60 protein-coding genes, 1 tRNA gene and 1 riboswitch (2 of these 62 only partly in view) are annotated in these 53,547 nt (G+C 64.2%); of the genes, 27 read left to right on the forward strand and 34 right to left on the reverse strand.

The window, feature by feature from the left end; translation table 11 throughout:
- The 13 genes from nuoL to ACFFNA_RS01880 form a co-directional block, all read right to left on the reverse strand.
- On the reverse strand, window positions 1-251 hold the 5' end (the start) of the coding sequence (nuoL, locus tag ACFFNA_RS01820) for an NADH-quinone oxidoreductase subunit L (protein WP_378915134.1). Its footprint begins 1,723 nt before the window's first position; the window shows 251 of its 1,974 coding nt (coding positions 1-251); the start codon lies at window positions 249-251; the stop codon falls past the left edge of the window.
- 10 nt (window positions 252-261) lie between these two features.
- On the reverse strand, window positions 262-570 hold the full coding sequence (gene nuoK / locus ACFFNA_RS01825) for an NADH-quinone oxidoreductase subunit NuoK (RefSeq protein WP_023676620.1): 309 nt from the start codon (window positions 568-570) through the stop codon (window positions 262-264).
- A 1-nt stretch (window position 571) separates the two neighbouring features.
- On the reverse strand, window positions 572-1,192 hold the full coding sequence (locus tag ACFFNA_RS01830; RefSeq protein ID WP_111547558.1) for an NADH-quinone oxidoreductase subunit J: 621 nt from the start codon (window positions 1,190-1,192) through the stop codon (window positions 572-574).
- 129 nt (window positions 1,193-1,321) lie between these two features.
- On the reverse strand, window positions 1,322-1,813 hold the full coding sequence (gene nuoI, locus ACFFNA_RS01835) for an NADH-quinone oxidoreductase subunit NuoI (protein WP_023812382.1): 492 nt from the start codon (window positions 1,811-1,813) through the stop codon (window positions 1,322-1,324).
- A complete protein-coding gene (gene nuoH / locus ACFFNA_RS01840; protein WP_111547559.1) occupies window positions 1,813-2,856 on the reverse strand; it encodes an NADH-quinone oxidoreductase subunit NuoH in 1,044 nt (347 codons plus the stop codon). Before nuoH ends, nuoI begins: the two co-directional genes overlap by 1 nt.
- Window positions 2,857-2,858: 2 nt before the next feature.
- Complete coding sequence (gene nuoG / locus ACFFNA_RS01845; protein ID WP_378915139.1) at window positions 2,859-4,940, reverse strand: NADH-quinone oxidoreductase subunit NuoG; 2,082 nt, start codon at window positions 4,938-4,940, stop codon at window positions 2,859-2,861.
- A gap of 73 nt (window positions 4,941-5,013) precedes the next feature.
- Window positions 5,014-5,709 (reverse strand): helix-hairpin-helix domain-containing protein, encoded by a 696-nt coding sequence (locus ACFFNA_RS01850; RefSeq protein ID WP_378915141.1) that lies wholly within the window; start codon window positions 5,707-5,709, stop codon window positions 5,014-5,016.
- Window positions 5,710-5,810: 101 nt separating this feature from the next.
- Window positions 5,811-7,115 (reverse strand): NADH-quinone oxidoreductase subunit NuoF, encoded by a 1,305-nt coding sequence (nuoF, locus tag ACFFNA_RS01855; protein WP_111547562.1) that lies wholly within the window; start codon window positions 7,113-7,115, stop codon window positions 5,811-5,813.
- Window positions 7,116-7,125: 10 nt separating this feature from the next.
- Window positions 7,126-8,409 carry an NADH-quinone oxidoreductase subunit E gene (locus ACFFNA_RS01860; RefSeq protein ID WP_378915143.1) on the reverse strand — a complete coding sequence of 428 codons (1,284 nt, stop codon included), beginning with the start codon at window positions 8,407-8,409 and terminating at the stop codon, window positions 7,126-7,128.
- Window positions 8,410-9,600, reverse strand: a complete 1,191-nt coding sequence (locus ACFFNA_RS01865) for an NADH-quinone oxidoreductase subunit D (protein ID WP_111547564.1) — start codon at window positions 9,598-9,600, stop codon at window positions 8,410-8,412.
- Between the two features lie 9 nt (window positions 9,601-9,609).
- Entirely contained in the window at window positions 9,610-10,215 is a 606-nt protein-coding gene (locus ACFFNA_RS01870; protein ID WP_378915145.1) for an NADH-quinone oxidoreductase subunit C, read from the reverse strand.
- A gap of 4 nt (window positions 10,216-10,219) precedes the next feature.
- Window positions 10,220-10,801: a NuoB/complex I 20 kDa subunit family protein gene (locus ACFFNA_RS01875; RefSeq protein ID WP_023670824.1), complete on the reverse strand. Its 582-nt coding sequence runs from the start codon at window positions 10,799-10,801 to the stop codon at window positions 10,220-10,222.
- Window positions 10,792-11,157: an NADH-quinone oxidoreductase subunit A gene (locus tag ACFFNA_RS01880; protein WP_095087214.1), complete on the reverse strand. Its 366-nt coding sequence runs from the start codon at window positions 11,155-11,157 to the stop codon at window positions 10,792-10,794. Before ACFFNA_RS01880 ends, ACFFNA_RS01875 begins: the two co-directional genes overlap by 10 nt.
- A gap of 331 nt (window positions 11,158-11,488) precedes the next feature.
- On the opposite strand from ACFFNA_RS01880, the gene ACFFNA_RS01885 reads away from it, so the two are divergent.
- The 8 genes from ACFFNA_RS01885 (at window position 11,489) to ACFFNA_RS01920 (ending at window position 21,304) form a co-directional block, all read left to right on the forward strand.
- Complete coding sequence (locus ACFFNA_RS01885) at window positions 11,489-12,688, forward strand: winged helix-turn-helix domain-containing protein (RefSeq protein WP_378915148.1); 1,200 nt, start codon at window positions 11,489-11,491, stop codon at window positions 12,686-12,688.
- Window positions 12,689-12,717: 29 nt separating this feature from the next.
- Window positions 12,718-12,921: riboswitch (cobalamin riboswitch) on the forward strand.
- 39 nt (window positions 12,922-12,960) lie between these two features.
- Window positions 12,961-13,389, forward strand: a complete 429-nt coding sequence (locus ACFFNA_RS01890) for a DUF1636 family protein (protein WP_378915150.1) — start codon at window positions 12,961-12,963, stop codon at window positions 13,387-13,389.
- 2 nt (window positions 13,390-13,391) lie between these two features.
- Window positions 13,392-14,429: a cobalamin biosynthesis protein CobW gene (cobW, locus tag ACFFNA_RS01895; RefSeq protein ID WP_378915152.1), complete on the forward strand. Its 1,038-nt coding sequence runs from the start codon at window positions 13,392-13,394 to the stop codon at window positions 14,427-14,429.
- A gap of 18 nt (window positions 14,430-14,447) precedes the next feature.
- Window positions 14,448-17,807 (forward strand): cobaltochelatase subunit CobN, encoded by a 3,360-nt coding sequence (gene cobN / locus ACFFNA_RS01900; RefSeq protein ID WP_378915154.1) that lies wholly within the window; start codon window positions 14,448-14,450, stop codon window positions 17,805-17,807.
- Complete coding sequence (cobG, locus tag ACFFNA_RS01905; RefSeq protein WP_378915156.1) at window positions 17,804-19,153, forward strand: precorrin-3B synthase; 1,350 nt, start codon at window positions 17,804-17,806, stop codon at window positions 19,151-19,153. Before cobN ends, cobG begins: the two co-directional genes overlap by 4 nt.
- A 2-nt stretch (window positions 19,154-19,155) precedes the next feature.
- The gene (locus ACFFNA_RS01910) at window positions 19,156-19,788 is read left to right on the forward strand and encodes a precorrin-8X methylmutase (RefSeq protein ID WP_111547571.1); all 633 of its coding nucleotides are present in this window, start codon (window positions 19,156-19,158) and stop codon (window positions 19,786-19,788) included.
- Window positions 19,785-20,543, forward strand: coding sequence for a precorrin-2 C(20)-methyltransferase (locus tag ACFFNA_RS01915; protein WP_111547572.1), 759 nt, complete (start codon window positions 19,785-19,787; stop codon window positions 20,541-20,543). The genes ACFFNA_RS01910 and ACFFNA_RS01915 overlap by 4 nt, the downstream gene beginning before the upstream one ends.
- Complete coding sequence (locus ACFFNA_RS01920; protein WP_378915159.1) at window positions 20,540-21,304, forward strand: precorrin-3B C(17)-methyltransferase; 765 nt, start codon at window positions 20,540-20,542, stop codon at window positions 21,302-21,304. Before ACFFNA_RS01915 ends, ACFFNA_RS01920 begins: the two co-directional genes overlap by 4 nt.
- Here the strand turns inward: ACFFNA_RS01920 and ACFFNA_RS01925 are convergent.
- A complete protein-coding gene (locus tag ACFFNA_RS01925) occupies window positions 21,292-22,050 on the reverse strand; it encodes a cobalt-precorrin-6A reductase (RefSeq protein ID WP_378915161.1) in 759 nt (252 codons plus the stop codon). The genes ACFFNA_RS01920 and ACFFNA_RS01925 overlap by 13 nt on opposite strands.
- A 1-nt stretch (window position 22,051) precedes the next feature.
- Here ACFFNA_RS01925 and cbiE point away from each other — a divergent pair, with 1 nt between their 5' ends.
- The 8 genes from cbiE to ACFFNA_RS01965 are packed head-to-tail and all read left to right on the forward strand — an operon-like array spanning window position 22,052 to window position 29,200.
- Entirely contained in the window at window positions 22,052-23,293 is a 1,242-nt protein-coding gene (cbiE, locus tag ACFFNA_RS01930; RefSeq protein WP_378915163.1) for a precorrin-6y C5,15-methyltransferase (decarboxylating) subunit CbiE, read from the forward strand.
- Entirely contained in the window at window positions 23,290-23,676 is a 387-nt protein-coding gene (locus ACFFNA_RS01935) for a cobalamin biosynthesis protein (RefSeq protein ID WP_378915165.1), read from the forward strand. Before cbiE ends, ACFFNA_RS01935 begins: the two co-directional genes overlap by 4 nt.
- Complete coding sequence (cobM, locus tag ACFFNA_RS01940; protein WP_378915167.1) at window positions 23,673-24,437, forward strand: precorrin-4 C(11)-methyltransferase; 765 nt, start codon at window positions 23,673-23,675, stop codon at window positions 24,435-24,437. Before ACFFNA_RS01935 ends, cobM begins: the two co-directional genes overlap by 4 nt.
- On the forward strand, window positions 24,434-25,252 hold the full coding sequence (cobA, locus tag ACFFNA_RS01945; protein ID WP_378915169.1) for a uroporphyrinogen-III C-methyltransferase: 819 nt from the start codon (window positions 24,434-24,436) through the stop codon (window positions 25,250-25,252). Before cobM ends, cobA begins: the two co-directional genes overlap by 4 nt.
- A complete protein-coding gene (locus ACFFNA_RS01950; RefSeq protein WP_378915170.1) occupies window positions 25,249-26,562 on the forward strand; it encodes a cobyrinic acid a,c-diamide synthase CobB in 1,314 nt (437 codons plus the stop codon). Before cobA ends, ACFFNA_RS01950 begins: the two co-directional genes overlap by 4 nt.
- Window positions 26,563-26,565: 3 nt before the next feature.
- Window positions 26,566-27,384, forward strand: a complete 819-nt coding sequence (gene cobS, locus ACFFNA_RS01955; RefSeq protein ID WP_378915172.1) for an adenosylcobinamide-GDP ribazoletransferase — start codon at window positions 26,566-26,568, stop codon at window positions 27,382-27,384.
- Between the two features lie 40 nt (window positions 27,385-27,424).
- The gene (cobT, locus tag ACFFNA_RS01960) at window positions 27,425-28,435 is read left to right on the forward strand and encodes a nicotinate-nucleotide--dimethylbenzimidazole phosphoribosyltransferase (protein ID WP_378915174.1); all 1,011 of its coding nucleotides are present in this window, start codon (window positions 27,425-27,427) and stop codon (window positions 28,433-28,435) included.
- 24 nt (window positions 28,436-28,459) lie between these two features.
- On the forward strand, window positions 28,460-29,200 hold the full coding sequence (locus ACFFNA_RS01965; protein ID WP_378915176.1) for a hypothetical protein: 741 nt from the start codon (window positions 28,460-28,462) through the stop codon (window positions 29,198-29,200).
- Between the two features lie 76 nt (window positions 29,201-29,276).
- Here the strand turns inward: ACFFNA_RS01965 and ACFFNA_RS01970 are convergent.
- Together ACFFNA_RS01970 and ACFFNA_RS01975 are read right to left on the reverse strand one after the other, a co-directional pair.
- Window positions 29,277-29,352, reverse strand: a tRNA-Lys gene (locus ACFFNA_RS01970).
- Window positions 29,353-29,458: 106 nt separating this feature from the next.
- A complete protein-coding gene (locus ACFFNA_RS01975) occupies window positions 29,459-30,367 on the reverse strand; it encodes a PhzF family protein (protein ID WP_111547581.1) in 909 nt (302 codons plus the stop codon).
- A gap of 101 nt (window positions 30,368-30,468) precedes the next feature.
- Between ACFFNA_RS01975 and ACFFNA_RS01980 the strand changes: the two genes are divergently transcribed.
- The 3 genes from ACFFNA_RS01980 to ACFFNA_RS01990 all read left to right on the forward strand — a co-directional run bounded on the left by ACFFNA_RS01980 (window position 30,469) and on the right by ACFFNA_RS01990 (window position 33,794).
- Window positions 30,469-31,761, forward strand: coding sequence for an efflux RND transporter periplasmic adaptor subunit (locus ACFFNA_RS01980; protein ID WP_378915178.1), 1,293 nt, complete (start codon window positions 30,469-30,471; stop codon window positions 31,759-31,761).
- Between the two features lie 4 nt (window positions 31,762-31,765).
- Window positions 31,766-32,473: an ABC transporter ATP-binding protein gene (locus tag ACFFNA_RS01985; protein WP_378915180.1), complete on the forward strand. Its 708-nt coding sequence runs from the start codon at window positions 31,766-31,768 to the stop codon at window positions 32,471-32,473.
- A 103-nt stretch (window positions 32,474-32,576) separates the two neighbouring features.
- Window positions 32,577-33,794 (forward strand): ABC transporter permease, encoded by a 1,218-nt coding sequence (locus tag ACFFNA_RS01990; RefSeq protein ID WP_378915182.1) that lies wholly within the window; start codon window positions 32,577-32,579, stop codon window positions 33,792-33,794.
- Between the two features lie 156 nt (window positions 33,795-33,950).
- Here the strand turns inward: ACFFNA_RS01990 and ACFFNA_RS01995 are convergent, their stop codons facing one another.
- Window positions 33,951-34,469, reverse strand: coding sequence for an SRPBCC family protein (locus tag ACFFNA_RS01995; protein WP_378915184.1), 519 nt, complete (start codon window positions 34,467-34,469; stop codon window positions 33,951-33,953).
- Window positions 34,450-34,812, reverse strand: a complete 363-nt coding sequence (locus ACFFNA_RS02000) for an ArsR/SmtB family transcription factor (RefSeq protein ID WP_111547675.1) — start codon at window positions 34,810-34,812, stop codon at window positions 34,450-34,452. Before ACFFNA_RS02000 ends, ACFFNA_RS01995 begins: the two co-directional genes overlap by 20 nt.
- 170 nt (window positions 34,813-34,982) lie before the next feature.
- On the opposite strand from ACFFNA_RS02000, the gene ACFFNA_RS02005 reads away from it, so the two are divergent.
- A complete protein-coding gene (locus ACFFNA_RS02005; RefSeq protein ID WP_378915186.1) occupies window positions 34,983-35,225 on the forward strand; it encodes a hypothetical protein in 243 nt (80 codons plus the stop codon).
- Here the strand turns inward: ACFFNA_RS02005 and ACFFNA_RS02010 are convergent.
- Both ACFFNA_RS02010 and ACFFNA_RS02015 read right to left on the reverse strand, forming a co-directional pair.
- Window positions 35,222-35,938: a hypothetical protein gene (locus tag ACFFNA_RS02010; RefSeq protein ID WP_378915188.1), complete on the reverse strand. Its 717-nt coding sequence runs from the start codon at window positions 35,936-35,938 to the stop codon at window positions 35,222-35,224. The two genes, ACFFNA_RS02005 and ACFFNA_RS02010, sit on opposite strands and share 4 nt — an antisense overlap.
- A 7-nt stretch (window positions 35,939-35,945) precedes the next feature.
- A complete protein-coding gene (locus tag ACFFNA_RS02015; protein WP_378915190.1) occupies window positions 35,946-37,058 on the reverse strand; it encodes an endonuclease/exonuclease/phosphatase family protein in 1,113 nt (370 codons plus the stop codon).
- A gap of 185 nt (window positions 37,059-37,243) precedes the next feature.
- On the opposite strand from ACFFNA_RS02015, the gene ACFFNA_RS02020 reads away from it, so the two are divergent.
- Window positions 37,244-37,828, forward strand: coding sequence for a BA14K family protein (locus ACFFNA_RS02020; RefSeq protein ID WP_378915192.1), 585 nt, complete (start codon window positions 37,244-37,246; stop codon window positions 37,826-37,828).
- Window positions 37,829-37,950: 122 nt separating this feature from the next.
- Here the strand turns inward: ACFFNA_RS02020 and ACFFNA_RS02025 are convergent, their stop codons facing one another.
- Window positions 37,951-38,442 carry a MarR family winged helix-turn-helix transcriptional regulator gene (locus ACFFNA_RS02025; RefSeq protein WP_378915194.1) on the reverse strand — a complete coding sequence of 164 codons (492 nt, stop codon included), beginning with the start codon at window positions 38,440-38,442 and terminating at the stop codon, window positions 37,951-37,953.
- A gap of 57 nt (window positions 38,443-38,499) precedes the next feature.
- Here ACFFNA_RS02025 and ACFFNA_RS02030 point away from each other — a divergent pair, with 57 nt between their 5' ends.
- On the forward strand, window positions 38,500-38,919 hold the full coding sequence (locus ACFFNA_RS02030; RefSeq protein ID WP_378915196.1) for a cupin domain-containing protein: 420 nt from the start codon (window positions 38,500-38,502) through the stop codon (window positions 38,917-38,919).
- Window positions 38,920-39,123: 204 nt separating this feature from the next.
- Here the strand turns inward: ACFFNA_RS02030 and ilvC are convergent, their stop codons facing one another.
- Window positions 39,124-40,143: a ketol-acid reductoisomerase gene (gene ilvC, locus ACFFNA_RS02035; RefSeq protein WP_378915198.1), complete on the reverse strand. Its 1,020-nt coding sequence runs from the start codon at window positions 40,141-40,143 to the stop codon at window positions 39,124-39,126.
- 25 nt (window positions 40,144-40,168) lie between these two features.
- Window positions 40,169-40,822: a TetR/AcrR family transcriptional regulator gene (locus ACFFNA_RS02040; protein WP_378915200.1), complete on the reverse strand. Its 654-nt coding sequence runs from the start codon at window positions 40,820-40,822 to the stop codon at window positions 40,169-40,171.
- Window positions 40,823-40,994: 172 nt separating this feature from the next.
- On the opposite strand from ACFFNA_RS02040, the gene ACFFNA_RS02045 reads away from it, so the two are divergent.
- On the forward strand, window positions 40,995-41,429 hold the full coding sequence (locus ACFFNA_RS02045; RefSeq protein ID WP_378915202.1) for an anthrone oxygenase family protein: 435 nt from the start codon (window positions 40,995-40,997) through the stop codon (window positions 41,427-41,429).
- A gap of 24 nt (window positions 41,430-41,453) precedes the next feature.
- Here ACFFNA_RS02045 and ACFFNA_RS02050 read toward each other — a convergent pair whose 3' ends face one another.
- Window positions 41,454-41,912, reverse strand: a complete 459-nt coding sequence (locus ACFFNA_RS02050) for a MarR family winged helix-turn-helix transcriptional regulator (protein WP_378915204.1) — start codon at window positions 41,910-41,912, stop codon at window positions 41,454-41,456.
- Window positions 41,913-42,012: 100 nt separating this feature from the next.
- Here ACFFNA_RS02050 and ACFFNA_RS02055 point away from each other — a divergent pair, with 100 nt between their 5' ends.
- Both ACFFNA_RS02055 and ACFFNA_RS02060 read left to right on the forward strand, forming a co-directional pair.
- Window positions 42,013-42,318: a Rieske (2Fe-2S) protein gene (locus tag ACFFNA_RS02055; protein ID WP_378915206.1), complete on the forward strand. Its 306-nt coding sequence runs from the start codon at window positions 42,013-42,015 to the stop codon at window positions 42,316-42,318.
- A gap of 1 nt (window position 42,319) precedes the next feature.
- A complete protein-coding gene (locus tag ACFFNA_RS02060; RefSeq protein WP_378915207.1) occupies window positions 42,320-43,048 on the forward strand; it encodes a glutathione S-transferase family protein in 729 nt (242 codons plus the stop codon).
- Here the strand turns inward: ACFFNA_RS02060 and ACFFNA_RS02065 are convergent.
- Entirely contained in the window at window positions 42,996-44,180 is a 1,185-nt protein-coding gene (locus ACFFNA_RS02065; protein WP_378915626.1) for an FAD-dependent oxidoreductase, read from the reverse strand. The genes ACFFNA_RS02060 and ACFFNA_RS02065 overlap by 53 nt on opposite strands.
- A gap of 122 nt (window positions 44,181-44,302) precedes the next feature.
- Complete coding sequence (locus tag ACFFNA_RS02070; RefSeq protein ID WP_378915209.1) at window positions 44,303-44,713, reverse strand: winged helix-turn-helix transcriptional regulator; 411 nt, start codon at window positions 44,711-44,713, stop codon at window positions 44,303-44,305.
- Between the two features lie 132 nt (window positions 44,714-44,845).
- Here ACFFNA_RS02070 and ACFFNA_RS02075 point away from each other — a divergent pair, with 132 nt between their 5' ends.
- Entirely contained in the window at window positions 44,846-45,739 is an 894-nt protein-coding gene (locus ACFFNA_RS02075) for an SDR family oxidoreductase (protein WP_378915211.1), read from the forward strand.
- A 43-nt stretch (window positions 45,740-45,782) separates the two neighbouring features.
- Here ACFFNA_RS02075 and ACFFNA_RS02080 read toward each other — a convergent pair whose 3' ends face one another.
- From ACFFNA_RS02080 to ACFFNA_RS02090, 3 genes are all read right to left on the reverse strand, one after another.
- Window positions 45,783-46,823 carry an SDR family oxidoreductase gene (locus tag ACFFNA_RS02080; protein WP_378915213.1) on the reverse strand — a complete coding sequence of 347 codons (1,041 nt, stop codon included), beginning with the start codon at window positions 46,821-46,823 and terminating at the stop codon, window positions 45,783-45,785.
- 35 nt (window positions 46,824-46,858) lie between these two features.
- Window positions 46,859-48,778, reverse strand: a complete 1,920-nt coding sequence (locus ACFFNA_RS02085) for a potassium transporter Kup (protein ID WP_378915215.1) — start codon at window positions 48,776-48,778, stop codon at window positions 46,859-46,861.
- A 103-nt stretch (window positions 48,779-48,881) separates the two neighbouring features.
- Complete coding sequence (locus ACFFNA_RS02090; RefSeq protein WP_111547679.1) at window positions 48,882-49,622, reverse strand: pyridoxine 5'-phosphate synthase; 741 nt, start codon at window positions 49,620-49,622, stop codon at window positions 48,882-48,884.
- Window positions 49,623-49,735: 113 nt separating this feature from the next.
- On the opposite strand from ACFFNA_RS02090, the gene ACFFNA_RS02095 reads away from it, so the two are divergent.
- Window positions 49,736-50,152: a SpoIIAA family protein gene (locus tag ACFFNA_RS02095; protein ID WP_378915217.1), complete on the forward strand. Its 417-nt coding sequence runs from the start codon at window positions 49,736-49,738 to the stop codon at window positions 50,150-50,152.
- A 36-nt stretch (window positions 50,153-50,188) separates the two neighbouring features.
- On the opposite strand, the gene ACFFNA_RS02100 is transcribed toward ACFFNA_RS02095, so the two are convergent.
- The 5 genes from ACFFNA_RS02100 to ACFFNA_RS02120 form a co-directional block, all read right to left on the reverse strand.
- On the reverse strand, window positions 50,189-51,316 hold the full coding sequence (locus ACFFNA_RS02100; RefSeq protein ID WP_184873422.1) for an ATP-dependent DNA helicase: 1,128 nt from the start codon (window positions 51,314-51,316) through the stop codon (window positions 50,189-50,191).
- A 168-nt stretch (window positions 51,317-51,484) separates the two neighbouring features.
- Entirely contained in the window at window positions 51,485-51,850 is a 366-nt protein-coding gene (locus ACFFNA_RS02105) for a nitrile hydratase accessory protein (protein ID WP_167458724.1), read from the reverse strand.
- Window positions 51,837-52,496: a nitrile hydratase subunit beta gene (gene nthB / locus ACFFNA_RS02110; protein ID WP_378915220.1), complete on the reverse strand. Its 660-nt coding sequence runs from the start codon at window positions 52,494-52,496 to the stop codon at window positions 51,837-51,839. The genes ACFFNA_RS02105 and nthB overlap by 14 nt, the downstream gene beginning before the upstream one ends.
- A complete protein-coding gene (gene nthA / locus ACFFNA_RS02115) occupies window positions 52,493-53,098 on the reverse strand; it encodes a nitrile hydratase subunit alpha (protein WP_378915222.1) in 606 nt (201 codons plus the stop codon). Before nthA ends, nthB begins: the two co-directional genes overlap by 4 nt.
- Window positions 53,099-53,172: 74 nt before the next feature.
- A protein-coding gene (locus ACFFNA_RS02120) for an efflux RND transporter permease subunit (RefSeq protein ID WP_378915224.1) crosses the window boundary here: on the reverse strand, window positions 53,173-53,547 show its end. Its footprint extends 2,784 nt past the window's final position; 375 of the gene's 3,159 nt are visible here — the last part of the coding sequence; its start codon lies off the right edge, out of view — the gene reads right to left on this strand; its stop codon occupies window positions 53,173-53,175.

Below are 53,547 nucleotides of genomic sequence, written 5' to 3' on the forward strand. Positions count from 1 at the left end.
ACCGTTAGCGTGTCGATGCGCAGCGCCCAGGACGCTTCAAGCCCACCCGACTGGATCCAGCGCAGCACCGGCACGGTGAACACCTCGCCATGACCGAAGCCGACGGTGAAGAAGGCAACCCACGACAGCACCGCGGCGATCACCAGGAAGCCTGAGGTGATGTATTCGGATGCCTTGGCGCCGAGCGACGTACCGAACAGGCCGACGATCAGGAAGCCGATGAGGGGGAGGAAGACGATGGCCTGATACATGGTGGTTCCGTCAACCCTTCATCATGTTGACGTCTTCGACCGCGATCGAGCCGCGGTTGCGGAAGAAGACGACGAGAATGGCAAGTCCGATGGCGGCTTCAGCCGCCGCGACCGTCAGCACGAACAGCGCGAACACCTGGCCGACCAGATCGCCGAGTGCCGCCGAAAACGCGACGAAGTTGATGTTGACCGCGAGCAGGATCAGCTCGATCGACATCAGGATGACGATGACGTTCCTGCGGTTCAAAAAGATGCCGAACACGCCGAGCGTGAACAGGATCGCCGATACGGTCAGATAATGTGCGATGCCGACGACCATCTCAGACTCCTTCGCCCGACTTGACCTTGCGGATTTCCATGCCGGTCGCCGCGGTGCGGCCGACCTGGGCTGAGATCGACTGCCGCTTGACCCCTTCCTTGTGGCGCAGCGTCAAGACGATGGCGCCGATCATGGCGACCAGCAGCACGAGGCCGGCGATCTGGAAGTAGTAGAGGTAGTCCGTGTAGAGGATGTCGCCGAGTGCGGCCGTGTTCGAGCGCGTGGCGAGGTCCGGAATGGGTTTCGAGACTGTGGAGGCGAGCCGCGGCGCAAATGTGTAGCCGCCGAGCACGACGATCAGTTCCGCCGCCAGGACAAGCCCGACCAGCGCGCCGATCGGCGCATACTGCAGCGCGCCTTCCTTCATCTCGGCGAAGTCGACGTCGAGCATCATGACGACGAACAGGAACAGCACCATGACCGCGCCGACATAGACGACGAGCAGGATCATCGCCAGGAACTCGGCCCCCGTCAGCATGAACAGGCCGGCGGCGTTGAAGAAGGTCAGAATCAGGAACAGCACCGAATGCACGGGGTTGCGCGACGAAATGACCATGAACGCCGACGCCACCGCGACAAAGGCGAAGAGGTAGAAAAAGGCCGCCTCTAGTCCACTCAGCATGGGGTTCCCCCGGGTTCCTGTCCGGACCGGCTCTCGCCATGTCCGCTTCTGTGGCTTCGTTCCGCCTCCGGTGTACCGAAGCCGCGTTGTCCTTAGACGAGGCCCCTCGCCCCGTCCATGCGTCAAATATCAGCGATACGGCGAGTCCAGCGAGATGTTGCGCGCCAGTTCGCGCTCCCATCGGTCGCCATTCGCCAAAAGCTTGTCCTTGTCGTAGTAAAGTTCCTCGCGCGTCTCCGTCGCGAATTCAAAATTCGGCCCCTCGACGATGGCGTCGACCGGGCAGGCTTCCTGGCAGAAGCCGCAATAGATGCACTTCACCATGTCGATGTCGTAACGCACCGTGCGGCGCGTGCCGTCGTTGCGGCGCGGACCGGCCTCGATGGTGATCGCCTGCGCCGGGCAGATCGCCTCGCACAGCTTGCAGGCAATGCAGCGCTCCTCGCCGTTGGGATAGCGGCGCAGCGCATGCTCGCCACGGAAGCGAGGGCTGGTCGGCCCCTTCTCGTGCGGATAGTTGATCGTCTCCTTCGGTGCGAAGAACTGGCGCATCGACAGGAAGAAGGCGCTGACGAAATCCTGCAGCAGCAGCGATTTTGCGGCTTGAGACAGAGCGGACATCACGCAAACCCCGTGATCTTGAGGAAGGCGGCGGTGGCGACCACCATGAACAGCGAGATCGGCAGGAACACTTTCCAGCCGAGCCGCATCAGCTGGTCGTAGCGATAGCGCGGCACGAAGGCCTTCACCATGGAGATGCCGAAGAACACGAAGCAGACCTTCAGCACGAACCAGATGACGCCCGGCACCCAGGTGAACGGCGCGAAGTCGAAGGGGGGCAGCCAGCCGCCGAGGAACAGGATGGTGGCCAGCGCGCACATCAGCACGATGGCGACATACTCGCCGAGGAAGAACAGCAGGAACGGCGTCGACGAATATTCGACCATGTGGCCGGCGACCAGTTCCGATTCGGCTTCCACCAGATCGAAAGGCGGCCGGTTCGTCTCGGCCAGCGCCGAGATGAAGAAGATGATGAACATCGGGAACAGCGACAGCCAGTGCCAGTCGAGGAAGGTGTTGGGCAGGCCGAGCTTGGTGCCCAGCCCATCCTGCTGCGACAAGACGATGTCGGACAGGTTGAGCGAACCGGCGCAGAGCAGCACGGTGACAATGACGAAGCCGATCGAGACTTCGTAGGACACCATCTGCGCGGCCGAGCGCAGCGCGCCGAGGAACGGATATTTCGAGTTCGACGCCCAGCCGCCCATGATCACGCCATAGACCTCGAGCGAGGAGATGGCGAAGACATAGAGGATGCCGACATTGACGTTGGCGATTGCCCAGCCCTGGTTGACCGGAATGACCGCCCAGGCCGAGATCGCCAGCACCGCCGAGACCAGCGGCGCCAAAAGGAACACGCCCTTGTTGGCGCCGGACGGGATGACCGGTTCCTTGAAGACGAACTTCAACAGATCGGCGAAGGCCTGCAGCGTACCCCAGGGGCCGACGACGTTCGGGCCACGGCGCAGCTGCACCGCCGCCCAGATCTTGCGATCGGCGTAGAGGATGTAGGCGACGAAGATCAAAAGCACGACGATCAGCACGACTGACTTGAGAAGGATCAGCAGCGCCGGCAGCACATAGAAGGAGAAGAAAGTATCCATGCTTATTCCGCCGCCTGTTTGAAGCCGCTCTTGGCCAGTGCCGAGCATTCCGCCATCACGGCCGATGCCCGCGCGATCGGGTTGGTCAGGTAGAAGTCCGTGACCGGCGAGGTGAAGGTGCCCTTGTTCAGCCGTCCGCCGAGCTTCGCCACCTCAGTGATGTCTTCGGCATTGGCGGCCGCGACCTGATCGATACGGGCCAGATGCGGGTATTCGCCATAGAGCTTCGCACGCAGTTGCGGCAGCGAATCGAACGGCAGCTTCCTGCCCAGCACATCCGACAGCGCCCGCAGAATCGCCCAGTCCTCGCGCGCATCGCCCGGTGCGAAGCCGGCACGGTTGGTCTGCTGCACGCGCCCTTCCGTGTTGACGTAGGTGGCCGACTTTTCGGTGTAGGCAGCCGACGGCAGGATGACATTGGCGCGGTGTGCGCCCTGGTCGCCATGCGTGCCGATATAGACGACGAAGGCGCCGCCGGTCTTGGCCATGTCGATCTCGTCGGCGCCGAGCAGGAACAGCAGCTCCATCTCGCCCAGCATGCCGGCGACGTTCTTGCCGCCCTCGCCCGGCACGAAACCGAGATCGAGGCCGCCGACGCGCCCGGCCGCATTGTGCAGCACGGCAAAGCCGTTCCAGTCCGCCCTTGCGGCGTTGACGGCAGCAGCGAGTTTTGCCGCCTGGCCGAGCACAGCCGCGCCATCGGCGCGCGCCAGCGCGCCCTGGCCGATGATGATCAGCGGATGCGTCGCCTTCTTCAGCGTCTGGAAGAACTTGCCGTTGCCATCGGCCAGATCCTTGAGCGAATCCGGTCCGGCGCCCAGCTGTTCATAGTCGTAGCGGGTGTCGCCGATATCGCCGATGACGCCGACCGGCAGATTGCCGATCCGCCAGCGCTTGCGAATGCGGGCGTTGAGCACCGAGGCTTCATAGCGCGGATTGGCGCCGATGATCAGCACCGCATCAGCCTGCTCGATGCCCTCGATGGTCGGGTTGAAGATATAGCTCGCCCGGCCGAGCGCCGGATCGAGTGCCGCACCGTCCTGACGGCAGTCGGTGTTCTTCGAACCGAGGGAAGCCATCAGCAGCTTCAGCGCGTAGATTTCCTCGACCGCAGCGAGATCGCCTGATATGGCGCCGGTCTTCTCGGGTGCCGCCTTCGACACCGCATCCTTGATCGCCGAAAAAGCCTCGGCCCAGCTCGCGGGAACCAGCTTGCCGTCCTTGCGCACATAGGGGCGGTCGAGGCGCTGCGTGCGCAGACCGTCCCAGATGAAGCGGGTCTTGTCGGATATCCACTCCTCGTTCACCTGCTCGTTGACGCGCGGCAGGATGCGCATCACTTCGCGGCCTCTGGAGTCGACGCGGATCGCCGAGCCGACAGCATCCATCACGTCGATGGATTCGGTCTTGGTCAGCTCCCACGGCCGCGCCTGGAAGGCGAAAGGCTTGGAGGTCAGCGCGCCGACCGGGCAAAGGTCGATGACATTGCCCTGCAACTCCGAGGTCATCGCCTGTTCGAGATAGGTGGTGATCTCGGCGTCCTCGCCACGGCCGATCAGGCCGAGTTCGGAAATGCCGGCAACTTCCGTGGTGAAGCGGACGCAGCGCGTGCAATGGATGCAGCGGTTCATCACCGTCTTGACCAGCGGGCCGATATACTTGTCTTCGACCGCGCGCTTGTTCTCGTGATAGCGCGAGGAATCAACACCGAAGGCCATTGCCTGGTCCTGCAGGTCGCATTCGCCGCCCTGGTCGCAGATCGGGCAATCCAGCGGGTGGTTGATCAGCAGGAATTCCATCACGCCCTCGCGGGCCTTCTTGACCATTGGCGTGTTGGTGAAGATTTCCGGCAGCTCGCCATTCGGGCCGGGGCGCAGGTCGCGCACGCCCATGGCGCAGGAGGCCTGCGGCTTCGGCGGCCCGCCCTTCACCTCGATCAGGCACATGCGGCAATTGCCGGCGATCGACAGCCGCTCATGGAAGCAGAAGCGTGGCACTTCCGCGCCAGCATCTTCCGCCGCCTGCAGCAGCGTATAATGGTCGGGTACAGTGATCTCTTTCCCGTCGACCTTGAGCTTTGCCATTCGCCTCAAACCCCTGCGGATTTCCCGCAATCTCTTGTCCCGGGCGCGGTCGAAACCGCAGCCGGCATTTCATTCATTTCCTGACGGCGAGTGCCGCCGCCTGGGCAGTCCAATCGTCACGGGCGATGCGGCCGGTGAGCGACAAATAATCCTCGACCCAGGCAACCTCTTCCGGCGCCCATGCCGCGATCTGGGCATATGTCCAGATGCCCAGGCCATTGAGAACCGTCTCCAGCTTCGGGCCGATGCCCGATATCGCCTTGAGGTCCGAAGGCTTCGCGGGCTTGTCCATAGCTTTTGGCTGCCTGAAATCCTCCGGCATCAACCCGGCCGGAGCCGCGCCCGCCATCGGGCCTGCGTCGACGACCGGCACTGTGTCGGCGGCCTCCCTGGCAACCATGTCAGTCACGTCCTGCGCGAAGGATTGCGCTTCGGCGATCAAGGTCTTGGTCGCCGCGCGGGCCTTGGACGCGTTCTTTTCCATGTCCGAAAAGCGCTCGGTGCGCGCCTCGAAATCATCGACGATCGGCTGCAGCAGCCGTTGCGAGGCTTCGGCCGCCCCCGAGAGAGCGCCCAACCAGACGCCGAAGGCGTGATTCACCAGCCCGATACCGAGCGCCGACATCGCCGCGGCACCCGCCACGGGGTGCGCGAAAAGGTTGACGGCACTTACCATCTCCTTCGGCATCATCCTGGTCAGGTCCTGGTTCATCTTCTCGAACTGGTCCACATTGGGCATCAATGAGTAGGGTGTCGAATACGGCGCCATAGATATCTCCTGGTCGTTTCTTCGTTCGCCCGCCCCGGTTGTCTCAAATCGGGCACTTGCCCGTATTTCGCTTCGGGCTTTCGCCCGCATTCACAAATTCTCTATTCCGCCGCCACCATCACCGGTTCGGCCCGGTGCGCATTGCGCGAAAACTCGTCGATGCGCCGCTCCACCTCGCCGCGGAAATGCCGCATCAGGCCCTGAATCGGCCATGCCGCCGCGTCGCCCAGCGCGCAGATCGTGTGGCCTTCGACCTGCTTGGTGACGTCGAGCAGCATGTCGATCTCGCGCTTCTGCGCTTCGCCACGCACCAGCCGCTCCATCACCCGCCACATCCAGCCGGTGCCTTCGCGGCACGGCGTGCACTGGCCGCAGCTCTCATGCTTGTAGAAGTAGGACAGCCGCGCGATCGCTTTCACGATATCGGTCGACTTGTCCATGACGATGACAGCCGCCGTGCCGAGGCCGGATTTGAGGTCGCGCAGCGCATCGAAATCCATCGGCGTGTCGATGATCTGCTCGGCCGGCACCAGCGGCACCGAGGCACCGCCCGGAATGACCGCCAAGAGATTGTCCCAGCCGCCGCGAATGCCGCCGCAATGCGTCTCGATCAGCTCGCGGAACGGGATCGACATCGCCTCTTCGACCGTACACGGATTGTTGACGTGGCCGGAAATGCAAAACAGCTTGGTGCCGACATTGTTGGGCCGGCCGAAGGACGAGAACCAGGCTGCGCCGCGGCGCAGGATGGTCGGCGCAACCGCGATCGATTCGACATTGTTGACCGTGGTCGGGCAGCCATAGAGGCCGACATTGGCCGGGAATGGCGGCTTCAGCCGCGGCTGGCCCTTCTTGCCTTCGAGGCTTTCGAGCAGCGCCGTCTCCTCGCCGCAGATATAGGCGCCGGCGCCGTGGTGCATGTAGATGTCGAAGTCATAACCGGACGTGTTGTTCTTGCCGATCAGCTTGGCCTCGTAGGCCTCGTCGATGGCCCGCTGCAGCGCCTCGCGCTCGCGGATGAACTCGCCGCGAACATAGATGTAGGCGGCAATCGCACCCATGGCGAAGCCGGCGAGCAGCGCACCCTCGACCAGCGTGTGCGGGTCATTGCGCAGGATGTCGCGATCCTTGCAGGTGCCGGGCTCGGATTCATCGGCATTGATGACGAGGTAGCTCGGCCGGCCGTCGCTCTGCTTGGGCATGAACGACCATTTCAGGCCGGTCGGGAAGCCGGCGCCGCCGCGTCCGCGCAGGCCTGACGCCTTCATCTCGTTGACGATCCACTCGCGCCCCTTGGCGACGATGCCGGGCGTGTTGTCCCAGGCGCCGCGCGCCATCGCGCCGGCCAGCGACTTGTCGAAGAGGCCGTAGATGTTGTTGAAGATGCGGTCTTTGTCCTGAAGCATTTTTCGTCCCTCAGACCGGTTTCTTGCCGAAGACGCGGATGTATTCAGCGACGCCACCCTTGGCGAGCGCCTTGGCCTGCTTGACCCAGTCGTCGCGATCGATGCGGCCGTGGAAAGCGAGATAACCGTCCACCCAATCGCGCTCGGCCTTCTTCCAGGACGCAACCTGCGCGAAGGTGAAGATGCCCACCGAATGCAGGATGTCTTCGATCTTCGGGCCGACGCCGGAAATCAGCTTGAGGTCATCGACCAGCGCCGGCCTGTCGATGCCGGCCGGACGGTTCTTGTCCTCAAGCGACGGTTTGGCCGGCTTGGTAGCCTTGGCCGCTGGCGCCTTGACTTCCGGCGCCTTGAAGGCGGTGGCCGGCTCGGCCTTGGTCTTCGGACCGTTGCGCTGCTTGGAAACCTGCTCGACCTCGGGGGCTGCCTTGTTGGCATTGGCGGCCGAATGCAGCGGGGCCGAAACGCTCGCCGCCTTTTCAACTGCCGGCGCGACCTTGGTCGTTGAAGGCGTCTTCAATGCCGGGCTGGTTTCCGGGGCATCGGTCTTCGGCTTGCTGGCATTGGACGGCGCGGCCGGGGCGGCAACCGGCGCGACCGTGGCGATTATCGCGTCGGGCGCCGCCTTGGCGGCCCTGGCTGCTTCCCTGGCTTCCCTGTCGCGGGTCGACTTGAGGATCGCCTTTTCGCTCTTCAGGGTCGTGAGGCCGGAGGCCGGCTCCGAGCCGGTGCGGCCGTCCTGCGGTCCGGGCGTCACCGAGGCGCCCTTGCCGGCGTCATAGAGATCGATGATTTCGGCCAGCCGCTCAGGCGTCAAATCCTCGAACGTATCCTTGAAGATCATGACCATCGGCGCGTTGACGCAAGCGCCGAGACACTCGACCTCTTCCCACGACAAGGTACCCTTGGCATTGGTGTGGAACTGGTCGTGATGGATCTTCGACCGGCACACATCCATCAGCGCCTCCGAGCCGCGCAGCATGCAGGGCGTGGTGCCGCAGACCTGGATGTGGGCGCGGGTACCGACCGGGCTCAGCTGGTATTGCGTGTAGAAGGTGGCGACTTCCAGCCCCCTGATACGGGGCATGCCGAGCATGTCCGAAATCGTCTCGATCGCCGCCTTCGTCACCCAGCCTTCCTGCTCCTGCGCCAGCATCAAAAGCGGAATGATCGCCGACTGTTCGCGGCCCTTGGGATATTTCTTGAGCCATTGCTTCGCCGCTGCCGCATTCGCCCGGTTGAAGGCGAAGGATGCTGGCTGGACACTGGCTTCTGCGAGACGGCGGACTGACATTTAGCGATCGACCTCACCAAACACGATGTCGAGGGAGCCGAGAACGGCGGTGACGTCGGCCAGCATGTGGCCGCGGCAGAGGAAATCCATCGCCTGCAGATGCGCGAAACCGGGGGCGCGCAACTTGCAGCGGTACGGCTTGTTGGAGCCATCTGAGACGAGGTAGACGCCGAACTCGCCCTTCGGCGCTTCGACCGCAGCATAGACCTCGCCTGCCGGCACGCGGTAGCCTTCGGTGTAGAGCTTGAAGTGATGGATCAGCGCTTCCATCGAGCGCTTCATTGCCTGGCGCTTCGGCGGCACCACCTTGCCATCGAGGTTCGACACCGGGCCGGTGCTCTCCTTGCCGAGCAAAAGGTCGACGCACTGGCGCATGATCTTCGCCGACTGGCGCATCTCTTCCATGCGCACGAGGTATCGATCGAAACAGTCGCCGTTCTTGCCGATCGGAATGTCGAAATCCATTTCCGAATAGCATTCATAGGGTTGCGACTTGCGCAGGTCCCAGGGCGCTCCCGAGCCACGCACCATGACGCCCGAAAAGCCCCAGGCCCAGGCATCGGCCAGCGAGACCGTGCCGATATCGACATTGCGCTGCTTGAAGATGCGGTTGCCGGTCAAAAGCGCGTCGAGATCATCGATCGACTTCAGGAACGGATCGATCCACTTGCCGATGTCCTCGACCAGCTTCTGCGGCAGATCCTGGTGGACGCCGCCGGGGCGGAAATAGGCCGCATGCATGCGCGAGCCGGAGGCGCGCTCATAGAACACCATCAGCTTTTCGCGCTCGACGAAGCCCCACAGCGGCGGCGTCAGCGCGCCGACGTCCATCGCCTGCGTCGTCACATTGAGGATGTGCGACATGATGCGGCCGATTTCGCAGTAGAGCACGCGGATCAGCTGGCCACGCTTCGGCACGTCGATGCCGAGCAGGCGCTCGGCGGCCAGCGCGAAGGCATGCTCCTGGTTCATCGGGGCGCAATAGTCGAGCCGGTCGAAATAGGGGATCGCCTGCAGATAGGTCTTGGCCTCGATCAGCTTTTCGGTGCCGCGATGCAGCAGCCCGATATGCGGATCGACGCGATCGACGACTTCGCCGTCAAGCTCCAGCACGAGGCGCAAAACGCCGTGCGCCGCAGGGTGTTGCGGGCCGAAATTGATGTTGAAGTTGCGGACGGAGGTCTCAGCCATTCTGGCGCCTCAATTCGTCTTGGCTTTTTCATCGCCCGGCAGGACGTAATCCGTCCCTTCCCATGGCGAGAGAAAATCGAAATTGCGGAATTCCTGCTTGAGCTCGACAGGCTCGTAGATGACGCGCTTGGCCTCGTCGTCGTAACGCACCTCGACGAAGCCGGTCAGTGGGAAATCCTTGCGCAGCGGATGGCCTTCGAAACCGTAATCCGTCAACAGACGCCGCAGGTCCGGGTGGCCCGAGAACAGCACGCCATAGAGATCGTAGGTCTCGCGCTCGAACCAGTCGGCGCCAGGATAGACGCCGGTGATCGACGGCACCATCGTCTCTTCGTCGGCCTGAACCTTGACGCGGATGCGCACGTTCTGCTTCGGCGACAACAGATGATAGACGACGTCGAAGCGCTTGGCCCGCGACGGATAGTCGGCGCCGCAGACGTCGATGATCGAGATGAACTGGCAGCGCGCATCGTCGCGCAGGAAGGTCATCATCTCGACCAGATCGCGCGGCTCGACATGGACGGTGAGTTCGCCATAGGCGATCACCGCGTCATTCACGCGGCCGATCAGCTTCTCGCCGAGATAGGTCGACAGTTCGCTCAGGGATGCGGTCATGGATTTACCGTTCGATCGTGCCGGTGCGGCGGATCTTCTTCTGCAAGAGAAGAATGCCATAAAGCAGCGCTTCGGCGCTCGGCGGGCAGCCGGGCACATAGATGTCGACCGGCACGATGCGGTCGCAGCCACGCACCACCGAATAGGAATAATGGTAGTAGCCGCCGCCATTGGCGCAGGAGCCCATCGAGATGACGTAGCGCGGCTCCGGCATCTGGTCGTAGACCTTGCGCAGCGCAGGCGCCATCTTGTTGGTCAGGGTGCCGGCGACGATCATGATGTCGGACTGGCGCGGAGACGCGCGAGGAGCAACACCGAACCTCTCCGAGTCATAGCGCGGCATCGAGGTGTGGATCATCTCGACCGCGCAACAGGCGAGGCCGAAGGTCATGAACATCAGCGAACCGCTGCGCGCCCAGGTGATCAGCGCTTCAGTCGAGGTGACGAGAAAGCCCTTGTCGGCCAGCTCGTTGTTGATCTCGAGGAAGAAAGGATCGTCGGACCCCACCGGCCTGCCGGTGTTGGGATCGATCAGGCCCTTGGGCTTCGGCGCGACGAGCGTTCCGGAACTGTCGTTCAATCCCATTCCAGCGCTCCTTTTTTCCATTCATAGGCAAAGCCGATGGTCAGCACCGCCAAAAAGACCATCATCGACCAGAAACCGAGCATGCCGATCTTCGAGAACGACACCGCCCACGGAAACAGGAAAGCCACTTCCAGATCGAAGATGATGAACAGGATCGACACCAGGTAGAAGCGGATGTCGAATTTCATGCGGGCGTCGTCGAACGAGTTGAAACCGCACTCGTAGGCGGAAAGCTTTTCGGGATCGGGATTGCGGTAGGCGACCAGGAAGGGGGCGGCCAGCAGCGCCAGGCCGACGACCAGGGCCACGCCGATGAACAGGACGATGGGCAGGTATGAACCTAGAAGTGCGTTCATGCTCGGCTTTCCGTTGGCGCCAATCCACGTTGATTACAGCACCGGACCTTAATGCGGAAGCGTGACAGTTTAACCGCTGAACCGTTTTAAGGGCCTATGCTGCAACGCGGCGAGGGTTAGCGCAGCACTTCCAGCGAAGCAAGTCAAACCTTGTTCAAAACACGGTGCTGGACGGCATATCCGAGGAAACTGGTCCGATCCGCTCCTGTTTGATTTCCTTCTATTTTTACTCCACTTTTGTCTCCTGACATGGTTGCCGCCAAAACCCTGCTAGCATGGGCCGGAATCACCCATCAGGGCCACGCCAAATCACCCTCAGAATGACACCCGCATGAAGGAAAAGATCTCGCTTGCCATGGCACGGCGCACCGCGCTCGCTGCCCAGGGGTTTCTCGATCCCCGCCCCACCGCTACGCCCGACCGCCGCCATTTTGCCCGCGTTCTCTCCCGCACCGGCCTGTTGCAGATCGATTCTGTCAGTGCTGTGGTGCGCGCTCATTATATGCCGCTCTATTCGCGCCTTGGCCCCTACCCGCTCACGTTGCTCGACAACGCCGCCGTCACGCGCAAGCGCACGGTGTTCGAATACTGGGCGCACGAGGCCTCCTTCCTGCCGGTCGAGACATACCCGCTGATGCGCTGGCGCATGCAGCGGGCCGAGCGCGGCGATGAAATGTATCTGGGCCTCGCCAAATGGGGCCGCGAGCACGCCGCCTATATCGAAGAGATCTACCGCGAGGTCGTCGATCGCGGTCCGATCGCCGCTTCAGCGCTCGAAGGCCAGAAAGGTTCGGGCGGCTGGTGGGGCTGGAGCCATGCCAAGCATGCCTTCGAATGGCTGTTCTGGGCCGGGCGCATCACCACCGCTCATCGTCGCGGTTTCGAGCGGTTCTACGATCTGCCGGAGCGCGTGCTGCCGCAGGCGATCCTCGATCTGCCGGTGCCCGCCGCCGAGGACGCGCACCGCGAGTTGCTGCGCATTTCCGCCCGCGCCCACGGTATCGCCACGGCCGGCGACCTGCGTGACTACTTTCGCCTGTCCCCCGCCGACATGAAGGGCCGGCTGGAAGAACTGGTCGAGCTCGGCGAGCTGCTGCCGGTGCGCGTCGAAGGCTGGGACAAGCCGGCTTATCTTCACAAGGACGCGCGCCTGCCACGAAAAATCGAGGCCCGCGCCCTGCTGGCGCCGTTCGATCCGGTCGTCTTCGAACGATCGCGCACGGAGCGACTGTTCGATTTCCACTACCGCATCGAGATCTACACGCCGGCCGATAAGCGACAATATGGCTACTACGTTCTGCCGTTCCTGCTCGGTGACAGGATCGTGGCGCGCGTCGACCTCAAGGCCGACCGGCCAGCCGGGATGCTGCGTGTCCATGCCGCCTATGCCGAGCCCGGCGCGCCGCCTGAAACCGCTGCAGAACTCTTCGAGGAACTGAAGCAGATGCAGGGCTGGCTTGGCCTTGAACGTACAGAAGTGACATCGGCCGGTGATTTGGGTCCGGCGCTGGCCGACCTGACCGTATCGTAAGCCCACGTTGACACCGCTGCCTGCAAAAGCCTAAATCCGGTCCAGACGGTCTCTTCTCTTCAACGAGAGGAGCCAAGAGGGAATGCGGTGCGAAATTCCGATTTCAAATCCGCGGCTGTCCCCGCAACTGTAAGCGAAGAGCCAAGGCCGAAAGCCACTGGGATGGTCCCGGGAAGGCGGCACCAAGGCGATGACCCGCGAGCCAGGAGACCTGCCGTCTGCGACTATAGATTCCGATCGCCCGGCGGGTTTCCGGGCAAGGAGCCCGATTCTTGGACCACGACAGCAGTTTTTCGGCTGGCACAGCGGACAATTCGTCCGGCGAGAGCGATGCCCCTGCCGGCGTGACCATCATCGTCTGTGCCTCCTGCCGCGATGAAACCGGTTCCGATGCCCATCCCCGCGCCGGCGAACTGCTGGCGGACGACACGCGCCGCGCCGCCTCTGGCGAAGACATCCATGTCCGCAGCGTCGAATGCCTCGGCAATTGCAAGCGCCGGCTCAGCGCCGCCATCCTGCGCGATGGCTGCTGGAGCTACGTTTTCGGCGATCTGACCGCAACCAGCGGCGCCGACCTCGTCACTGGCGCAAAACTCTTCGCCACTTCGATGGACGGCCTCATTCCGTGGCGCGGCCGTCCCGATAGCCTCAAGCGCGGCCTCGTGGCCCGCATCCCTCCTCTTGACCTGCTGAAGGACTGATCATGACCGCTTCCGTCTCCCGCGTCCCCTGCACCGTCGTCACCGGCTTCCTCGGCGCCGGCAAGACGACGCTGATCCGCCATCTGCTGGAAAACGCCGGCGGCAAGCGGATCGCCATCATCGTCAACGAATTCGGCGACATCGGCATCGACGGCGAGATCCTGAAGGGCTGCGGCATCGACACGTGCCCAGAGGAAAACATCGTCGAACTGGCCAATGGCTGCATCTGCTGCACCGTTGCCGATGATTTCGTGCCGGCGCTCGACCAGATCCTGTCGCTGACGCCGAAGGTCGACCACATCCTGATCGAGACCTCCGGCCTCGCGCTGCCCAAGCCACTGGTCCAGGCTTTCCAGTGGCCGACGGTGAAGAGCCGCGTGACGGTCGATGGCGTCATCGCCGTGGTAGACGGTCCCGCGCTGGCCGAAGGCCGTGTCGCCAACGACATGAACGCACTTCAGGCACAGCGCGCCCAGGACACGACGCTCGATCACGACGACCCGGTCGAGGAGGTGTTCGAGGACCAGATCGCCTGCGCCGACCTGATCATCCTGTCGAAGAGCGACCTGATGGACGCTGCCGGCTCGGCCCGTGCCAACGCCATCATCAACGAGCACATCGCTCGCGCCGTGAAGATCGTGCCAACGTCACAGGGCAAGGTCGATCCGTCGGTGCTGCTCGGCCTTGGCCTTGCCGTCGAGGACGACATCGAAAACCGCAAGACCCATCACGACGACGAGCTCGACCACGAGCATGACGACTTCGACAGCTTCGTCATCGACATTGCCTCGATCGCCAATCCGGATGAGCTGGCAAAGCGCGTCGCCACCGCCGCCGAGGAAGAAAACGTGCTGCGCGTGAAAGGTTTCGTCGAGGTCGGCGGCAAGCCGATGCGGCTCTTGCTGCAGGCCGTCGGACCGCGCGTCAATCATTACTATGACCGCGCCTGGACGGCCGGGGATGACCGCCGCTCGCGCCTCGTCGTCATCGGCCTGAAGGGGCTGAACCGCCCGGCGATCGAGCGTATACTCGCCGGCTGACGCAAACCACGGGCCGCGATGCACATCCTCACCACGACCTCCGCCTCGCTCGACGACCTCGCCGAGCCGGTCGATCTGCGGCAGACGCCGGCGGATATCGTGGCCCTGTCTTTCACCGACAGCGATCTTGCCGGACTGGCGGCGGCATGGAAGGCCGATGCCGGCCGCTTGCCCGCCATGCGGCTGGCGGCCTTGCGTGACCTGCGCCATCCCATGTCCGTCGACCTCTGGGTCGACAGCGTCGCCCGCCACGCCAAAATCATCCTCGTGCGCATCCTCGGCGGCTACGACTGGTGGCGCTACGGCTGCGACCAGCTTGCCTCGACCGCCCGCGCACGCGGCATAAAACTGGCGTTGCTGCCCGGCGAATGCCGCGACGAGGATCTGCGCCTGATCGAAGCCTCGACACTGCCCCGCGAGGAGCTCGACGCTCTGCTCGACTATTTTCGCGAGGGCGGCCCGGCCAATATGAGCGCGCTGGTGCAGAAGCTGGCGCGGCTGGCGGGATCCGAAGCAACAATTTCGATGCCGGTCGCCGTACCGAAGGCGGGGTTTTACGAGCCGGGCCGCGGCGTCATCGATGATCTGAGTGCTTTTGTCCGCGCCCCCGTCATCCCCATCCTGTTCTACCGCTCGATGCTGCTGGCCGCCGATGTCGCGCCGATCGACGCCCTTTTTGACGCGCTCAGGCAGCGCGGCATTACCCCTGTCCCCATCTTCGTCTCCAGCCTCAAGGACCCGGCATCCCTGGCGTTCGTGGAAACCGCACTGGCCACGCTCAAACCTGCCGCCATCATCAGCGCGACCGCCTTCGCGTCCGGCGCCGAACCCGGCGTTGAAACCTTGTTCGACCGTGCCGGCGTGCCTGTGTTCCAGGTCATCGTCGCCACCACCCGCCGCGACATCTGGGAAAACAACCAACGCGGCCTGGCGCCCGCCGATCTTGCCATGCATGTCGTGCTGCCCGAACTCGACGGCCGCATCCTCGCCGGCGCCATTTCCTTCAAGGGCGAGAGCGAGGTCGACCCGGCGCTTGGTCACCGCGCCTTTGCCAACCGGCCGGAACCGGATCGTGTGGCGCAAGTCGCGGACCGCGTCAGAGCCTTCATCAAGTTGCAGGAAACGCCCCGCGCCGAGCGCAAGCTGGCGATCCTGATCCCGGATTACCCGAGTGCCCCGGGCCGCACCGGCTATGCCGTCGGCCTCGACGTGCCGTCCAGCGTGCTGGCCATGCTGCATGACCTCAAGGGACAGGGCTATGCCGTCGACAGGATTCCACAAACGCCGCGTGAGCTGCTGGATTTGCTGGAAAGTTCAAACCACGGGCTGAAGCTTGACGACTATCTGTCCTTCTCGACCGAATTGCCGAGGGTGGCAATGGCTGCCGTAGAGGCGGCCTGGGGGAAGACGGAAGACGAGACCGGCTTGCGCGAGGCGCCCCCCTCCGCAAAATTCCCCTTCCGCGCCGCCACCTTCGGCAACGTCACCGTGGCGCTCGCCCCGGATCGCGGCCGCTCGGCGGACCGCCGCGCCGATTATCACGACCCGACACTGCCGCCGCGCCATGCGCTGATCGCTTTCGGCCTGTGGCTGCGCAAGTCGCTCGGCGTTCATGCGCTTGTCCATGTCGGCGCCCATGGCACGCTGGAATGGCTGCCCGGCAAGACGGTTGCGCTCTCGGAAAACTGCTTTCCCGAGATCGTCACCGGCCCCTTGCCCGTGATCTATCCCTTTATCGTCTCCAATCCCGGTGAGGCGGCACAGGCCAAGCGGCGCATCGCCGCCGTCACCCTTGGCCATTTGCCGCCACCGTTGACCGGCGCCGGGCTGGACGAGGATCAGCACAGGCTCGAGCGGCTGGTCGACGAATATGCCCAGGCCGACGGGCTCGACCGTCGCCGCCGCGACCGGCTTGCCAAGCTGATCGTCGACACCGCGCAAAAGACCGGCCTCGCCTCCGAAGCCGGCGTCGCCAAAACCGACGCATCCGACGAAGCGCTGCGCCGCATCGACGCCTGGCTCTGCGACCTCAAGGATTTCGCCATCAAGGACGGGCTGCATATCTATGGCCGTGCGCCCGAAAACGAGCCTGACGCCATGCGCCGGCAAAGCGCGGAAGCCGAGAAGACGGCGTTGCTCACGGCGCTCGACGGTCGTCACGTCAAGGCAGGTCCGGCCGGCGCGCCGGCGCGCGGTCGCTCCGACGTTTTGCCCACCGGCCGCAACCTGTTCACGTCGGATCCGCGCACCATGCCGACGCCGACCGCCTATGATCTCGGCAGGGCTGCAGCGGAAGAAGTCGTGCGCGGCTATATGCAGTCGCATGGCGACTGGCCGCGTTCGCTGGTCACCGATCTCTGGGGCTCGGCCTCGCTGCGCACTGGCGGTGAGGAGATTGCCCAGGGCCTGGCGCTGATGGGCTGCCGGCCGCAATGGGATGCCGCAACGGGCCGTATCACTGGCATCGAGGTGCTGCCGCCGGCTGCCCTCGGACGGCCACGCGTCGACGTCACCTGGCGCATTTCGGGTCTGTTCCGCGACATGTTCCCGACCCAGATCGCGCTGATCGATGCCGCGGCCAACGCCGTTGCCACCCGCGACGAGGAGGATTCGGAAAACCCGCTCGCGGCCAAAGCCCGCGCGGATGGCAAGATCAGCCCGCGCATCTTCGGCACCTCGCCCGGCACTTACGGCGCCGGCATAGAGGACCTGTTGTCGAGCGGTGACTGGGCGGCACGTGAAGAGATCGGCCGCGCCTATCTCGACGCCACCTCGCATGCCTATGGCGGCGCCGGAGGCGAAGGCATATCCGCGCCCGGCGCCTTCGAGGGCCGCATCGCCGAAGCCGATCTTCTCGTCCACACCGGCGACGACCCCGGCCGCGACATCCTCGAAGGCTCCGCCGACGTTGCCTTCATCGGCGGCTTTTCGGCAGCGTTGGCCGCGCTCGGCAGGAACGCCGACGTGATCGTGCTCGACACCACGGATCCGCAAAAGCCCAAGCCGCGTTCGATCAGTGAGGCGGTGGCCCGCGTCGTGCGGGCCCGCGCCGTCAACGCCCGCTTCATATCAGGCCAGATGCGCCACGGCCCGCGCGGCGCCTCCGAATTCGCCGAAACCGTCGACCGGCTGGTCGGCTTCGCCGAAACCACCCATGCCATATCGGGCGCGCTGATCGAGGCCGTTCACGATGCCTATCTCGGTGATCCCGTGGTGCGCGCCTTCATCCTGCGCGAGAACCCTGCAGCAGCCAAAGTCATGGCCGAGCGCTTCCTGTCGGCGCGGCGGCGTGGCCTCTGGCATCCCCTGCGCAATTCCATCGACGACGATCTCGCCGCGCTGATTGCCGAGGCTGAAGCGCTTGGGGTTGCGGCATGAACGCCTTCTCGCGCCGCGGCGCCTGCCCTGCTCTGGCAGCCCCCATGCAGACCGGCGACGGCCTGCTGGTGCGGCTCAACCCAGTCGCGGGAGGATTGTCGCCGAAGCTTTTGATCGGCCTCGCCGAATCCGCCCTGCGGCACGGCAACGGCATCATGGAGGTCACTGCGCGCGGCAGCCTGCAGCTACGCGGGCTGACATCGGAAAGCGCGCCGCGGTTGGCGACGGAGGTCGATGCTCTGGGAATCGCGGTGCGCACCGGCGTGCCGGTCGAGACCGGGCCACTGGCCGGCATCGATCCGCAGGAGATCGCCGATCCCCGGCCGCTGGCTGAACGGATCAGAGCGGCGGTCGAAGAGGCTGGGCTGACGCAACGGCTCGGGCCGAAGGTTTCGGTTGTTGTCGACGGTGGTGGGCAACTGACGTTGGATGCGGTAACGGCCGATGTGCGGCTTGCGGCAACGCGGATTGATGCGGGAGTTCGGTGGCTGGTGTCTGTCGCGGGTGATGGGCAGAATGCGAGGCCGCTCGTCACCGTGGAAGACGATGCAGCACGCGATATTGCCGTTGCCGTGCTCAGGATGGTTGCCGAGAAGGGTCGTGAGGCCCACGCGAGGGATTTGTCGGAGAGGCAGCTCAAATCGCTCGAAAGTTGGCACTCCGTCCCACCCCCCTCTGTCCTGCCGGACATGTCCGGTAGGACAGAGGGGGGCGCGAAGGAACTCCGACCTATCGGAACTTTCAATCTCGCCGCAGCCACCGCCCTCGGCATAGGCCTGCCCTATGGCAGCATGCCGGCAGACAAGATCATCGGCCTCGCCCAGAGCGCCCTCGCCCTCGGCACAACCGAAATCCGACTGGCGCCCGGCCGTGCCTTGCTGTTCCTCGGACTCCAGTCGGCCGCATGCCGCTCTCTTCAGCACGCCGCAACCACCCTCGGCTTCGTCACCGACCCAGACGATCCGCGCACACGTATTGCGGCTTGCCCCGGCACGCCGGCCTGCGCCTCCGGCCGGATAGCCACGCGCGACATTGCCGAGACGATTGCCGCTGAAAACGCCGACATCCTCGACTTCACACTGCACATTTCCGGCTGTGCCAAGGGCTGCGCCCATCCGGGCAAAGCAGCGCTTACCCTGGTCGGCGGCGAAAACGGAGCCGGACTTGTCGTGAACGCGACGGCAAAGGCCCTTCCTGCCGGCTACAGGCCGGGCTATGACGCCGCGCGCGGCATCAGCCGCGTCGCGGCAGCGATCCGCAGCGCACGACTTCCCGGCGAAACAGCCGCCGCTTGCCTGACAAGGCTTGGCGCGGCCGGCATCGCCGAAGCTTACCGACAGGAATGAGCATGGCCGCCTACGACTACATCCACGACGGCACGGCGATCTACGAGCGCTCCTTCGCCATCATTCGCGCCGAGGCTGACCTGTCGCGCTTCTCCGAAGCCGAGGCCGATGTCGCCATCCGCATGATCCATGCCTGCGGCCAGGTCGAAGCTGCCAGGCATTTTGTTTTTTCGACGGATTTCGTTGCCGCCGCGCGCACGGCACTTTCGGCTGGTGCGCCGATCTTCTGCGACGCCGAGATGGTCTCGCATGGCGTCACCCGCGCCAGGCTGCCGGCCGGCAACGAGGTGATCTGCACCTTGCGCGACCCGCGCACACACGAAATCGCCAAGGAGATCGGTAACACCCGCTCCGCGGCCGCGATCGACCTGTGGGGCGAGCGCCTAGCCGGTTCGGTGGTCGCCATCGGCAATGCGCCGACCGCACTTTTCTATCTGTTGGAAAAGCTTCGCGACGGCGGGCCGAAGCCGGCAGCCATCATCGGCATGCCGGTCGGCTTCGTCGGTGCGGCCGAATCCAAGGATGCGCTGGCCGAGAATTCCTATGGCGTGCCCTATGCCATCGTGCGCGGCCGGCTTGGCGGCAGCGCCATGACCGCCGCGGCACTCAATGCCCTGGCGAGGCCGGGCCTGTGAACGCGCTTGCCAAAGGCCGTCTCGTCGGCGTCGGCACGGGTCCCGGCGACCCCGAACTGCTGACGCTGAAGGCCGCGCGCGTCCTGGCCGAGGCCGATGTCGTGGCGTATTTCGCCAAGCGCGGCAACAACAGCAACGCGCGCGCCATCGTCGAAGCGCAGTTCCGCCCGGGCATGACGGAACTGCCGCTGCTCTATCCCGTCACCACGGAAATCGACAAGGATCACGACGACTACCGCTCGCAGATCACCGGTTTCTACGAGGAGTCCGCCGAGAAGGTCGCCGAGCATCTTCAGGCCGGCAAAATGGTCGCCGTGCTGTCCGAGGGCGACCCGCTGTTCTACGGCTCCTACATGCATCTGCATGTCCGGCTTGCCCATCGCTTCCCGACCGAAGTCATTCCCGGCGTCACCGCCATGTCCGGCTGCTGGTCGGCGACCGGCCTGCCGATCGTCCAGGGCGACGACGTGCTGACGGTGCTGCCGGGCACGATGAGCGAGTTCGAGCTGACGCGCCGGCTGGCCGACACCGATGCCGCCGTCATCATGAAAGTCGGCCGCAACCTGCCCAAGATCAGGCGGGCTCTGGAGGCAACCGGCAAGCTGGCGCGCGCCGTCTATGTCGAGCGCGGCACCATGACCGGCAGCGTCTCGATGAAGCTGACCGACAAAAAAGACGACAAGGCCCCCTACTTCGCCATCGTGCTGGTCGCCGGCTGGTCCGGCCGGCCGGGCGTCTTGGGAGCGCAGGCATGAGCGGCCGTCTCACCGTCATCGGCCTCGGGCCCGGTAATGCCGATCAGGTGACGCCGGAGGCCAGCCGCGCCGTGGCGCAGGCAAAATTCTTCTATGGCTACAAGCCCTATCTCGACCGACTGGAGCTGCGCGGAGACCAGACCCGCGTTGCCTCCGACAACCGCGAGGAGCTCGCCCGCTCCAAGGACGCGCTGGTCAAGGCCGCAGAAGGCCATGACGTTGCGGTCGTTTCCGGTGGCGATCCCGGCGTGTTCGCCATGGCTGCGGCCGTCTGCGAGGCGATCGAGGCCGGCCCGGCCGAATGGCGTGCGGTCGATGTCGCCGTCGTGCCCGGCATCACCGCCATGCTCGCTGTCGCCGCCCGCATCGGCGCCCCGCTCGGCCATGATTTCTGCGCCATTTCGCTGTCCGACAATCTGAAACCGTGGGAATTGATCGAGCTGCGGCTGCTGGCGGCGGCCGGCGCCGGCTTCGTCATCGCGCTCTACAACCCGATCAGCAAGGCGCGCCCCTGGCAGCTTGGCCGCGCTTTCGAATGCCTGACCGCGATCCTGCCGGGCACCACGCCGGTGATTTTCGGCCGCGCCGCCGGCCGTCCGGATGAGCGCATCGAAGTCTTCCTGCTGGCCGATGTCGACGCGCAAAAGGCCGACATGGCGACCTGCATCATCATCGGCTCGCCTGAAACCAGGATCATCAAGCGCGGCGAAAAGCAGGCGCTGGTCTACACACCGCGTTCGTCAACGGGTCAGAGAAAATGATCGACCCCAAACTGGTTGACAATGGCGGCCAGCGCTTCGACGGTTTCAGCCGAAGGGACGTCCGGCAGCGCGGGCCTGCGGACCATCACCACCTCGATGCCAACCGCTCGCGCCGCAGCGATCTTGCCATAGGTCGCCTCGCCGCCGCTGTTCTTGGACACGACGGCGTCGATGCGATGCTTTTCGAGCAGCGCGCGTTCTTCCGTCTCGCGGAACGGCCCTCGTGCCAACAGATAGGTCGCATCCGGCACCGCGAGCTTCGGTTCGACCGGATCGACGCTGCGGATGAGATAGTGGTGCTGGGGCGCTGCTTCGAAAGCGGCAACCTCTTGCCGGCCCAGCGCCAGGAAGACGTGGCGCGGCGCGGGGCCCAGCGCTTGCACGGCATCGCCTGTTGTATCGACCTGCGTCCAGCGGTCGCCTTCGACAGGTTCCCAGCCGGGGCGTCGCAACGCCAAAACAGGCACGCCGGCCATGCGCGCGGCTTGCGCGGCATTGGCCGAGATCTGCGCCGCATAGGGGTGCGTGGCGTCGATCAGCAGGTCGATGCCCGTCTCCCGGAGATGGGCGGCCAGCCCATCGGCGCCGCCAAATCCTCCCGTTCGCACCGGCACGCCCTGCGCAACCGGGCTTTCGGTGCGGCCGGCCAGCGACAGCGTGACCAGGCAATCGGCGCCCGCCGCCAGTTTTCCGGCCAGTTGCCGGGCTTCCGTGGTTCCGCCGAGGATCAGAATGCGGTGGGTCATCATGCCTGCTGAGGGTCCGCGCGGCGCCAAGCTCAACTCAAGATGGCTCTCCATCGTCGGCATCGGCGAGGACGGTTTAGCGGGTCTCGGCGACAAGGCCAAGCAGCTGATCGCCAAGGCGGAAGTTATCTTCGGCGGCAAGCGGCACCTGGCGCTTGTCGCCTCCTTCGCCAAGGGCGAGGCGCGCCCCTGGCCGGTCCCTTTCGATACCGACATGGCTGATGTGCTGGCGCTCACCGGCAGGCGCGTCTGCGTGCTCGCCTCGGGTGACCCTTTCTTCCACGGGGTCGGCGCCACCCTCGCCCGCAAGGTGAGGGCGCAGGAGATGCATGTCATCCCGGCACCATCGGCCATTTCGCTGGCTGCTGCTAGGTTGGGCTGGGCGCTGCAGGATGTCGAGACCGTCTCGCTGCATGGCCGGCCGCTCGACCTGATCCGGCCGTTGCTGCAGCCGAATGCGCGCATCCTGGCGCTGACATCCGACGCCGAAGCACCTGCGGCAATCGCGCGCCTGCTGACCGAACTGGACTTTGGCACATCGCGGCTGACGGTTCTGGAGGCCTTGGGCGGGCCGAGGGAGACATTGCGTTCGGCCCGGGCCGATGCCTTCGATCTCGAAAACATCAATCCGCTCAACGTGCTGGCGATCGACGTTGAACCGGGTCCGGATGCGCGCGTCCTGCCGCTCACGGTTGGTCTTGCCGATCATCTGTTCGACCATGACGGCCAGATCACCAAGCGCGAAATCCGCGCCATCACCCTGTCGGCGCTGGCGCCACGGCGGGGCGAGTTGCTGTGGGACATCGGCGCCGGCTCCGGCTCCATCGGCATCGAATGGATGCTCAGCCATCCCTCGCTGCGCGCCATCGCCATCGAGGCCGACCCGATCCGCGCCGCCCGCATTGGCCGCAACGCCGCCGCCTGCGGCGTACCCGGGCTTGTCGTGGTGGAAGGCAGCGCCCCAAAGGCGCTTGCCAGGCTGGACACGCCGGACGCTATCTTCATTGGCGGCGGCGGCAGCGATGCCGGCGTGTTGAACGCTGCAATCAAGGCCTTGCGCGCCGGCGGCCGTCTCGTGGCCAATGCAGTGACGCTGGAGATGGAAACCCTGCTTCTCGCGCGTCACGTCTCGCTTGGCGGCGACCTTACCCGCATAAACATATCCCGCGCGTCGCCTGTCGGCTCGATGCAGGCCTGGCGGCCGGCCATGCCGGTCACCCAATGGAGCTGGGTGAAGCCATGATGGTCGCGGGCATCGGCAGCCGAAAGGGCGTGACAGTTGAGGACGTGCTCGCGGCGGTAGAAACCACCCTGGAGACGCATGGGCTGGCGATGGCGGCGCTTTCAGCGTTGGCCACCGCCCCTCTGAAACAGGACGAAAAGGCTATCTTCGCCGCCGGACATCAGCTCAATCTTCCGGTCATTATCGCCGATGCGGCCGCGATCGAGGTCGCCTCATCAGGCACGATCAGCCTCTCCAGCCTCTCGCAGGATCTGGCCGGCACGCCATCGGTTTCCGAAGCATCCGCCCTTGCTGTCGCCGGCAGAGGCGCGAGGCTGCTCGGAGCCCGTACGGTGCTCGGCCCGGTCACCTGCGCCATCGCCATCAGCGGAGATGCGCCATGACCGTGCATTTCATCGGCGCCGGTCCTGGTGCCGCCGACCTCATCACGCTGCGTGGTGCAAGGCTGCTGGCAAGCTGCCCGGTCTGCCTGCATGCCGGTTCGATCGTCGCGCCCGAATTGCTGCAGCACTGCGCGCCGGGGACACAACTGATCGACACCGCGCCGATGTCGCTCGACGAGATCGAGGCCGCGTATCTCGATGCCCACAAGGCCGGCCATGATGTCGCCAGGCTGCATTCCGGCGACCTGTCGGTATGGAGCGCCGTTGCGGAGCAGATCCGGCGGCTGGAAAAGCACGGCATTCCCTACACGCTGACACCGGGCGTTCCCTCCTTCGCCGCTGCTGCCGCAGCACTTCGCCGCGAGCTGACCATTCCTGAAGTCGCGCAAAGCCTGGTGCTGACCCGCGTCTCCGGCCGCGCGTCCAAGATGCCGCCCGGCGAAACGCTGGCTGGTTTCGGCCGCACCGGCGCCACGCTTGCCATTCATCTTGCCATCCACGCCATCGATCGCGTCGTCGCTGAACTGACGCCGCATTATGGTGGGGATTGCCCGGTGGCGATCGTCTTCCGCGCCTCCTGGCCGGATGAACGCGTGCTGACCGGCACGCTGGAAACGATCGAAATGTTGCTCGCGGCCGATCCGATGGAGCGCACGGCGATCATCTTCGTCGGCCGTTCGCTGGCAGCGGAAGATTTTGGCGAGAGTTCATTGTACGACGCCCACTACCAGCGGCGTTTTCGCGGACGGGACGGATTGTGAGCGGCAGCACCAGGAACAAGGGCGAGAACGCCACGCTCGAACAGGCATTGTCCCGGCTGAACTTCAAGCCGCGCCGGCTGGAGCCGGGCCATGTCTGGCTGGCAGGCGCCGGCCCCGGCGACCCTGGCTGCCTGACCCTGGAAGTGCTGGCCGCTTTGGCCGAGGCGGATGCGCTGGTCTACGACGCATTGGTCTCTCCCGACGTCGTCGCCGTCGCCGAAAGCGCCGAGCTTTTCTTTGCCGGCAAGCGCGGCGGAAAACCGTCGATGAAGCAGGACGACATCACCGCACTTTTGGTCCGGCTGGCACGCGCAGGCCGCCGCGTCGTCAGGCTGAAGGGTGGCGATCCCTATATTTTCGGCCGTGGCGGCGAAGAAGCTCTGGCGCTGGCACGGGAACATATCCCGTTCCGCGTCCTGCCCGGCCTGACGTCGGGACTGAGCGCACTGGCTGCAACCGGCATACCGGCCACCATGCGCGGCATCAACAAGGCGGTGATCCTGGCCACCGGCCATGCCGCCGGCACCGATGACGATATCGACTGGGGCGCAATAGCCCGCACCGGCCAGCCCATCGTGGTTTATATGGGCATGGCCAATTTGCCCTTGATCGCCGCGGCATTGCTCGACGGTGGGCTGGCGCCGTCGACGCCGGCGGCAGTGATCGTTGCCGCGACGACGCCGCAGGAACGAACCGTCGTCGCCACGCTCGCCACCATTGCCGAGGAAGCCGCTGCCGCCGGGCTGACCTCGCCGGCGCTGATCGTCGTCGGCGGCATCGTCGCCATGCGCGCGGCACTGGCGGGGAACACATGACCGCTCGCGCCATCATCATCGGCGCGCCGCGCTCCGGCTCGGGCAAGACCAGCGTCACCATCGGCATCCTGCGCGCGCTCACCCGGCGCGGGCTGAAAGTGCGCGGCGCCAAATCCGGCCCCGACTATATCGATCCTGGCTTCCACACCGCCGCCACGGGCTTGTCGGGCGTCAATCTCGACAGCTGGGCCATGCCGCCGTCACTGCTCAACGCGCTCGCCACGCAAGCAGCCGACGACACCGATTTCGTCATCCTCGAAAGCGCCATGGGCCTGTTCGACGGCATTCCGGCGGCTCCCGGCCGCACCGGCTCCGCGGCCGATCTCGCCCGGCTCTACGGTCTCCCGGTGCTGCTGGTGCTCGACGTTTCCGGCCAATCAACCACGGCGGCCGCCGTCGCCAAGGGGTTTGCCACCTATGATCCGGATGTGCGCATGGCCGGCGTCGTGCTCAACCGGCTGGGCAGCGAGCGCCACCGCCGGCTCTCCGGCGATGCGATCGAGGCGATCGGCCTGCCGGTCGTCGGCGCCATCCTGCGCGACCCGACGCTGAACCTGCCGGAGCGCCACCTCGGCCTCGTCCAGGCCGGCGAATATGATGACCTGATGGCGCATCTCGACCGGCTGGCCGACATGGCCGAGAAGTCACTCGATCTCGACGCCATCATGGCCCTGGCGAGCCCCCTCACCCCGGCGCCCGGCGGCTTCGATGACGCGCTATCGCCGCCCGGCCAGCGGATCGCGTTGGCTGAAGATGCCGCTTTCACCTTCCTCTATCCGCATGTGGCAGCCCACTGGCGCAAGGCCGGGGCCGAGATCGTCCCGTTCTCGCCACTCGCCGACGAAGCACCCGACGAAGGCTGCGATGTCTGCTGGCTGCCTGGCGGCTATCCCGAACTCCATGCTGGCAAGCTAGCCGCCGCCACCAATTTCCGTGCACGAATGGCAAGATTCGCTGCGACGAAGCCCATCCATGGCGAGTGCGGTGGCTTCATGGTGCTTGGCGAAGCACTGGAGGACGCGTCGGGCGAAGGGCATGCGATGCTCGGCCTGCTCGGCCATTCCACCAGCTTTGCCAAGCGCAAGATGAACCTCGGTTACCGCGAGGTACGGCTGCGCGCCGATTGCCCGTTGGGCAAGCAAGGCGCATTGATCCGCGGCCACGAGTTCCACTATGCGCAAATGATCGCGACCGGCAATGACGAGCCGCTGGCCGACCTCGCCGACGGCCAGGGCAATCCGATCGGCGTCTCGGGTTACCGGCGCGGCCATGTCAGCGGCACCTTCTTCCACGCCATTGCGAGGGGCTAGAGAATGATCCCGAAAGATGGCAACCGGTTTTCGGAAAAGATCAGGCTCAAGCTCCGGAACTTGAGCCTTTCGCCCCGGCAAATCCTCGACGATATCGCGCTTTGCCTGGTCTTCTTCACCCGGCTGCCGCTGCCCGTCTTCGACTTTCGCGGCCGCAGCCTTGCCGCGGCGATCTGGGCGGCACCCGTCGCTGGCCTTGTCGTCGGCTTGATCGGCGCGATCGTCTTTGCCACGGCGGAACGGTTTGGCCTCGCCATAGGCCCGGCGGCGGCCCTGGCTCTTGTGGCAACCGTGCTCACCACCGGCTGCCTGCATGAGGACGGGCTTTCCGATGTCGCCGACGGCTTTGGCGGCGGCAAGTCGCGCGGCCGGAAACTCGAGATCATGCGCGACAGCCGCATCGGCGCCTACGGTGCCATGGCGCTGGCTCTGTCGCTGCTGATCCGCTGGAGCGCACTGTCGGAGTTCGTCGAACCGACGCAAGCCCTGTTCGCCCTGATTGCCGCGCACGCAGCCTCGCGCGGCGTGCTGGGCGCCTTCATGCACCTGCTGCCCCCGGCCCGGTCCGACGGTCTCTCGGCCGACGCCGGCACCGTTTCGATCGAAACCGCCATCGCCGGTGCCGTGCTCGGCGCGATACCGCTGCTCCTGCTAGGGCTCGGCGGCGCCATTGTCGCGCTCATTCTGCTTGGCCTGTTGTTTGCCGCCTTCCGCACCCTGTGCGTCAACCAGATCGATGGCCAGACCGGCGACACGATCGGCGCCTTGCAGCAGCTGAGCGAAATTGCCGTGCTGCTCGTCGCTTCCGTAGCTCTCTCCTGATTCCCCTTTGGCCTGATTCCCTTTTGGAGACTTTGCCCCCATGCCCTTCAAATCGCTCGATGAACTGCGCGCCGCCTGCGTCAACCTACCTGCCGGCAGCGATGCCGCCGCAAGCGCTGTCGCCCGCCGCCAGGACACGCTGACCAAGCCGCAAGGCAGCCTCGGCCGGCTCGAAACCATCGCCGCATGGCTGGCGCGCTGGCAGGGCCGCGACATGCCCAGGCTCGACCGGGTGAAGGTCTTCGTCTTTGCCGGCAACCATGGCGTCACCGCGCAAGGCGTGTCGGCCTATCCTTCGGAAGTCACCGTGCAGATGGTGGCGAATTTCGCCGGCGGCGGTGCCGCCATCAACCAGCTTGCCCGCATCGCCGGCGCCGAACTCGATGTCATCCCGCTCGATCTCGACCATCCCACCGGCGACTTCACGCAAGGCCCGGCGATGGACGAGAAGGTGTTTCTCGCCGCCGTGTCGGCCGGCTATGACGCGGTGACGAAGGACCTCGATCTGGTTTGCTTCGGCGAAATGGGCATCGGCAACACCACGCCGGCAGCCGCCATTTCGGCGGCGCTGTTCGGCGGCGGTGCACAAAAATGGACCGGGCGCGGCACCGGCGTCGATGACGCCGGCCTGAAGCGCAAGGTGGTCGCCATCGAAGCCGGCCTGAAGCGCCACGCTGTCGCCCTTAGCGATCCGCTGGGAGTTGCCGCCGCGCTCGGTGGGCGCGAACTCGCCGCCATCTTCGGCGCCACCCTCGCCACCCGCCATCTGGGCATACCCGTGCTGCTCGACGGCTTCGTCTGCACCGCCGCCGCCGCACCACTGGCAAGGTTGCACCCGGCGGGTCTAGCCCACACGATCGCCGCCCATGTCTCGGCCGAATCCGGCCACCGTGGCCTGCTCGAAGCCCTCGGCCTGCCGCCGCTGCTCGATCTCGGCATGCGGCTCGGCGAAGGTTCCGGCGCCTGCCTCGCCGTCAACATCGTCCGTTCCGCGCTGGAGTGCCATGCCAGGATGGCAAGTTTTGCCGAGGCTGGGGTGTCGGAGAAGTAGGCCCCAACGCCCGGATTGGGTTTGATGAACGAGCCCTCACAGATTTTCGGAGACCCCAAACAGGGGCTTCGCGATATTCTTGCTCGGATTATCGGAGATTTCGACAGCAAGAGCGGAGCTTTTGCCGGGCTGAAATACAATTCACCGTGGATATTGGCGACGGAGGATTGGGCAGAGCGATCGGGCCATACGGTCGAAGCGCTGTGCGAGATGATTTCTCAATGGCGGATTTCAATCTGTACTGGCGAGCAGACGAATCCTAAAATTGATCAGGTTTTCGAAGATCTTCGCAGCACCGCGGAGGAGTGGAGAACTGAGACAGGCTACATCGATGCGCCCACTCGTTATGATCCTGAAAAGGCAAAATTCCCGAACCGCAAAGAACTGAAAGCCCATACCCTTAAGGCATGGAACTCCTTGGGATTGGCGAGGCAATGGCATAGCTACGACGCCAGAGACCTTAGCTTTAGTGGAGCCTTTGAAGACCGATTTGGTCACGATGTTAGATTCTCAATGACCTTCAAGCTTAGATATGGCGGCCCAATAAGGTTGTTCTTTCAATTTCCTTACTATTCGGATGGCGATCCGAGATCGTTAGACCTCTTTACGCTTTCGGGCTGGTTGCTATGTGGCGAGCTTCGTCTGCCGGAAGCCCCGGAACTCGAATGGATCGTTGGCAAAAGCAAGACAAACTTCGAAGACGTCGACGGCGTCCTCGCTATAACGCGAGCGATCCTCAGCTATCTGCGACCAACTATCCAATAGCGTCCACTGAATGCCGCCACCGAACGGCAGCGAAACATCCCGCTTTCAGGTCTTTCCACCAAGTCTTTGAAGATTTTGGTGGGTGCGCACAGGATTGAACTGTGGACCCGCTGATTAAGAGTCAGCTGCTCTACCAACTGAGCTACGCACCCACTCGGCCGGCAAAAACCGGCGTTGGCGGGCATATAGCCGCCACCATCGGTCCTGTCCAGCCCTGCCGGAATCATTTCCCGACAAATCGACCGAGCCTGCTCGCGATCAAACGAACAGTCTGCCTTCGGCGACCTTGACCGCGTTGCCGCCGATGCGCGCCGAGGCCAGTTTTCCGCCTTGCACGGTCAGTTCGAGGCGGATGCGCGACGGCCGGCCCATCTCCAGCCCCTGCTCGATCCACAGCTGCGAAACACCGTCTGTCGGGCCATCGAAATGCATGATGGCGCCGGCGAAGGCGGCCGCCGCCGAGCCGGTCGCCGGGTCTTCATAGGACGGCGTGCCCGGCACGATCATGCGCACATGGAACGCACTTTCGTGGTTCACCGTCTCGCGGCAGTAGACATAGGGGCTGGCGAAGGCCCACTCGCTCTTGCGCGGCGCCAGTTCCGACCAGGCCTGGTTGTCCAGCCGGATTCGGCCCGCAGCTTCGAGATTGGCAACCGGGATGGTCACATAGGGCACACCCGCCGACCAGAACGCGACGCGATGATTCTCGAAGCCGATCTCATGCGGCGCCAGGCCAAGGGCCGCACCGATCGCCTCCGGATCGGCCTCGAGCTTCAGCGGCTCCGGCAGCTTCGCCAGGTCGAACTCGGCGAAGGTGTTGCCATCGTGCTTGCTGACGGCGCAACGCACCGGACCGATGTTTTCCTCCAGCACGAAGATGCCGGCGCCGCCCTCTCCCGCCAGTTCAGCCAGCGCGATCGCTGAACCCACCGTCGGGTGGCCGGCGAACGGCATTTCGTAGTCGGGCGTGAAGATGCGGATGCGGTTTCGGTGCTTGGGATTGGCCGGCGGCAGCACAAAGACCGATTCCGACAGGTTGAACTCGCGCGCGATGGCCTGCATCGCGGCCGTGTCCAGACCTTTGCAATCCAACACCACGGCCAGCGGGTTGCCGGCCAGTCGCTCGGTCGTGAACACATCGTAAAGCAAGTAATTCCGGGTTTGCATTCCTGCCTCAATCCCAACATGGGCGAAATTTAATTTGATATTTGAACCAGTAAGCCTGATCTGTGCACAGATAGGGACATTGCGCATCATAGGGGTCCAACGTGGACCAGATTGTCAATCTGCCAAAGACGGAATCGGATTCCGCCATCGAGACGGCGCTCGGGCTCGACAGTCAAGGTCTGCGCAAGACGCGCCGCCGCGGCTGGCTCTATGCGCTGCTGACACTGATCGTGCTCGCCGCCGGGTTTGGCCTTTATCAATGGTACGCCGGCTCGCCCGCCAAGGTTGACTACACCACCGTGCCTGCCGCCAAAGCCGATCTCACCGTCGCGGTATCGGCGACCGGTACGCTGCAGCCGCTCACACAGGTCGATATTTCCAGCCAGCTCTCCGGTATCATCCGCTCGGTGTCCGTCGAGGAGAACCAGCAGGTCAAGAAGGGCGACGTACTGGCCGCCCTCGACACCGCCAAGCTGCAGGTCCAGATCGAGCGGGCCGAGGCATCCGCCAACGGCGCGGCTGCCAATGTCGAGGACGCCACGGTGACACTCACCGAGAACGAAAAGGCGCTTATCCGCGCGGCGGCGCTGACCAAGCGCGGCATGGCGACCGACCAGTCGCTCGAGGCGGCGACCGCGACGCGCGACCGCTCCAAGGCGGCGCTAGACAGTGCCCAGGCCAATCTCGCCATCGCCAATGCCGATCTGAAATCGCAGCAGACCGACCTTGCCAACAGCACCATCTATGCGCCGATCGACGGCATCGTGCTGACGCGCTCGGTCGACCCCGGCCAGACGGTTGCCTCTTCTTTGCAGGCGCCGGTGCTGTTCATCATCGCCGCCGATCTCAGAAACATGGAACTGGTGGCAGCGGTCGACGAGGCCGACATCGGCGCGGTCAAGACCGGCCAGCATGCCCGTTTCACCGTCGATGCCTTCCCGGACCGGCCGTTCGACGCCGAGATCCGCGACATTTCCTATGCCTCGGTCACCACCGACGGCGTCGTCACCTACAATGCGCGGCTTGAGGTCGACAACAATGAGCTGCTGCTGCGGCCCGGCATGACCGCAACCGTTTCGGTCGTCACCCGGCAGGCCAAGGACGTGCTCACCGTACCGGCCACCGCTTTCCGCTATCGCCCGGCACAGCAGGGGGCCCGCGGCTGGAGCCTGAGCGACCTGTTTACCGGCCGCATGGGGCGCCCCGGCGGCAACCGCCAGCGCCAGGCCGCGACGGCGCCCACCGACGGCTCGCGCACGCTCTATGTGCTGGAGAACGGACGGCCGCATCCGGTCAACGTCAAGATCGGCTCCACCGATGGCGAGTTGACCGAGATCACCTCGGGCCTCAGGGAAGGCGCTGAGGTCATCACCGCATCGCAGCAACGGAGCTGAGGCCGTGGCTGCGGGCGCGACCCTCATCACCTTCGACAAGGTCTGGAAGAGCTATGGCCAGGGCGAGGCCAAGGTCCATGCGCTGGCCGGCGTCGATCTTGCCATCCGGCGCGGCGAATTCGTCGCCATCATGGGCCCGTCCGGCTCCGGCAAGTCGACGGCGATGAACATCATCGGCTGCCTCGACACGCCGACGACCGGCACCTATTCCTTCATGGGCATCGACGCCGGCCGGCTCGACCGCAACCGCCGCGCCATGCTGCGCAACCTCTATGTCGGTTTCGTCTTCCAGGGCTACAATCTGCTGGCCCGCACCACGGCGGCGGAAAATGTCGAACTGCCGCTGATCTACCGCGGCGTTGCCGCCCGCGAGCGCCGCGACCTTGCCATGCAGGCGCTGTCCCAGGTCGGCCTTGTCGGCCGCGAGCACCACACGCCGGCCGAACTGTCCGGTGGCCAGCAGCAGCGCGTGGCGATCGCGCGCGCCATCGTCACAAGGCCGACACTGCTCGTCGCTGACGAGCCGACCGGCAATCTCGACACTGCCCGCACGCACGAGATCATGGACTTGCTGACCCAGCTCAACATCGAGCTTGGCCTGACCATCGCCATGGTTACGCACGAGGCGGACGTCGCCGGCTATGCCGAGCGCACCATTCGTTTCCTCGACGGCCACGTCGCTTCCGATTCCAAGAATCTCGAGGTGGCCTAGCCATGATCCCGAAAAGTGGCAACCGGTTTTCGGAAAAGATCATGGCCAAACAAAAAGATAGAGCCCCATCCCGGCTCTGTCGGGATGGATCAGGCTCTATATCATGATCTGGGAAACCGTCCGCCTCTCGCTCCGCTCGATCCGCCGCAACGTGCTGCGCTCGTTCCTGACATTGCTCGGCATCGTCATCGGCGTTGCCGCCGTCATTGCCATGCTCACCATCGGCTCCGGCACCACCGAAAAGGTCAAGGCCGACATCTCCAAGCTCGGCAGCAACCTGCTGGTCGTCCGCTCCGGCCGCCCGGCTGGCCCCGGCGGTCCGGGCGGCCTCGACCAAGTGGTTCGTCCGCTGGCCGAAAAGGACCTCGCAGCACTTGTCGCACACCTGACCGGCGCGCGCGCAATTTCGCCGGCCTCGCAAAAGCAGGCCCGCGTCATCTTCGGCACCGAGAGCCTGACCTCGGGCGTGACCGGCACCGACAGCGCCTATCTCGATGCGCGCGACTGGAAGCTGGTTTCCGGCCGTCCGTTCAGCGATTCCGAAACCCGCTCCGGCACCGGCGTGTGCCTGATCGGCGAGACGGTGCGCCAGCAGTTCTTCGGCGCCGGCGACCCCGAGGGCGAGATCATCCGCGTCAACCGCACCTCCTGCAAGATCATCGGCCTGCTCGAACCCAAAGGCTATACCGGCTTCGGCCAGGACCAGGACAATGTGGTGCTGATGCCGTTGCACGCCTATCAGCGTCGCATCGCCGGCAACCGCGACATCGACAACATCTACATCGCCGCCGACGACACGACGCCGACCAGCGAACTGCAGCCGCGCGTCGAGGACATTTTGCGCGACGCGCGCCGCATCACCCCCGACCGCGAGAGCGATTTCGCCATCCGCGACATGACCCAGATCGCCGACGCCATGGCCAGCGCCACCACCACCATGACCGGCATGCTGGGCGCCGTCGCCGGCGTCAGCCTGCTGGTCGGCGGCATCGGCATCATGAACATCATGCTGGTCTCGGTCACCGAGCGCACCCGCGAGATCGGCATCCGGCTCGCCATCGGCGCGCATGAAAAGCACATCCTCATCCAGTTCCTGGTCGAGGCAACAGTGCTGTCGCTACTCGGCGGCATTATCGGCATCCTGATCGGCCTGGGGCTGGCCGGCCTCGCCTCGGTGACGCTGACCATCCCGTTCGCGCCAAGTCCCGCGGTCATCCTGCTCGCCGTCGGCTTCTCGGCGCTGATCGGCATGGTGTTCGGCTTCTTCCCGGCGCTGCGCGGCGCCAGGCTCGACCCGATCGACGCGCTGCGGCACGAGTAAGCCTGGGCCAGCACCCCACGGCTATGTTCCATGCGCGATCTGATGACGTAGTTCCGCTCGCCACGAAGCTCTTCGCACTCGACCTTCAATGACCTCGTTGGGGTTCTCTTTCGCGTAGTAAAGAGCCAGGCGGCCGACCGCGAGATTGACGACTCTTCATGTTCGTCCCACGCTCGCGCCCAGCGTGACGAGAAGCTCGTCCAGCTGCTCGAACTGCTCGGGCATCCCGTCCTCCATCCCGGCGATGGCCTCGTCGAGCGCTTCCTTCGAGGGATAGAGTTCGTGCAGCACCAGCAGAGTCTTGCCGTCTTTTTCTTCGAAGGTCACCGTGGTCACGGCGGCGTCCTCACTTTCCTCATTCGTCCAGACGAGGCGCGAGTTAGGTATCACTTCGATGTACTTACCGAAGAATGCCATAGCGCTTGAGGCATCGTGGCCAAACGCCACACGGTACCCGCCTCCCACACGAACATCCATCTCGCAGGAAAGCAGAGGCACGCCAGTCGACTTCGGTGCCCACCACCGCATGAACAGCTCGGGCTTGGTCCACGCCTCGTACACGATGCGCGCCGGGCCATTGAACGTTCGCGTAACGACCAGCTCACGCTCGGACTTCCGTTCCACCGTCGCGCGGTTATTCATGGGGGCGGGCTCACTATGTCTTCTTTCGTCCATCGGCTTGCTCCTTCCGTTTCAATTCCTCGACAACCTTGTCCAACTCGTTGAAGCGTGCGTCCCACAGCTGGCGGTACCTCTCGATCCAAGCCGCCTCTTCCTCCAGTTCGCGTAGGCCGAGCTTGCAGGTCCGCACGCGCCCGACCTTCTCCGTGGTGACGAGCCCCGCCTGCTCCAAGACGCCGACGTGCTTCTTCATGCCCGTGAGCGTCATGTGGAACTTCTCGGCAAGCTCCGTGATCGAAGCGTCTGCACGTCCGAGCTGCTCCAGAACGCCGCGTCGGGTGGCGTCCGAGAGCGCGGCGAACGAGGCATCTAAGCGGGTCCGGGAATACTGAACCATGTGGTTCAGTATGTAACACACGGATTGCCGGCATGCAAGGGAAGGCCGAGCGCGCGCTGCGATGCCGGCCGCCTCCACTCCCAAAACGACATCATTTCGATGCAGATTCGATCGACTCGGCGATCTCAAGGCCCTAAGGCAAGATATCTCTGGTCGGGGGCGAAGAACACATGAGCAAGAAGGTACGACTGATCCTGGCGATGGTCATCATCGAGGCCGTCCTTGCAGGCATCTGGTGGTATCTCGCGCGCTTCGGCATAGCCAATCCCGATCGCGTCACTGCCGATTTCCAGGCAGTCGTCGGCCAGACCATGGGAATGGCGATGGGCGGCTTGCTGGGTCTCGGCTTTATCTTGTTCTTCGTCGCCGCCCGCAATGATCGCAAGGCGGCGCAGAACAAGACGCGTCGTTAATCCACCCCGGCAAAATGCCATTCGATCAGCGGCTTCATGTGCGGCGCCAGCCCGTCCGGCAGGTCGGCGGCATGGCGGATGATCACCGGCCCCTCGATCTCCGGCTCGGCTTCGGTCGCAACGAAGGCTGAGATGCGACGTGCGATCTCCTCGGCTGGCGCCGGCTCGTGAAAACGCCGAAACATCACCGTACCGCTGGCCGTCGACAGGACGTGGTAGCGCTCGCTGCGTGGCGCGTGAGATAGATCCAGACCGGTCTCCTCGCGCACCTCGCGGATCATGTTGAAATCGACGTCGACCTGGCCGTCGCGAAAATCGATGGGCTCGAACGAGCCGGCGGCGAAATAGACGCGCCCGGCATTGGCCGTGTGTGACCCCATGCGGATCGCCACCAGCGCATTGTCGTCGGCCACCAGCACGGCATGGGCATAGGCGTGCTCGGCGCCCGAATTCTCACGCCGCTTACGCCAAAGCATGAAGGTGGAATAGTTGACCGCATGGCAGCGGCCCACCAAACGGTTGTCGTGGTACGCGAGTCGCGACAGCAGCACCACGGTGCCGTCGAACAGCGCCGGCTTGGCTGCTATCTCGCGCTGCCAGTTCTCGGCGATGGCTTCCGCATTATCCACCGCGAAGGGGTGCGGGCCGGGATCGAGCCGGATGTCGACGGCGTCGACCGGCAGGATGGCATTGCGCGGCAGGTCGAAACTCATCGGCGTATCAGGTCATGTCCAGGGTGATGGCCACCGGACAATGATCCGATGCCTTCGGCCGGTCCCAGCCGGCGCGCGGAAAGCGTTCGACCTCCTGGCCGGGTGGGAAAATCGTGCGCCAGGGCTGGCCGTTGCGGATGATGTCGGGAACGGCCGTCGCATTGCTGGCGGCGAGCCTCTTCGACAGCAGGATATAGTCTAGCTGGCACAGATGCCGCTCTTCCGGTCCACGCGTGTGGTAGAAACTCCAGCGGTTCATCTCCGGCCGCCGCTCGACGACGTTTTCGCAGAAGCCGCCTTCTGTCAGCACGTTGATGCAGGACTGGTTCTCGTTGACCACTTCGAAGCGGTAGCCGTCGATCGCGTCGCCGGCGATCTTCACGCGCTGCCGGTAATCGTTCATGTCGCCGCAGATCGCCCAGGGCTTGTCGGCGGCGTGGTCCTTGCCGAAGCGCTCCTCGATGATCCGCCGCACGGCCTGGGCTTCGGCGATGCGCACCGGCATCGTCGCTTCGCGTCCGTCGAGCCCGTTGCGCGGCGAGCCCATCGACTTGAAGTGCACGAGATAAAGCGTCAGCGGCACGCCGCCCACGGTCACGTCGACTTCCAGGCAGTCGCGCCGGAAAATGCGCTCATTGGCCTGGTTGCCGAGTGCCGCCAGTTCGGGCGTGTGCAGCTCGAACTGTTCGTAGGTGACGTAGGCATGGCTGGTCATGCGCACGAATTCGATCGGCTGGCCCTGCGCGGTTTCGTTGCGCATCATCACGGCAACGTCGATGCCGCGCGAATCATTGCCGGCAGTGGTGTATTTCTGCCGGTAGCCCTGCCCCACCATCTTGAACAGATAGCCGTATTCGAAGGCCTTCAGCGCCTCGATATTGTCGACCTCCTGCATGCAAATGATGTCGGCGCGGGTCGCCGCGATCGCCAGCGCCGTCAGCTGGCGCGTATCGTCGGACTGGGCGATGGCGCGGGCCTGCTCCAGCATCTTGTATTCCGCCTCGCTCTGGATATCGAACAGTGCAAGCGTTCGATCCTCGTTGAGCTGGTTGCGATAGCCGGAAAAATCGAACCTGTTCATCAGGTTCTCGACATTGAAGGTGGCAAGGCGCAGCGACATGTCATGACCTTTGCCCGCAAGTGCTCCAGAAAACAAGGTCGCGGGACCACCAGCGGAGACCGATTGGTCCTGATGCCACTCGCGCCATGGTTGACGGAACCTTTCCGTTCATCCGCCGTTCAGATGCAAACATCCACAGTAGGCCCTTAGAGTAGGCGTGGGGCCTGTATCTCTTGGAGAGTGTCATGAATTCGCTCTTTTCTTCCACGGTCAAATCCGGGCTTATAGCGCTCGGTATTCTGTCCGGGGTCACCGCACCGTCGGCCGCTGGCCCGATGATGCAACCGGACTTGTCGATTCCCACCAGCACTGCGGCGCCGATGGCGGTCCGCGACGCCTGGGCGGGCGGCAATAACAACGGCGGTAACTGGAGATGGCGCCGGTCCGGCAACTGGAACGGTGGCAACTGGAACGGGGGCCACCGACACTGGAACGGCGGTGGCAACTGGAACGGCGGCGGCAATTGGAACGATGGAGACAACTGGCGTTGGCGTCATGGTCGCCATCATTATCGCGGCGGCAGTTACTACGATGATGGCGCGGGTGCCGCGATTCTGGGCCTCGGCCTAGGGATGGGCCTTGGCAGCATGTACAACAACTACAATTACTACGACGCGCCGCCGCGCCGCTACTACCGCGCTTACCGGACGCAGCGGGTTTCGAGCGCCCATGTCCAATGGTGCTACGACCGCTACCGGTCTTATCGCGCCTGGGACAACACGTTCCAGCCCTACAACGGCCCGCGTCAGCAGTGCTATTCGCCCTATTGATGAGCAGCGCTGATTGACGAATACCCATGCGGCGCCGCCCATCGCGGCGCCGTTGTTGTCCACGGGAACCGCGAGCACAGTGACGTGCAGCACGCTGCCGCGATCGTTCGGCTATTTGACCGCTAGCCTGGATCCTTGGAGTGACCCTCCTGCGCCCTCGCGGACAGTTGCTTCAACACGTCAAGGAAGTCGTTGAATCGCTCCTCACCGATCTCCTCCGCCCATTCCGCGTGCAACCGCCGCAGGCAGGTGAAAATCGTCTCGGCAAGCTGCCGCCCGCGCGCGCTCAGGTAGATGAGGCGACGATCGCTGCCCTCGGGAGAGCGCCGCTCGACATAGCCGAGCTCCTCGAGCTGGATGAGGAGGTAGTTGATCGCCTGCCTCGACATTCGCTTCTGGCGAGCCAGTTCCGACGGCCTTACGCCATCCGGAAGGGGATAGGAGAACACGGCGAAGTGAGCGTCCTGAAAGTCGGTGAAGCCGGCGTCATGAATGGCCTCGTGCATCTGGGTGCGAACGTGCTGCCAGGTGATGCGCAGGAGAGCCCCGAAGAAGGGCGGGCGCAGCTCTCTGTCGGGCTCCGGCGGTTCTGCCGTCTGACTGGCTGTTGACATTGTTGTAAAGTCCTTTTACAAACTCTGTAAAACCACTTTACAACAAGGAGCATGTCGATGGAAGCGAGTACGCAGAGCATCTTGAGGATCGGTGAGCTGGAATTGCGCTTCCTGGTCACCGACAAGGGTGCAACCGTGTTTGAATTCGTTGTCCCGTCCCGCGCCCGCGTACCGGCGCCCCACTACCATCAGGAGGCGGACGAAACGCTGTATGGGCTGGAGGGCATTTTGACGATCACCGTTGATGACCGAAAGCAGGAACTCGGCGCCGGCGACGCCATCTTCATTCCGCGCGGAAGTGTCCACCACCACGAGAACCTGCACGACGGTGTGTCGCGGACTTTGGCCGTGCTGACGCCGGGGTCCATCGGGCGCCGCTACTTCGAGGAGATTGCCGAGGTGATCAATGTCCCCGGCAAGCCCGACCTGGCCAAGGCGAAGGAGGTCATGCTGCGCCACGGGCTCGTGCCCGCGTAGGTCCCCAGCCGAGGCGGCCCCAAGCAGTGCTGGTGTATCGCCACGACAAGCTCACTGCGACCAACTCGCAGTGAGCCAGATTGAGGTACGACTGAGTCCGGATCCTAGTTCTTGGCCTTGTCGACCAGCTTGTTCTTCGAAATCCCCCGCGCGCCCCAAAGGGCGAAGCCCGAGGACGCGCAAAGGCAAGAGCCTGGATTTCGCTCAGTTCTTGGCCTTGTCGACCAGCTTGTTCTTGGAAATCCACGGCATCATCGCGCGCAGCTTGGCACCGACTTCCTCGATCTGGTGGCTGTCATTGTTGCGGCGGATGCCCTTGAAGCGCGACATGCCGGCGCGGTATTCCTGCATCCATTCCGAGGTGAACTTGCCCGTCTGGATGTCCTTCAGCACGCGCTTCATCTCGGCCTTGGTCTCGGCGGTGATGATGCGCGGGCCCGAGACATATTCGCCCCATTCGGCGGTGTTCGAGATCGAGTAGTTCATGTTGGCGATGCCGCCCTCGTAGATCAGGTCGACGATCAGCTTGACCTCGTGCAGGCATTCGAAATAGGCCATCTCCGGCGCGTAGCCGGCTTCCACCAGCGTCTCGAAGCCGGCGCGGATCAGCTCGACCAGACCGCCGCACAGCACGACCTGCTCGCCGAACAGGTCGGTCTCGCATTCCTCGCGGAAATTGGTCTCGATGATGCCCGAACGGCCGCCGCCGACGCCGCAGGCATAGGACAGCGCCAGGTCGAGCGCGTTGCCCGAGGCATCCTGGTTGACGGCGACCAGGCACGGCACGCCGCCGCCCTTCTGGTATTCGCCGCGCACCGTGTGGCCGGGGCCCTTCGGTGCGATCATGACGACATCGACCGAAGCCTTCGGCTCGATGAGGCCGAAATGCACGTTGAGGCCGTGCGCGAAGGCGATTGCAGCGCCGTCACGGATGTTCGGCGCGATCTCGTTCCTGTAGATGTCGGCCTGCAGTTCGTCAGGCGTCGCCATCATCATCAGGTCGGCCCATTTGGCGGCGTCCGCCACGCTCATCACCTTGAGCCCATCGGCCTCGACCTTATTGGCGGTCGCCGAGCCGGCCTTGAGGCCGATGGCGATGTCCTTGACGCCCGAATCCTTGAGGTTGAGCGCATGCGCCCTGCCCTGGCTGCCATAGCCGATGATGGCGACCTTCTTGCCCTTGATCAGGTTGAGATCGGCATCGCGATCGTAATAGACACGCATTTTGTCTTCCTTCCCGTTTTATGAATCAGAGGCCCTGCGGCCGGTTGTTGCTCTTAAAAAGAGCGAGAAACTGCTGCGTCGCCCGCGCGGCATCGCCGCCGATCGCCGCCTCAGTCAATTCCAGCCGGTCGCCGAGCAGCAGACGGATCTGCACATCGCGGGCGACCAGCCCGAAAAAGGTGCGGAACGCCGTCTCGGCATCCGCAAAGTCGAGCAGTCCGGCCTCTCGTCCGGCCTCAAGCACCGGCTTCAGCCGCTTGGCCAGCGCGAAGCGGCCATTCTCCAGCACGACGGCGCCAAGGTTATCCTTGCCCGAACCAGCATGACTGACCGCCACGCGGTTGAGCGCGATCGAGGTGTCGCTGGAGATCACCTTCAGCCAGTCGGAAGCGAAGCGTTTGAGGCTTGTGGTCAGCGAGGCAAGATCGAGCCCCTTGCCATCGACCTGCGCCACCCGCACCTTGGACGCCTGCCACTGAACAGTTGCCGTCAACAGCCCGTCACGGTCGCCGAACCATTTGTAGAGCGTTTCCTTGGAACAGCTGGCCCGGCGCGCCACGGCGGTCATGGTCAGCTGATCACCCTCCTCGACCAGCAGCCGCAACGCTGCGTCGAGCACGGCTTTCTGCCGCTCCGTCAGCGCTTCGCTGGTGTCGATCTCGGGCACGATATGCAACACGCTCTTCTCTCGGCAGGCAAGGCCGGTCTCGCCAGGCAAGGCTGGCCGGGCATTCCGACGAGCCGTACCGTACGTTACGGTTCGCCACTTCTATGGCGTATTGTTCTGAGCCTTGCAAGTCCTATTTCTACTGTACGGCGTCGGCGCCGCACGGCTTGCGCGGGGAAAGAATATGCTGATCGGATTGCTTGCCTTGATGGTTGCCGCCGCATTCTCTGGCGCCGCGATTTACGTCAGTGTCGCCGAGCAACCGGCGCGGCTTGGTCTCGACGACAAGGCGCTGCTGCAGGAATGGCAGCCCTCCTACAAGCGCGGCGCCGCGATGCAGGCGTCGATTGCCATTGTCGCCTGCGTTCTCGGTCTCATTGGCTGGTGGCAGACTGGCGGTTTTGCCTTTCTGGTTGGCGCGGTGCTGATCATCCTGCCTTGGCCGTGGACGCTGATCGCGATGATGCCGACCAACAGGGTGCTGGAGGCGATGGATGCAGGCGCCGGCAGTCCGCAAGCAAGGTCCCTGATCGTCAAATGGGGCAACCTGCACCTTGTTCGCGTAGCCCTTGGCGTGCTGGCGACACTGGCCTTTCTCTGGGGCAGCCATCTGGGCTGACTTCAGCCTGACTGCGCTACGTCATCAGTCCACAACGGGCGGATGGCGCAATCGGCCAAGCAGTGCCGAGACCATGTTTAGCTCATCCGCAGAGAGTTTGGCGCCGACCAGTTCGGTGATCGACCGTCCATAGACAGCCCACATCTGGCGGCGCATCTCCCGTCCCTTGGCCGAAATGCGGATGGTCTGGCCGCGACCGTCATCGGCCACCGGCAGTTTCTCGACCAGCCCGTCAGCCTCGAGCCGCGCCAGCAGCCGCGAGATGTTGTATTGCGCAAACAAAGTACGCTCGATCAGCTGGAATGGCCGTAGCCCGCCCTCACCCGCCTCGGCGAGCTCGTGCAGCACGTCGTACCAGGCAAGCGGCGGCAGGCTGCTCTCCTTCAGCGCGTCTTCAGCACTTTCCATCAGCTGGCGCGAAACGCGCATCAGGCGGGCCCAGGCGTTGATGGCTTCGGATGAAGGCGTGGCTTTCTCAGTCATGAGTGCATCCTAGGCGATAGATGCAATTGCATCAAGCTTGACGATCAATGCATATGCATCTATATGGATGCAATTGCATCTATATCCGAAGGCAAATCCCATGAAACACGAAATCTGCAAACTCGCCGACATTCCGCAGACGGGCAGCCTGATCGCGCCGTTCTTCGGCCGTGAGGTCCATGTCTATCGCAGCGGCGAGCGTATCCGCGCCGCCGCCAATGTCTGTCTGCATTTCGGCGGGCCGCTCGACTGCAAGGACGGCAGGCTGGTCTGCCAATGGCACGGCGCCTCGTTCGACATGACAAGCGGCGACCGTCTCGATGGCCCGGCGCCAAAGGAGTCCCGCCTGATGTTCCTGTCGACGCGCGTCGAGGACGGCGCGTTGAACTACGTCTGGGGAGAGTGAGATGACCGACAAGCTCATTCTCGTCAGCCATCCTCTCTGCCCCTATGTGCAGCGCGCCGCGATTTCACTGGCCGAAAAGGGCGTGCCGTTCGAGCGCATCGACATCGACCTCGCCAACAAGCCGGACTGGTTCAAGGCGATCTCGCCGCTCGGCAAGGTGCCGCTGCTGCGCGTGCAGCGAAATGGCGAGGAAACGGTGATCTTCGAATCCGCTGTCATTCTCGAATTCCTCGAAGAGACACGAGCCAATCCCCTCCACCCCGCCGACCCTTATGCCCGCGCCCGGCATCGTGCCTGGATCGAATTCGGCTCGGCCATCCTCAACGCCATCGGCCGGTTCTATTCGGCCCAGACCGGAGCCGGCTTCCTTGCCGAATCCGACGCGCTGTCGGCGATGTTCGATCGTCTCGAGGCCGAGTTGGCGGACACTGAACGGACCGGACCCTGGTTCGCCGGCGAACGCTTCTCGCTCGTCGACGCCGTCCATGGCCCGGTTTTCAGATATCTCGACGCCTTCGATCAGATCGGCGATTTCGGCATTCTGGATGGCAAGCCGTTCGTCCGGGCCTGGCGCCAGGCGTTGAGGGAACGCCCGTCGATCAGGCACGCCGTGGCGCCGGACTACCCGCAGCGCCTGCATGCTTTCCTGCAGGCGAAGGGGTCGCATCTCTCGACGATCATTCAGCGGAACGATCTGGCCACCGCGCTTCGGCCAGCCCGATCCGCCTGAACGGATCGATCACCGTGCCGGCCACCATCGAGGCAAGGACTTGCGGCGTCGGCGGGATTCTTGCCACCGTCGCCACCAACCTGTCGCGGATGAAGGGCAGCGCCACGGAATCCGACTGGTAGAACGGCGTGAATGCCAGCGACAGCGCCTGAAAGATCCGCACATGCCAGCGCCGCGCCTTGGCATAGGTCTCAAGTGCCACCTCGACGTTTGGCGTCCGCGCCAGCGCATGGCTGAGCGCCGCCGCGTCGAGCAGCGCCATGTTCGCCCCTTGCCCGAGCTGAGGGCTGGTGGAGTGTGCAGCATCGCCGATGACGGCCAACCGCCGGCCGATCGGCCACTTCATCGTGTGGTGGCCGTAGCGCGCCAGCGAAAGCTGGTCGAAATCCTCGATCTGGCTGGTGTACGCCTCGCTCTCGGGCCACAGCCGAACCACCCTCTCCTTCCAGGCGTCGAGGCCCCGGGCACGCGCCTCATCGGCGTCCGCCGGCTTCAGGCTCCAGAAGAAGGCCGCCATCTTTTCAGCACCCGGCTCCGGCCGGCCGATCGGCAGCACGCCGATCATCACGCTGGCCTTGTCGTAGCGTTGCAGCAGTGCATGCTCGTCGAAACCTTCGCCGCGCCAGCGCAGCGAAGCCCAGAACGCACCATAGGTGAGTGGGCGTGGCGTGCCTGCATTGCCCGTGCACTGCCGCAGTTTCGAGCGTGAGCCGCTGGCGTCCACGACCAGATCGAATGGCCCTGCCCGTCGCCCGTTGCCACAGATCAGCGTTGCCCGCTCGCCGGTCTCCAGAGTCTCGATCTCGACACCTGTCTCGATGGCGATCGACTCGCGCTGCACAGCGCGAAAGAGCACGCCGAACAGAGCCGCCCGGTGCACCGCCAGCCCGAAGCGGCCGCCGCGCTGGGCATCATAGCGGACATCGAGCACGGTGCGGCCGGTCGTGGCATCGGCGCCATGCAGGCGGTGGATGCGGCTGCCCAGTGCCAGTATGTCATCGAGCAGGCCGAGATCGGCAAGCACCGTCAGCCCGGTCGGCTGCAGGATCAGCCCGGAACCGACCGGCTTCGGCTCCTCGAAGCGCTCGAACACAGTGACTCTATGCCCGGCGTGCTTGAGGTAGAGCGCCATGGCGAGCCCGGCCGGGCCGGCCCCGGCAATCGCGATATCGTAGGAAATGCCGATGCCCCCAAAGCCGAACTGGCCGGACAATCCTTCAGCGGGCGGACTAAATCAAGCCGCAGTTGTCCGGCTCACCCTTGGGCGGCATCAAAACCGGCGCGCGCGTCGCGCACCGCGTCATGGTTGAGCTCGGCCCACAGGATCAGCTGATGCAAGGCGCCGAACATCGATCGTCCGAGATCGGTCAGGCTGTACTCGACGCTCGGCGGCTTGGTCGGGAACACCTCGCGGTGCACATAACCGTCGCGCTGCAGATCGTAGAGCGTCTGGGTCAGCATGCGCTGTGAAATGTCGGGCACCAGCCGCCGCAATTCGCCGAAGCGATACGGCTGCTCGGCCAGTGCTCCCATCAACAGCGAACTCCATTTGCCGCTGAGACCCTGGATCACATCGCGGACCGGGCAATCGGCAATGTTGCCGCCGCCGCTCATGGATTTGTAGATCTCGAGCTTGGATCTCAGATTGACGATCGTGCTGTCCACGGCTGGTTCCCTGGCTGTGCCTACTTCCCGAAAAACTGCCTTCTTTACGGCCACGGGTCAATTCCTATTTTAGTGCTGGTCTCTTTTTGAGACCACCATTACCCCCTCCTCTGACCCTTGCCAGGATCACCCATGAGCAAAACCCTTCTCGTCACCGGTGCTTCCGGCCAACTCGGCCGCAGCGTCATCAACCATCTGCTGGACACGTTCAAGGTTCCGGCGCCGCAGATCATCGCCGCCACCCGCACGCCGGCCAACCTTGCCGACCTGGCAGCGCGCGGCGTTGTCGTCAGGGCCGCCGACTTCAACGATAGGACGTCGCTGGAGAACGCGTTCCAGGGCGTAGACAGAGTGCTGATCATCTCGACCAGCGAAATGGACCTGAAGGACGGTCGGCGCCTGAAACAGCATGAGACGGCGGTGGCCGCAGCGAAGAAGGCCGCCGTCGGCCATCTTCTCTATACCTCGATGCCCAACCCCGAGCCGGTTTCGCCGGTGCTGTTTGCCAATGATCATTACGGCACCGAGCAGGCGATCAAGGCAAGTGGCATCGCCTACACCATTTTCCGCAATGGCTGGTACCAAGAGAACCTGTTCATGGCACTGCCGCAGGCCATCGCCTCTGGACACTGGTACACGTCCGCCGGCGAAGGCCGCATCGCCCATGGTGCGCGCGATGACATGGCGGCGGCGATCGCCGGCGGCCTCGCTGCTGTTTCGAACGAAAGCATGACCTACACGTTGACCGGCCCGCATGCCTACACCACGGCCGAGGTTGCCGCCCTGGTAAGCGAGGTCACCGGCAAGCCGCTCGATGTCGTGCAGGTTTCAGATGAAGCCCTGACCGAAGGGGTGAAGGCGGCCGGCATTCCTGAAGACTTCGCCCGCATCATCGTGTCCTTCGACGCCAACACGCGCGCCGGCCGCATCGCCATGGTGACGGACGCGGTCGAGACGCTTTCCGGCCGAAAGTCAAAAACGCTGAAGCAGTTCCTGGAGGCCAACAAGGTGGCTCTGGCGGGCTGACGGTTAGTGATGCCGAAAGCCGAAATCCCGGCTTTCGGCGCTGCTATTTCGCCTTCTTGAGCAGCCCAAGCCGGATCAGGCTTTCGCCCGTCGCAACCAGCGCGTCTTCGCGTGATCGCGGTGCCCAGCCGAGCAGGCGCACGGCCTTCGCTTTGGTCGCATTCTTGACCTTGCCCAGTTCCGGCACGAGCTGTGCGGCTTCCGGGTTGAACAGGCCAACGATCCGCACCAGCCAATCGGGAAGCTCCCGCGTCGAGACGCGCGCCCCGGCATCACCAAGCCGCATTTTCAAAGTCTGCGCGATCTCCCGCACGGTCATGAAATCGCCGGCAACCGCCAGAAATCGCTTCCCCCTGGCGGCAGGATTGGTCATGGCGCGCACATGCAGGTCCGCCACGTCACGCGCGTCGACGACGCCAAACGACAGGCGCGGCAGCCCCGGCATGGCACCGTTCAACATGCGCTGGACAAATTCGGTGGAGGTCGAATGGTCGGACCCAAGAACCGGTCCGAAGATGCCGACCGGATTGACGACCGCAAGTTCTAGTGCGCCACCCTCCGCGGCAATAAAATCCCAGGCGGCACGCTCCGCCAGGGTCTTCGACTTCACATAGGCGCTGACCTTGGCCGTCGGATCGGTCCAGTTCTCCTCGGTGAACGGCCGGCCGTCGGGCGGCGGCTTGCCATAGCCGATTGCCGCAAAGGACGAGGTCAGCACGACGCGTTTGACGCGCGCATCGCGGGCCGCGCGCAGCACCCTGAGCGCGCCTTCGCGGGCCGGAACGATCAGATCGTCCTCATGTTTCGGCACGCCGGGCGGAAATGGCGAGGCGACATGAAGCACATAGCCGCAACCGGCGACCGCATCCGGCCAGCCCGCATCGGCCATCAGATCGGCGACGGCGAACGAGAGTGCGGCGCCCGGCTCGGCGCCGCCGGCCTTGAGCATGGCGAGCACATCGGCTTCACGCTTGGCTGAGCGCACGGTCGTGCGCACGCGGTAGCCGGCCTTCAGCAGTTCGAGAATACAATGCGCGCCGAGGAAGCCGGAGCCGCCGGTAACAAGCACCAATTCGCCGCTCATTCCCGCCTCCTCAGCCATTCATCGGCAAGAGACCGTCAGATCGCCACCTGCGTACCGATCTCTACCACACGGCCGGTCGGGATCTGGAAATATTCGGTCGCATCGGCCGCCGTGCGCGCCAGGCCGATGAACAACCGGTCCTGCCACACCGGCATGCCGGAATTGGGCGAGGCCTTGAGCGAACGTCGCGACAGGAAGAACGAGGTCGTCATGATGTCGAACTTCCAGCCCTGCTTGCGGCAGATCGCCAGCGCGCGCGGGATGTTGGGCTGCTCCATATAGCCGAAGGTCAGCGTCACCCGCATGAACAGTTCGTTGACCGTCTCCATCTTGACCCGGTCGCTGTCGGGCACCACCGGCTGCGGCGCCGTCACCACGGAAAGGATGACATTCTGCTCATGCAGCACCTTGTAGTGCTTCAGGCTGTGCATCAGCGCGGTTGGCGCGCTCAAGGGATCGCTGGTCAGGAACACCGCGGTGCCGGACACCAGCTGTGGCTTTTTCTTCAACAAATTGCCGGCGAGGAAATCGAGCGGGATCTCGTTGCGGCGGGTCTTGTCGAACAGATAGCGGCTGCCGCGCACCCAGGTCCACATGGCCAACACGATGGTGAAGGCCACGGCCAGCGATGCCCAGCCGCCCTCGAACACCTTGACGATGTTGGAGGCAAAGAAGCCGACGTCGATAAAGGCAAACAGCGCCGTCAGCGAGACTGCCAGCCACAGCTGCCATTTCCAGATGCGCGTCATGACGACATAGAGCAGCACCGTGGTCACCAGCATGTTGCCAGTCACCGAAATACCATAGGCCGACGCCAGCCTGCTGGACTCGCCGAAGCCGACGACCAGCAGCATCACCGCCAGCGCCAGCAAGAGGTTGACGCGCGGCATGTAGATCTGGCCGGACTGTTTTTCCGAGGTGTGCAGGATTTCCAGGCGCGGCAGCATGTTGAGCTGCACCGCCTGCCTGGTCAGCGAGAAGGCGCCGGAAATCACCGCCTGGCTGGCGATGACCGTTGCGGCGGTCGCCAGCACGACCATCGGGATCAGCGTCCAGCCCTCGTTCATCTCGAAGAACGGATGGCCGACGATGCCGTTCTTTGCCAGCACGAAGGCGCCCTGTCCGGCATAGTTGAGCAGCAGGCAAGGAAACACGATTGCCAGCCAGGCGAGCACGATCGGCTTGCGGCCGAAATGACCGAGATCGGCATAGAGCGCTTCCGCGCCGGTGACGGCGAGGAAGATGGCGCCGATGGTGACGAAAGCGACGTCGGGCGAATTGATCAGAAAGGCGACGATGTAGTGCGGGCTGATCGCCCACAGGATTTCCGGATCGGCGATGATGTGGTTGAGACCGGAAAGGCCAATGGCCAGGAACCATACTGCGGTCACCGGACCGAACACCAATCCCACCCCGCCCGTGCCAAAGCGCTGCACCGCGAACACCATGGCAAGGATGACCAGCGTCAGCGGCACGACATAGGGCTGGAAGGTGGGGGTGACGACATTCATGCCCTCCACCGCCGACAGCACCGAAATCGCCGGCGTGATGACGGCGTCACCGAAGAAAAGCGATGCCCCAACGATGCCGATGCCAAGTATCAGCGCCGAGCGCTTGGGGAAACTGCCGCGCGCCAGCGCCATCAGCGACAGCACGCCGCCCTCGCCGCGGTTGTCGGCGCGCAGCACGAACATGATGTATTTGATGGTGACGATGATCGTCAGCGACCAGATGATCAGCGACAGAACGCCGAGAATATCGCCGCGCTGGGCGACATTGCCGCCCGATGACGCCACCAGCGCTTCGCGAAAGGCGTAGATCGGGCTGGTGCCGATATCCCCATAGACAACACCGAGCGCGCCCAACATCAGAACCTTGGTGCTGTGCTGTTCGACTTCTGGATGGCTCGATTGTTCGACGGGTTCTGCCTCACTACCAGCATTGGCAAGGGCCATGGGCGACACTCCGATAAGCGCGCGGTGCTCTACGCTTGCTGCGATGCAATATCAAGTGCCGTCGCGTGATGGCTGCCTTGCTTGCCCTGCGAAGCTGCCATCGCTACCACCCGCAAGCCCTAAGAAATCGTCCCACCGTCCCGGCCATGCCATACTCCAACGCGTCGGCTGTCAACCCATGTCCGATCGACACTTCGGCCAATGCGGGAATGCGCTTTGCCAGTGCCGGCAGATTGCTGACCACCAGATCGTGCCCGGCATTGACCTGCAGGCCGGCGGCAAGCGCGGCGTCGGCGGTTTTTCCCAGTCTTTCCAGCTCCTTGGCCGCTCTGGCGGGATCGGAATGATAGCTGCCATACGGACCCGTATAGAGCTCTATGCGGTCGGCGCCGGTGTCACGCGCGGCCGTCACGCAATCGGGGTCCGGGTCCGAAAACAGCGACACGCGGAAGCCCCCCTTCTTCAGACGCTTGACGATCGGTGTCAGGAACGCTGCCTCGGCGGCAAAGTTCCAGCCGTGGTCTGACGTCGCCTGCGCCGGATCGTCCGGCACCAGCGTCACCTGTTCGGGCTGATGCTTTTCCACAAGCACCAGGAAATCCTCGGTCGGATAGCCCTCGATGTTGAATTCCGCGCGCGGAAACTCGTCGTCGATCAGGGACCGGATCTCAGGCAGATCGGAGTGTCTTGTGTGCCGCTCGTCGGGGCGCGGATGCACCGTCAGCCCATGCGCCCCGGCTGCGAGCGCAATGCGGCCAATGCCAGTCACGCTCGGCCACGGCAGGTCACGCCGGTTGCGCAGCATGGCCACGGCATTGAGATTGACGGAGAGTTTTGCAGGCATGGAGGCGGCCTCGGAAATCATTCGACGCGCCACCTATAATGCCTTTGGCGGGAACAGACAGGGGGTTTCGGGTGTTCCAAGCCTGATGAATTGAGTCCGGGAAAGGAAGCGCCATGAATTTTCTCGACACCGTACCGGCTATCCGTCGTATCGAGACCAGCCGTGACGACCTTCTCGCCATCGATGTCGTCGGGCACGTCTCCGCGGCCGATGGCGAAAACCTTTTCGGGTTGATGGAGGCAGCCTATGCCCTTCATCCTCGCATCGACGTGCTGGTGCGCCTTGTCGACCACGATGGCGTCGACTGGGCCAATATTGCGCAAGAAACCCTGAAACAGGGCACCGCCGATGCAATGGAACATGTCGGCCGTTGCGCGGCGATCGGCGAGCCGAACTGGATAGCGGATGCGCGACACCTCCTGCGGGCTTCGCCGTCAATCGAATTCAGGCATTTCGAGACCGAGGACGAAGCCTCGGCCTGGCAATGGCTTGGAGCCCGGCCGACCGAAAAGCAACAGGGTCGTGGCTGAAACACGACAGCCCCGCAAGGTCCCGGCGAGTGCCTGCTACCTGACGATCGTCAGCCGCTCGGCCGCGCGCGTGATGGCGGTGTAGAGCCACCGCTGGCGGGTTTCCTTAAAAGCCCAGCTTTCATCGAACAGCACGATCTCGTTCCATTGCGAGCCCTGTGCCTTGTGCACGGTCAGCGCGTAACCATAATCGAAATCGTCGAAGCGCTTCTTCTGCTGCCAGGGGATGTCGGCATCCGGATCCTCGAAGGCCGCCTTGAGCAGCTTGATCTTGGCGACGCCGCGATCCGGATCGTCCTCTTCCGGCGACACCAAAAGGTTGATGCCGGGCTTCACCGTCTCGCGCGACGAGGTCATCACCTTCCACAGCGAGCCGTTGAGCAGGCCCTTGGCCGGATCGTTGCGCAGGCAGACCAGCTTGTCGCCGGCCTGCGGATAGTCGGCATTGAACCCTTTGAGCTCGCGCAGCCGCTGATTGTAGCGCCGGCGCGTGCGATTGGTACCGACCAGCACCTGGTCGGCCTTCAGCACCAGTTCCTGGGTGACGTCTTCCTTGCCGATCACCTGTGCGGTGCCATAGTCGCCGCGCATGAATTCCCGGCCCTCGCGCACATCGAGCGCCAGCCGCAGGATCGGGTTGTCGCGCGCCTGCCGATGGATTTCAGTGAGCAGGAAATCCGGCTCGTGATCGGTGAAGAAGCCGCCACCCGAAATCGGCGGCAGCTGGCCGGGATCGCCGAGCACCAGGATCGGCGTGCCAAAACTCATCAGGTCGCGGCCAAGCTGCTCGTCGACCATCGAACATTCGTCGATGACGACCAGTTTCGCCCGCGAGATCGGGCTCTGCCGATTGAGCGAAAAGGTCGGCGACATCGAGGTCTTGCCGGTGACCTCGTCCGATACCGATTCCTCGCCCTTCGGCCGATAGATCAGCGAATGGATGGTGCGGGCATTGACCGCGCCCTTGGAGCGCAGCACCTGCGCGGCCTTGCCGGTAAAGGCGGCGAACTGCACCTGGCCGTCGACATGTTCGGCGAAATAGCGCGCCAGCGTCGTCTTGCCGGTGCCGGCATAGCCGAACAGCCGGAACAGCTGCGGCTTTCCGGTCTTCAGCCAGCGGGCAACCGCTTGCAGCGCCTCGTCCTGTTGGGGAGAGAATTCCATCAGCGCGAGAGACCGGATTCGCAAGGGAAAGACAAGATAGCCGCCACCACCATCGACATGTCGGGGACGCTTCAGCGCCGCCGACGGGTCAGGCTATCAGGCGCGAACGAGAACGTAAAGGGAACAGATACCGCTCCGCCACGACCTATCCGGTCGGGCCGCCACGACCTATTCGGTCGGACTGGGATCGTTCTCCAGCAGGATCGGCTTGCCGTGCGGGGTAGCATGCGCGGCGCGCTCCCAGGCTTCAGCCATCGCATCGACATCGGACTTGGCGGCCAGCCCTTTTGAGGCAAGCAGACTTTCCAGCGCCGCCAGCCAATGTTCGTAATAGTCATGGCCGTCAGCCGCGGCACCTGGCTTCTTCACCTCGGCCGACAGCGCCTGCGCCCATTCGCTCCACGAAAACAGACCCTTGTCGTGCAGCGCCACCGTCATGGCGAACGCTTCGGCCTGCCACGGTTCGGCAAAGACCGGTGCATCGACGCCCGGCGGCAAATCGGCGGCGTGTCCGTTTGCCTCACGCCGGCTCAAGATAGCTCTCCCAGGCATCGATCGACACGCTCAGCGTCGGGTCGGCCCCCTCGCCCCAGATTTCCGACCCTTCGAAAACCACGGTGTAGACCCATTGCGGGTTTTCGCCCTGGCCATGCGCGTTGCTGTCAGGGAACACGAAGCCGTCGTGCACGGCCTCGATCGTTCCATGCTTGCCGCGTGCATAGCGCGGCAGCCGCGTATGGCCGGTCGGGTTGAAGTTTTTGGTCCGCACCGGATCGCCGGCCTTGAACCGCCCCGGTTGCGCCACCGGCCGGTCGCAAGGACCGCCCTTGGCCAGCACATCAGGCACGTTTTCCGCCTTCAGCACCCGTTTCGGCACAGCGGCCGTATCCACCACCGTGCCTGCCTCGAGATCGCGCTCCGTGACGAAGCCATGGCGCTTGAGCAGCACTTCCAGCGCCTTGATCCAGATCTCGTAGTAGCTGGAGGCATAATAATTGGCGGGATGCAGCGATTCCCGCGCGTGCCGGCTCTCGTCGATGTTCCAGGCACCCATGGCGCCAGCGCATAAGGTCACGCCGAGCGCCCGCCTTTCCCAGGCGGCATGGAAATACGGCTCGTCCACTTCGGGGGCAACAGGGCCGAACCCCATCTGCCCACCAAGGTCCTGCGGCCCGTTCATGCCGGCTGCCTCGCCAGCCCGGTGCCGATCATCGCGTCGCGGCTCACCAGATCGGCCAGCCGCTCCTCGCTCCAGCCCTCGGTGCCCTCGGGCCGCATCGGCACGACGAGATAGCGCAACTCGGCGGTCGAATCCCAGACGCGGATCTTCTTGGTCACCGGCAGCGTCAGCCCGAATTCTTCCAGCACACCGCGCGGATCGATGACCGCGCGCGAGCGGTAGGGCGGCGCCTTGTACCAGACCGGCGGCAGGCCGAGCACCGACCACGGATAGCAGGAGCACAGCGTGCAGACGACGAGGTTGTGCGTCTCCTCGGTGTTGAAGACCGCCTGCATATGCTCGCCCTGGCGGCCGGTGTAGCTGAGAGATTCGATCGCCGCCGTCGCATCGCTTTTCAGCCACTCTGCGAATGCCGGGTCGGCCCAGGCCTTGGCCACCACCCTGGCGCCATTGCGCGGGCCGATCCTGGTTTCGTAGGTATCGACGATGACGTCGATCGCGGCCGGATCGATCAGACCCTTGCGGGTAAGGATGGTCTCCAGCGCGCGCACGCGTGAGGCAAAAGGGTCGAGTTCGTTGTCATGGTCATGATCGTGTGACATGACCGCAAAATACGTTTCCGATCATGCCGCCGCAAGCACGACGGCTTGGGCCAGACCTCTCGCGACGTCGACTTCTATTCGGCGGCCGCTCGCTGTTCGAGTTGCTGCTCCTCATTGACATCGAACAGCGACGGCTGCTTCACAGGCTCCTGCGAGATTTGCTCGCCCTTGCGCTTTGGCATGAGCCCGACCAGCCAGCCCGAGAAATTCTCCATGTAGACATAGATCACCGGCGTGACGAACAGGGTCAGCGCCTGCGAAGCCAGCAGACCGCCGACAACGGCAACACCCAGCGGCTGGCGCAGTTCGGCGCTGGCGCCGGTGCCGAGCGCGATCGGGAATGTGCCCATCAGTGCCGCCAGCGTCGTCATCATAATTGGCCTGAAACGCATCAGGCAGGCCTTGTGGATAGACTCGGTGGCCGACATGCCTTCTCGTCGCAGTTCGAG

Source organism: Mesorhizobium kowhaii (genome assembly GCF_042431665.1).
Taxonomy (GTDB): Bacteria; Pseudomonadota; Alphaproteobacteria; order Rhizobiales; family Rhizobiaceae; genus Mesorhizobium; species Mesorhizobium kowhaii.

What these genes read in the sequence shown, in the direction of transcription:
- nuoK (WP_023676620.1), bottom strand. Translation starts at nt 570, where the DNA reads ATGGTCGTCGGCATCGCACATTATCTGACCGTATCGGCGATCCTGTTC.
- ACFFNA_RS01830 (WP_111547558.1), bottom strand. Translation starts at nt 1,192, where the DNA reads ATGCTGAGTGGACTAGAGGCGGCCTTTTTCTACCTCTTCGCCTTTGTC.
- nuoI (WP_023812382.1), bottom strand. Translation starts at nt 1,813, where the DNA reads ATGTCCGCTCTGTCTCAAGCCGCAAAATCGCTGCTGCTGCAGGATTTC.
- nuoH (WP_111547559.1), bottom strand. Translation starts at nt 2,856, where the DNA reads ATGGATACTTTCTTCTCCTTCTATGTGCTGCCGGCGCTGCTGATCCTT.
- nuoG (WP_378915139.1), bottom strand. Translation starts at nt 4,940, where the DNA reads ATGGCAAAGCTCAAGGTCGACGGGAAAGAGATCACTGTACCCGACCAT.
- ACFFNA_RS01850 (WP_378915141.1), bottom strand. Translation starts at nt 5,709, where the DNA reads ATGGCGCCGTATTCGACACCCTACTCATTGATGCCCAATGTGGACCAG.
- nuoF (WP_111547562.1), bottom strand. Translation starts at nt 7,115, where the DNA reads ATGCTTCAGGACAAAGACCGCATCTTCAACAACATCTACGGCCTCTTC.
- ACFFNA_RS01860 (WP_378915143.1), bottom strand. Translation starts at nt 8,409, where the DNA reads ATGTCAGTCCGCCGTCTCGCAGAAGCCAGTGTCCAGCCAGCATCCTTC.
- ACFFNA_RS01865 (WP_111547564.1), bottom strand. Translation starts at nt 9,600, where the DNA reads ATGGCTGAGACCTCCGTCCGCAACTTCAACATCAATTTCGGCCCGCAA.
- ACFFNA_RS01870 (WP_378915145.1), bottom strand. Translation starts at nt 10,215, where the DNA reads ATGACCGCATCCCTGAGCGAACTGTCGACCTATCTCGGCGAGAAGCTG.
- ACFFNA_RS01875 (WP_023670824.1), bottom strand. Translation starts at nt 10,801, where the DNA reads ATGGGATTGAACGACAGTTCCGGAACGCTCGTCGCGCCGAAGCCCAAG.
- ACFFNA_RS01880 (WP_095087214.1), bottom strand. Translation starts at nt 11,157, where the DNA reads ATGAACGCACTTCTAGGTTCATACCTGCCCATCGTCCTGTTCATCGGC.
- ACFFNA_RS01885 (WP_378915148.1), top strand. Translation starts at nt 11,489, where the DNA reads ATGAAGGAAAAGATCTCGCTTGCCATGGCACGGCGCACCGCGCTCGCT.
- cobW (WP_378915152.1), top strand. Translation starts at nt 13,392, where the DNA reads ATGACCGCTTCCGTCTCCCGCGTCCCCTGCACCGTCGTCACCGGCTTC.
- cobN (WP_378915154.1), top strand. Translation starts at nt 14,448, where the DNA reads ATGCACATCCTCACCACGACCTCCGCCTCGCTCGACGACCTCGCCGAG.
- cobG (WP_378915156.1), top strand. Translation starts at nt 17,804, where the DNA reads ATGAACGCCTTCTCGCGCCGCGGCGCCTGCCCTGCTCTGGCAGCCCCC.
- ACFFNA_RS01910 (WP_111547571.1), top strand. Translation starts at nt 19,156, where the DNA reads ATGGCCGCCTACGACTACATCCACGACGGCACGGCGATCTACGAGCGC.
- ACFFNA_RS01920 (WP_378915159.1), top strand. Translation starts at nt 20,540, where the DNA reads ATGAGCGGCCGTCTCACCGTCATCGGCCTCGGGCCCGGTAATGCCGAT.
- ACFFNA_RS01925 (WP_378915161.1), bottom strand. Translation starts at nt 22,050, where the DNA reads ATGACCCACCGCATTCTGATCCTCGGCGGAACCACGGAAGCCCGGCAA.
- cbiE (WP_378915163.1), top strand. Translation starts at nt 22,052, where the DNA reads ATGCCTGCTGAGGGTCCGCGCGGCGCCAAGCTCAACTCAAGATGGCTC.
- ACFFNA_RS01935 (WP_378915165.1), top strand. Translation starts at nt 23,290, where the DNA reads ATGATGGTCGCGGGCATCGGCAGCCGAAAGGGCGTGACAGTTGAGGAC.
- cobM (WP_378915167.1), top strand. Translation starts at nt 23,673, where the DNA reads ATGACCGTGCATTTCATCGGCGCCGGTCCTGGTGCCGCCGACCTCATC.
- ACFFNA_RS01950 (WP_378915170.1), top strand. Translation starts at nt 25,249, where the DNA reads ATGACCGCTCGCGCCATCATCATCGGCGCGCCGCGCTCCGGCTCGGGC.
- cobS (WP_378915172.1), top strand. Translation starts at nt 26,566, where the DNA reads ATGATCCCGAAAGATGGCAACCGGTTTTCGGAAAAGATCAGGCTCAAG.
- cobT (WP_378915174.1), top strand. Translation starts at nt 27,425, where the DNA reads ATGCCCTTCAAATCGCTCGATGAACTGCGCGCCGCCTGCGTCAACCTA.
- ACFFNA_RS01965 (WP_378915176.1), top strand. Translation starts at nt 28,460, where the DNA reads ATGAACGAGCCCTCACAGATTTTCGGAGACCCCAAACAGGGGCTTCGC.
- ACFFNA_RS01975 (WP_111547581.1), bottom strand. Translation starts at nt 30,367, where the DNA reads ATGCAAACCCGGAATTACTTGCTTTACGATGTGTTCACGACCGAGCGA.
- ACFFNA_RS01990 (WP_378915182.1), top strand. Translation starts at nt 32,577, where the DNA reads ATGATCTGGGAAACCGTCCGCCTCTCGCTCCGCTCGATCCGCCGCAAC.
- ACFFNA_RS01995 (WP_378915184.1), bottom strand. Translation starts at nt 34,469, where the DNA reads ATGGACGAAAGAAGACATAGTGAGCCCGCCCCCATGAATAACCGCGCG.
- ACFFNA_RS02000 (WP_111547675.1), bottom strand. Translation starts at nt 34,812, where the DNA reads ATGGTTCAGTATTCCCGGACCCGCTTAGATGCCTCGTTCGCCGCGCTC.
- ACFFNA_RS02005 (WP_378915186.1), top strand. Translation starts at nt 34,983, where the DNA reads ATGAGCAAGAAGGTACGACTGATCCTGGCGATGGTCATCATCGAGGCC.
- ACFFNA_RS02010 (WP_378915188.1), bottom strand. Translation starts at nt 35,938, where the DNA reads ATGAGTTTCGACCTGCCGCGCAATGCCATCCTGCCGGTCGACGCCGTC.
- ACFFNA_RS02015 (WP_378915190.1), bottom strand. Translation starts at nt 37,058, where the DNA reads ATGTCGCTGCGCCTTGCCACCTTCAATGTCGAGAACCTGATGAACAGG.
- ACFFNA_RS02020 (WP_378915192.1), top strand. Translation starts at nt 37,244, where the DNA reads ATGAATTCGCTCTTTTCTTCCACGGTCAAATCCGGGCTTATAGCGCTC.
- ACFFNA_RS02025 (WP_378915194.1), bottom strand. Translation starts at nt 38,442, where the DNA reads ATGTCAACAGCCAGTCAGACGGCAGAACCGCCGGAGCCCGACAGAGAG.
- ACFFNA_RS02030 (WP_378915196.1), top strand. Translation starts at nt 38,500, where the DNA reads ATGGAAGCGAGTACGCAGAGCATCTTGAGGATCGGTGAGCTGGAATTG.
- ilvC (WP_378915198.1), bottom strand. Translation starts at nt 40,143, where the DNA reads ATGCGTGTCTATTACGATCGCGATGCCGATCTCAACCTGATCAAGGGC.
- ACFFNA_RS02045 (WP_378915202.1), top strand. Translation starts at nt 40,995, where the DNA reads ATGCTGATCGGATTGCTTGCCTTGATGGTTGCCGCCGCATTCTCTGGC.
- ACFFNA_RS02050 (WP_378915204.1), bottom strand. Translation starts at nt 41,912, where the DNA reads ATGACTGAGAAAGCCACGCCTTCATCCGAAGCCATCAACGCCTGGGCC.
- ACFFNA_RS02055 (WP_378915206.1), top strand. Translation starts at nt 42,013, where the DNA reads ATGAAACACGAAATCTGCAAACTCGCCGACATTCCGCAGACGGGCAGC.
- ACFFNA_RS02060 (WP_378915207.1), top strand. Translation starts at nt 42,320, where the DNA reads ATGACCGACAAGCTCATTCTCGTCAGCCATCCTCTCTGCCCCTATGTG.
- ACFFNA_RS02065 (WP_378915626.1), bottom strand. Translation starts at nt 44,180, where the DNA reads ATGGCGCTCTACCTCAAGCACGCCGGGCATAGAGTCACTGTGTTCGAG.
- ACFFNA_RS02075 (WP_378915211.1), top strand. Translation starts at nt 44,846, where the DNA reads ATGAGCAAAACCCTTCTCGTCACCGGTGCTTCCGGCCAACTCGGCCGC.
- ACFFNA_RS02080 (WP_378915213.1), bottom strand. Translation starts at nt 46,823, where the DNA reads ATGAGCGGCGAATTGGTGCTTGTTACCGGCGGCTCCGGCTTCCTCGGC.
- ACFFNA_RS02085 (WP_378915215.1), bottom strand. Translation starts at nt 48,778, where the DNA reads ATGGCCCTTGCCAATGCTGGTAGTGAGGCAGAACCCGTCGAACAATCG.
- ACFFNA_RS02090 (WP_111547679.1), bottom strand. Translation starts at nt 49,622, where the DNA reads ATGCCTGCAAAACTCTCCGTCAATCTCAATGCCGTGGCCATGCTGCGC.
- ACFFNA_RS02095 (WP_378915217.1), top strand. Translation starts at nt 49,736, where the DNA reads ATGAATTTTCTCGACACCGTACCGGCTATCCGTCGTATCGAGACCAGC.
- ACFFNA_RS02100 (WP_184873422.1), bottom strand. Translation starts at nt 51,316, where the DNA reads ATGGAATTCTCTCCCCAACAGGACGAGGCGCTGCAAGCGGTTGCCCGC.
- nthB (WP_378915220.1), bottom strand. Translation starts at nt 52,496, where the DNA reads ATGAACGGGCCGCAGGACCTTGGTGGGCAGATGGGGTTCGGCCCTGTT.
- nthA (WP_378915222.1), bottom strand. Translation starts at nt 53,098, where the DNA reads ATGTCACACGATCATGACCATGACAACGAACTCGACCCTTTTGCCTCA.